This window comes from Mesorhizobium sp. M0678 (assembly GCF_040320505.1).
In the GTDB taxonomy this organism is placed as follows: Bacteria; Pseudomonadota; Alphaproteobacteria; order Rhizobiales; family Rhizobiaceae; genus Mesorhizobium.
The window spans coordinates 1-57,671 of record NZ_JAMYPT010000004.1 but is presented as its reverse complement, the minus strand read 5'-3'; the positions used below and the strand labels follow the sequence as shown (position 1 = coordinate 57,671).

The window sequence follows — 57,671 nt, the reverse complement described above, 5'->3', positions numbered from 1 at the left end:
CGTGCAAAATCCACCGCATCGACCTCTTCAGCCACCTCGACTCGAACCGCCAGATGCCCAACACCGTCCACAGGAAAAACAGAGATTTTGACCAAACCAGGCGATTCCAAAACAAGCGTTGCGCGGTGAAGTGGGTACGCTTGTAGCGCCGTAATAAATTCGCTTACTTCGGCCCCAAGATAGACGACGCCGTGGCCGCGAATATTGCCCTGCACGATGTCGACGTCGAGCATGGGCCAATACGGGTCATAGGTTAGAACGATCCTGCCCATGGCGTTCGCAGTCAGAACTCGAGACCAAGGCGCTCAAGGTCCGCCCTGAGCGTCTTTGCATCGGTGAACAGCACCGACTGCCAGCCCGCCGCCTTGGCGCCGTCGACGTTCTTCTGGCTGTCGTCGATGAACAGCGTCGCTGACGGTTCGAGGCTGAACGCGGCGACGTGGTGGTCATAGATGGCGCGATCCGGCTTGATCTGGCGGATGTCGCCGGAAACGGTGACGCCGCGCGGCCGATTGAGGAAATCGAAGCGCTCGCGGGCCTCGGCGAGCGTATCCGCAGCGAAATTGGTGAGCATCGTCACGTCATGGCCGCTGTCGATCAGGCCGATCATGATGGCGACGCTGTCCTCATAGGCGTGAGGCACCATCTCGTGCCAGTGCCGGCGGAAATTGCGGATATTTTCGGCGTGCTCGGGATATTGCGCGATCGCCAGCGCTTCGGCCTCTTCCCAACTGCGGCCGCGATCCTGCTCGATGTTCCAATCATGCGTGCAGACATTGTCGAAGAACCATTTCCGTTCGTCGGGATCGGGGATCAAGCGACTGAAGGGCAGGTCCGGATCATAGTGGATCAGCACTTTGCCGATGTCGAAAACGATGTGGCGGATTTCAGTCATTCTTCTCTCTTTCAACGCGGCCGCTGCTTTTTCGTCGCGCCCGGTATCGCCGCTTCGATTACCTTTTTCATGACGCTCGGCAGCGCTTCCCCGGAAATTTCATGGGCCAGCGACCAGAAATGCCCGACCGGGGCGGCAACGTCGGTCTCCGCCTTGAACACGTCGAGTTCAAGCGCAAAATGGGTAAAGATATGGCCGATGCGTCCGGCCTGCCGCCAGTTGCCGGGGAGCGGGGCCGCCGCTTCCGTGGTGGCGCCGTCTATGCGCGCCGTCCAGCCGGTCGTCGGCACCTCAGTCATGCCGCCGAGCAGGCCTTTGTCCGCGCGCTTGCGCAGAAGGATGGCGCCGTCGCACCTGACGGCAACGAAGGCGGCACCGCGGCGTAAGGGTCTTTCGGCCTTGGGCAGGCGGACCGGAAAGCGTTCGGGGTCGCCCGAGATCGTGGCGCTGCAGTCCACGCGAACGGGGCACAGAATGCAGCGGGGCCGGCGCGGCGTGCAGATCGTCGCGCCCAGGTCCATCATCGCCTGCGCGAAGTCGCCGGGCCTTGTCAGGGGAACCATGCGTTCGACCTGGCCGCGTATCTCGCCCTTGGCTTCGCCCAGCGGCGTGGCGATCAAAAACAGCCGTGAGACGACCCGTTCGACATTGCCGTCGACGACCGCGGCTGGTCGGTCGAAGGCGATCGCTGCGATCGCCGCCGCCGTATAGGCGCCGATGCCGGGCAGTTCCTTCAAGCCGGACTCGCTGTCCGGAAAGCGGCCGCCTTGCCGCGCGACGAGATCGGCACAGGCTTTGAGGTTACGGGCGCGGGAGTAATAGCCGAGCCCGGCCCAGGCTTTCATGACGTCTTCGGTCGGTGCCGCCGCCAGCGCCTGGACCGTTGGCCATTTCTCTGCGAACGCCCGGAAATAGGATTTTACCGCCTCGACCGTGGTTTGCTGCAGCATCACCTCGGAAAGCCAGACCAGATAGGGATCGGGCCGCGCCCCGCCCGCCAGCGCGCGCGGCGAAACGCGCCAGGGCAGGTCGCGGTGATGCGCGTCGTACCAGCCAAGCAGCCGGGAGGCGATCTCGACATTGTCTCCGGATACGGCCTTGCGGGTCTGGTCGTGCAGTGCCATTGATCGAGGGTCGGCCCTAATCCATTGGTGCTGAAGCTGGAGAACGCACATGGCAGGGAAAAGGCCCTTCGGCAATCCCGTTCCGGTGAGCGATCTCGCAACCGAGATCCTCGACCCGGTGCTGCGCAAGCGGGCCGGTATGTCGATCGGACTGGTCCAGTCATGGGAAGAAATTGCCGGGCCGCGGCTTGCCGGCCGCTCGCGCCCGGAAAAGATCCAGTGGCCGCGCCGCATGCATGAGGACGATCCTTTCGAACCGGCGGTGCTGGTGATTGCCTGCGAGGGTGTAGCGGCACTGCATCTGCAGCACGAGACCGGCGAGATCATCAACCGGGTCAATGCCTTCCTCGGTTTCAATGCGATCGGCCGGATCAGGATCGTGCAGAAGCCGGTAATGGCGGGCAAGGACAAGCCGAAACCCAGTTTGCGGCCGCTGACTGCGGCCGAGAAAGCGAAGCTGTCGGGCACCGTTGGTTTGATCGAGGACGGCGGGCTGCGCGCCTCGCTGGAGCGGCTTGGCGCCACCATTCTCGGTCAAAAGAAACCGTGATCTCGCGCTATCGTGATGGTATGCCCGGATTTGGCGATTGGAATAGGGGCGGTAATGCCTTAATTCGCGCCAACTCTCGCTTTTTGTAGACTTTGCATTGCAAAATCCAACTATTGCCAGGTGATTCGTATGATCCGTTCCTTGTCCCGCAGAAACCTTTTGACTTCGCTGGCCGCAATACCAGCGGTGGCGCTGCTTGCCGCCTGCAGCGACTCGGGCGAGAAAGCCGAGGCGCAGGATGTGAAGCCTGCGGCTCCGGAACCTGCGAAGCCGGCCGCTCCGGCCGCCGCGGCGGCGCCGGAGGCTCAGGGCACGGTCGATATGGCGGCACTGCTGAAGCCCGGCGCATTGCCCGACATGCAGCTCGGCAAGGACGATGCAAAGATCACTATCGTCGAATATGCATCGATGACCTGCCCGCATTGCGCGCATTTCGCCGAGACCACTTTTCCGGAGCTGAAGACGAAATATATCGACACCGGCAAGGCCCGTTACATACTGCGCGAGTTTCCGTTCGATCCCAGCGCCGAGGCCGGTTTCATGCTGGCGCGCTGCTCCAAGGACAACTATTTCCCGATGGTCGACGTGCTGTTCAGGCAGCAGGCGAACTGGGTTGGTGTGAACAATACCAAGGACGCACTGCTGCAAATCGCCAAGCTTGCCGGTTTTACACAGGAGTCCTTCGAGGCCTGCTTGACGGACCAGAAACTTCTGGACGATGTGAGATCCGTCCAGAAGCGCGGCGCCGACGAATTCAAGGTCGATTCCACACCGACCTTTTTCATCAACGGAAAGACCTACAAAGGGGCGATGTCGATTGCGGAAATGTCGGCCATCATCGACCCTCTGCTCTGACGTTTCGGCAGCGCCGAAGCGGCGTAGCTTCGGCGTGCGCACTTCTTTGTCTTGCCGCGGGTTCTCCTTGCAAAACCGCGGCACAGTTTTGCGAAACTTGGCTATGGGCCGGCGCGAATGAAGTTCTCGCGCCTTCGCCTCCTCGGCTTCAAATCCTTCGTCGAACCCGGCGAGTTCGTCATCGAACGCGGCCTGACCGGCATCGTCGGGCCGAACGGCTGCGGCAAGTCGAACCTGGTCGAGGCGCTGCGCTGGGTCATGGGCGAAAGCTCCTACAAGAACATGCGTGCGTCCGGCATGGACGACGTCATCTTTTCCGGCTCGGGAACGCGTCCGGCCCGCAACACCGCCGAAGTCACGCTGTTCCTCGACAATAGCGACCGCACCGCGCCGTCCGCCTTCAACGACGCCGATGAGTTGCAGGTCTCGCGCCGCATCGAGCGCGAGGCCGGCTCGCTCTACCGCATCAACGGCAAGGAGGCTCGCGCCAAGGACGTTCAGCTGCTGTTCGCCGACCAGTCGACCGGCGCCCGCTCGCCCTCGATGGTCGGCCAGGGCCGCATCGGCGAGCTGATCCAGGCAAAGCCGCAGGCGCGCCGCGCGCTGCTGGAGGAGGCGGCCGGCATTTCCGGCCTGCATACGCGCCGCCACGAAGCCGAGCTGCGGCTGAAGGCGGCGGAACAGAACCTCGAAAGGCTGGACGACGTCGTCGGCGAGCTGGAAAGCCAGATCGAAAGCCTGAAACGCCAGGCCCGCCAGGCCTCGCGCTTCAAGAACCTGTCGGCCGACATCCGCAAGGCCGAAGCGAAGCTGCTGCATCTGCGCTGGACGCTGGCCAAGACGCAGGAAGGCGAAGCGCGTTCGGCGCTGGCGATTGCCACCGCGCTGGTCGGCGACCGTGCCGCCGCCCAGATGGCTGCCGCCAGGGAACAAGGCATCAACGCCCACCGGCTGCCGGACCTGCGCGATGCGGAAGCCGCTGCCGCCGCCGCCTTCCAGCGTCTATCGATCGCCAAGGCGCAGATCGAGGAAGAGGCAGGCCGCATCCGCGCCCGCCAGGCTGAGCTCGACCGCCGACTGCAACAGCTCGATGGCGACCTTGCCCGCGAGGAGCGCATGGTCCGCGACAATGCGGATATCCTCGAACGCCTCGCCGCCGAAGAAGCCGCGCTCAACGCCGAAAACGCCGGCGCCGCCGAGCGCGAGGCCAGCACCCGCGCGGCTTTCGAGCAGGCGGCATCGACGCTTGCCTCGAGCGAGGCCAGGCTCGCCGCGCTGACCGCCGAACGGGCGGAGGCTGCCGCCTCGCGCAACCAGATCGAACGGACGCTGCGCGACACCGCTGAGCGCCGCGACCGCTTTGCCCGCCAGCTTGCCGATGTCGACCGCGAACTGTCGGAGATCGTCTCCAGGGTCGCCGGCCTGCCCGATCCCGCCGAGAAGCGGCTGCTGGTCGATCAGGCGCTGGCGCTGCTCGAAGAGGCTGAGGCAGCCGCCATTGCCGCCGAACAGGCGGTCGCCGAGGCGCGTGCAGGCGAAAGTGCTGCCCGCCCACCGGTTCAGGACGCAAAGGCCGAGCTGGCGCGGATCGAAACCGAGGCCCGCACGCTGGCCAAGATCCTCAACGCCGCCAGCGGCGATCTATTTCCCTCGGTGCTGGAGCAGATCAGCGTCGAGCGTGGCTACGAGACGGCGCTGGGTGCCGCGCTTGGCGAAGATCTCGACGTGCCGCTCGACCGCAGTGCGCCGGTACATTGGGGCCAGAGCGAAATCCAGCCTGCCGACGCCGCATTGCCCGAAGGCATAAGGAGCCTCGCCAGCGTTGTGCGTGCGCCGGCACAGCTGGCCCGCAGGCTGGCCCAGATCGGCATTGTCGAAGCCGCCGACGGAAGACGGCTGCAGACGCTGCTTGCTCCCGGTCAACGGCTGGTCAGCCGCGAAGGCGCGCTCTGGCGTTGGGACGGCTTCACCGCCAGCGCCGATGCCCCGACCGCCGCCGCGCAGCGGCTGGCGCAGAAAAACCGGCTGGCCGAGCTCGATGCCGAAGCAGTCCATGCCACGCGCACCCTGCGCGAAGCTGAACAAGCCCTTGCCCAGGCCGAACAGGCGCTTGCCCAGGCGAGCGAGGCCGAACGCAACGCCCGACAGGCCGGGCGCGACGCCCAGCACGGGCTCGACGCTGCCCGCAATACGCTGGCCGAGGCCGAAAAAGCCGGCGGCGAGCTGTCGAGCCGGCGTGCAGCACTTGACGAGGCGCGCGCACGCATTGTCGACAGCCATGAGGAAACGGCGGCGGCATTCGTCGAGGCGGAAATGCTGCTGCAGGACGCGCCCGATCTGGGCGATCTGCAATTGCAGCTCGAGCAGTCGGCCGCCAACGTCGCCCGCGACCGCGCCGCCCTTGCCGATGCGCGTGCCGTTCACGAGGGCCTGAGGCGGGAAGCCGAGGCACGTGCGCGCCGGCTCGACGCCATCGGCTTTGAACGGCGCAACTGGGTCGAGCGCGCCGAAAACGCCTCGACGCAGATCGCGGCGCTCGGCGAACGCAAGGCAGAGGCCGAGGCCGAGCGCGAGCAACTGGCCGACGCCCCCGACGAGATCGACGCCAAGCGGCGCGCCCTGCTGTCGCAACTCGCCGAGGCCGAAAGCCTGCGCAAGGCAGCGGGCGACCGCTTGCAGGAAGCGGAGAACCGGCAGTCCGAGCTGGACAAGGCTGCGACTGCTGCCATCCAGTCGCTGGCCGAGGCGCGCGAATCCCGCGTTCGCGCCGAAGAGCGGCTGACCGCCGCCGACGAGCGTCGGCTGGAAGTCGAGGCGCGCATCCAGGAAACGCTGAACACGCCGCCGCATCTGGTGATCCGCCACACCGGCCTCGAACCCGACAGCCCGATGCCCGAAATGGCCGAGATCGAGCGTCAGCTCGACCGGCTGAAGGTCGAACGCGAACGGCTCGGTGCCGTCAATCTGCGCGCCGAGGAAGAGCAGAAGGAATTGTCGGACCGGCTGGAGGCCATCGTTTCAGAGCGCGACGACATCATCGAGGCGATCCGCAAGCTGCGGCAGGCGATCCACAGCCTGAACCGTGAAGGCCGCGAGCGGCTGCTCGCTGCCTTCGAGGTGGTCAACGGCCATTTTCAACGGCTGTTTTCGCACCTGTTCGGCGGCGGCACCGCCGAGCTGCAACTGATCGAGTCCGACGATCCGCTCGAAGCGGGGCTCGAGATCCTGGCGCGACCGCCCGGCAAGAAGCCGCAGACGATGACGCTGCTGTCCGGCGGCGAGCAGGCGTTGACGGCGATGTCGCTGATCTTCGCCGTGTTCCTGACCAACCCGGCGCCGATCTGCGTGCTCGACGAAGTCGACGCGCCGCTCGATGACCACAATGTCGAGCGTTTCTGCAATCTGATGGACGAAATGGCCGCAACCACCGAAACGCGCTTCGTCATCATCACACACAACCCGATCACCATGGCGCGCATGGACCGGCTGTTTGGGGTGACCATGGCCGAGCAAGGCGTCAGCCAACTGGTGTCGGTAGACCTGCAGGCGGCCGAAGCCATGCGCGAGGCAAGCTGACGCATCAGCTTAATGGTGGTCTCCACCTCGGCTTTCGACTATAGCACGAGAAAATGGGCCGGATCTGCCGCTCCAGATACCGGCCCGGCTATGCGCGTGGAGAAGCTTGTTGCCTATACTTGTCACCGGAGCCGCGGGGTTCATTGGCAGCCACGTTTGCCACCATCTGCTCGACCGGGGAGAAGCGGTCGTCGGCGTCGACAACATGAACGACTATTACGACCTGGCGCTCAAAAAGGGGCGGCTTGCCCGCCTTCTGCCCCACAAGGATTTTTCATTCCACCAGATCGATATTGCCGAACAGGGCACGCTTGCAGCCGCTTTGGCCGGGCAAGGCATCGTTAGGATCGTGCACCTTGCAGCGCAGGCAGGCGTGCGCCACTCACTCGACAATCCGCGGCTCTATATCCGCTCCAATGTCATGGGCCACCTCGAAGTGCTCGAATTCTGTCGCGCCGAACCGGCATTCGAGCATCTGGTCTATGCCTCGTCGAGCTCGGTGTATGGCGGCAACCGCAGCGTGCCGTTCAGCGAAGCCGATCAGGTCGACAAGCCCGTTTCGCTTTACGCTGCCACCAAGAAAACCGATGAGTTGATGAGCCACACCTACGCCCATCTGTTCGGCATACCGCAGACCGGCCTGCGGTTTTTCACGGTCTACGGTCCCTGGGGCCGTCCCGACATGGCCTATTGGATGTTCACCCAGGCGATGCTCGAGGGCAAGCCGATCCGGGTCTTCAACAATGGCGAAATGTGGCGCGATTTCACCTACATAGACGATGTTGTGAAGGCGGTTGTCGCCGTGCTCGACAAGTCGCCGGCGGCTGACGTTCCGCCGAACAGGCTCTACAATGTCGGCAACAACCGGCCGGTGCGCCTGGGCGACTTCATCGACATTCTGGAAAGGCTGCTCGAGGTCAAGGCAATCCGCCACAACGAGCCGATGCAGTCGAGCGACGTCGAGAAGACTTACGCCGACATGACCGCGCTGGAGCGGGATTTCGGCTTCAGGCCTAGCGTTTCGATAAAGGACGGGCTGAAGAAGTTTGTTGACTGGTACCGGCCGTACTCGAAGCAGTGATTTGCATCGCTCGCCGTGACGCCTTCAAGCGTGACACCTGGAGTGGGGCGCAAGTCGGTCCGCAAAAGCATCATTTTGTCCTAACATCCTGTTAACCACATGCTCGCTGAAAAGTATCCGATTAACCTTTGAGGCGCTTATGACCGCTATGTTTCGTGGCTTGCTGTTCAGTATGAGCTGTGTGGATGTGCGGATTCGGGGGCTATTTCGGTTCAGTCCGGGATGCGGAAGCTTTGCTTGCGCGCATGACGTCTGCGATCGCCCATCGCGGGCCGGATGAACAAGGGAAATTCGTAGCGCCCGAGGCTGGACTTGGGCATGCGCGGCTGTCGGTGATTGGAATTGGTGATGGCCAGCAGCCGATGTCCGACGAAACCGGCAATTTGACGATTGCGTTCAACGGCGAGATCTTCAACTACGTGGAATTGCGCGAAGGGCTGCTGGCCAAGGGCCGACGCTTCCGCACATCGAGCGATACCGAAGTTCTCCTGCAGCTGTATGACGAGATGGGCGAAGACTGCCTGTCGCTCCTGAACGGTGATTTCGCCTTCGCGATTTGGGATAACCGCCGGCGGCGGATGGTGCTTGCAAGAGACCGCATGGGTGTTCGGCCGCTGTTCTACACCAGCAAGGGGGGGGTGCTCTACTTTGCGTCGGAGATAAAGGCCCTGCTGAAGGTACCCGGCGTCTCGGCCGAAATCGATCCGATTGCACTCGACCAGATCTTTACGCTGTGGGCGCCGATCGCTCCACGCACGGCTTTCCGCAACATCCACGAGCTGGAGCCGGCAAGCGTGATGATCGCGACACAGGGGCAAGTCACGGTCAAACCATATTGGCACCTAGACTACCCGTATCCGGATACGCCATCGAAGATCACCAATGAGGACGACGCGGCCGAGGAACTGCAGGCCCTGTTGACCGACGCGGTGAGGCTTCGCATGCGCGCCGACGTGCCGGTCGGTTCTTACCTTTCGGGCGGGCTCGATTCATCCCTCGTTTCGGCACTCGCGGCCGGCATGACCCCTCTTAAGCTGCAGACATTTTCCGTGACGTTCGACAGCGCCGAGCATGACGAAAGCGCCTTCCAGACCGAAATGGCGTCGGCACTTGGCACGCAGCATCGAACCATTGCGTGTCGTGCCGGCGATATCGCCGGTGTGTTTCCCGAAGTCATCCGCTTTACCGAGCGGCCGATCATCCGCACGGCCCCGGCTCCCCTCTATCAATTGTCCGGCCTCGTTCGCCAGGCCGGTTTGAAAGTGGTGCTGACAGGCGAAGGCGCCGACGAGGTCTTTGCCGGTTATGATGTCTTCAAAGAAGCGCGGGTTCGCCGTTTCTGCGCGCGACAGCCGGCATCGCGCATCAGGCCACAACTGTTCCGCAAGCTTTATCCCTATCTGCCGGGCCTGCAACAGCAGTCCGTGGAGTACCTGGCTGCGTTCTTCGGAACCGGCAGCGCTGCCCTGGACGATCCGCTGTTCTCGCATCGGCCGCGTTTCAAGACCACATCAGCGGCGAAGATGTTCTTTTCCGGTGACCTGCGCGCGACATTGAAGGGGTATGACGCAGCCGAGGACCTGGCCAGCCGGTTGCCTGAGGCATTTTCCCGGTGGCATCCGCTGCATCAGGCGCAATATCTCGAAACCCGCTTTCTCCTGCCGGGCTACATCCTCTCTAGCCAGGGCGATCGCATGGCCATGGCGCACGGTATCGAAGGGCGTTTCCCCTTCCTTGACCATCGCTTGGTGGAGTTTGCGGCCAGACTTCCGCCGGAGATGAAGCTGAAGGGACTGGTGGAAAAACACATATTGCGCAAAGCTGCCAAGCACCTGCTTCCGACGGCCATCCGCGAGCGCACCAAACAGCCTTACCGGGCACCGGAAGCCCGCTCCTTCGTTGGAGCGGGAGAACTGGACTACGTACGCGACTCACTGAGCGAAGCGAGCATCGCCGCCGGCGGACTATTCAACGCCAAGGCGGTGGCGAACCTGCACGAGAAATGCCGCTTGCAGCCAGCGTCCGGATTCCGCGACAATGCGGCTTTCGTCGGCATTTTGTCGACGCAACTGTGGCAGAAGATTTTCACCGGCGAAAAGGTCGGTGCAGCACGAGCGGCCTGAGAAATCGAGGGAATGAAAAATCATGATAGCAGTCAAGGACAAGGTCAAAACCTTTATCGTCGACAACTTCCTGTTCGGGGACACGTCCTACGAGCTTGCAGACTCCGTATCACTGATCGAGAACGGCATCATCGACTCGACGGCCGTGTTGGAGCTCGTGGCATTCATAGAGGATGATTTCGGCATAGCGATGGTCGATGCCGACATCGTACCGGCCAATCTGGATTCGATTGACCGCATCTCAGCCTTCATCAAGGCAAAGGCAGAAGCGCTGGCAGCGTAGGCGCCATCGGCGAGGAGCGTCCGTGCGGATCGAACATTTTCTGACGGCGAAGGCCGCTGCCCATCCAGCCAAAACGGCATTGATCACCGAGCACAAAAGGCTGTGCTATGAAGAGCTGGACGATCTTTCGAGCCGTCTGGCCGCCGCCCTTTTCATGAATGGCGTCAGTCGCGACGACCGGGTCCTTATCTTCATGGACAATTGCTGGGAGGCTGCGGTTTCGATTTTCGCAGTTCTTAAAGCAGGCGCGACTTTCAGTCCGATCAACGCATCCACCAAGGCCGAAAAGCTGGCCTACATCATCGCCGATTGCGACGCAGCTGCGATCCTCACGCAAGCAAAACTGATGCCCGTGGTCGCCGAGGCGTGCGGATCGTCCGGCAAGACCGGCATCTTCGTGGCCTCCACCGTTGGTGCCGATAACCAATGCCCGGCAGGGGCCACATCCCTGGCGGATTGCTTGACGCTCCAAGCCAGGGAGATTGACCACCGCGGCGTTGACGTCGATCTTGCGATGTTGATCTACACCTCGGGCTCGACCGGCCGGCCCAAGGGCGTGATGATGACGCACCGCAATTGCGACGCGGCGGCGGGCTCCATCATCACTTATCTGCGCAACTCCCCAGACGACATCATCTTGAATGTTCTGCCCCTCGCTTTCGACTACGGCCTCTATCAGTTGCTGATGGCTGTCAGGCTCGGCGCCACGCTCGTGCTCGAGAAGTCCTTCGCTTTTCCCCAGGCGGTCTTTGAACGCATCCGCCAGGAAGGCGTCACCGGGCTTCCGCTCGTGCCCACGATGGCAGCGATGATCCTGCAGATGAGGGACCTGGCGCCGGGCTTCCTGCCCAGCCTTCGCTATATTTCCAACACGGCGGCTGCCTTGCCGCCGCCTCACATAGAACGCCTTCGGTTCCTTTTCCCCGGTGTCAGGCTCTATTCGATGTATGGCCTGACGGAATGCAAGCGCTGCACCTATCTGCCGCCCGAGGAGCTAGACCGCCGGCCGGGGTCGGTCGGAATAGCCATTCCGAACACCGAAGCCTTTGTCGTCGACGACGAGGGGCAACGGGTGCCGCCGGGCGTAGCAGGTGAGCTGGTCATTCGCGGGCCGCACGTCATGCAGGGTTATTGGCGAAACGAAGCTGCGACGACACGAGCCTTGCGCCCGGGTCCGAACCCTTGGGAGAAGGTCCTCTACACCGGCGATCTGTTCAGGGCCGATGAGGAAGGCTTTCTTTATTTCGTCGGCCGCAAGGACGACATCATAAAGACACGGGGAGAGAAGGTGGCGCCCAAGGAAGTGGAAGCCGTGCTTCACGCTCATCCGGGCATCGCGGAAGCGGTTGTCTTCGGCGTGCCGGATCCTGTGCTTGGGCATGCGATCGGCGCATTTGTCGTACGGTCCGACCCAGCGCTTGGCGAAAAAGATGTCGTTCGTCACTGTGCACGTCATCTTGAGGACTTCATGGTGCCCAAGATCGTCGAGTTCCGCCGCGAGCTGCCGAAGACCGATACCGGCAAGGTCAGCCGTCGGCTTGCGGCAGAAACCATGGAGGCCGCGCAATGAATGTTCGCCCGATCGAGGATGCGCGGACCTTTCTGGCGCAGGCTCTGGCAATCGACCTGATCACCGAAACGGACCGTATCGTAACGGCCTTGCGCCAGCAGTTGCGCGGGCTTCGCAAGCGGGGCCTTGTGCTCGGTCTTTCGGGCGGGATCGATTCGAGCGTGTCGGTCGCGTTGGCCGCACGTGCCGTCGGTCCGCGGAATGTGCTTTGCCTGTTCATGCCGGAAAGCGATTCTGATCCCGAAAGCCTGCGGCTCGGCCGCCTCGTCGCCGAAACTTTTGGTGTCGAGGCTGTGACGGAGGATATCGGGCCGGCCTTGCGCGCGATGGGCTGCTACCAGCGCCGCGACGCCTTCATCCGCGAATTGGTCCCGGAATACGGCGAAGGCTGGGCCTCGAAGATCGTGATCGCGAACGCGCTCGAGGGCCAAGGCTATAATATCTCGTCGCTGGTGGTGCAGGATCCCGAAGGCAAGCAGACGAAACTGAGAATGCCGTTGCCTGTCTATCTCGGCGTCGTCGCCGCTACCAATATGAAGCAGCGCACCCGCAAGCAGATCGAATACTATCATGCTGATCGTCTGAACTTCGCCGTTCTTGGAACACCGAACCGGCTGGAATATGATCAGGGATTCTTCGTGAAGAACGGTGACGGTGCCGCGGACGTCAAGCCGATCGCCCACCTCTATAAAACGCAGGTCTATGCGCTGGCGCCCCATCTCGGCGTTCCGGAGGAAATCCGGAACCGGCCGCCGACCACCGATACCTATTCGCTGGCGCAGACACAGGAGGAGTTCTACTTCTCGCTTCCATATGACCGTATGGATATTTGCCTTTACGGTCTCAACAATGGCATGGCGGCCGAAGTGGTGGGGCAGGCGGCCGGGTTGGCCGCCTCACAAGTGGAACGCGTCTGGGCCGATATCATCGCCAAGCGCAAGGCGACGCGTTATCTGCACATGCGTCCGCAACTCGTCGAGGAAGTCGAAGAACTCGGTACCTGACCTGCTTCGAGACCGCCACGTCCCAGGCCGCCGCCATGCCCGAGATGGGCGGGAAGTTGCCGTTCGTCTCATCTGCCAGACGAGCACGTTGCGCCAGGAGCGGAAGCTTAGCAGGGGTCACGCCAGCGCCCAGTTAGCGCTACGAAGCAGACCTTCAGCCTGTGCAGGAAGCGGGGCCCGGCTTACCAAGTGGCATATCCAGGAAGCGCGTCCCCCTCCTCAGCTAGGCACCGTTTTCGGCTCTACGCTATACCTGCGCGACGAGCCCCTTCCTTAATCGCAGCGAGGGCCAGAGGATTGGTGACGGGATAGGTTCGGATGAAGTTCTCGACGGTGAACCTTGGAAACTCGACGGCAATCCGCCTGGCGATCGACTGCGCCTGCGCCGGCTCTTCGAGCAGCGCGTGACACAGGGCACGGAACATCAGAGTGACGGGAATATCCGGCGGACTTTGGCACAGCGACGACAGACTGTCGGCATAGCGACCGGCGACGAACCGCGCCCGGGCGAGCTGCGCGTAGTACCAACTCGGAGCCTGCGGATTGAGGCGAAGCGCCCGTTCGGCAAGAGCACAGCCTTCTTCCGGATTTCCACACACGAGAGCTCGGCTTGAGGCAAGCATCGACAGCACATCGGCGTCATTGGGTGCCAGGGCCAGCGCCCGGTCGTATTCCTCTGCGGCCCCGCTGATATCGCCGTCAATGGCGCGGAGAGCGCCCATGTAAAGGCGCGTCATCGGATCGGTAGGGTCGAGCGCCAGAGCCTTTTCCACGCATTCTCGCCAGCGCTCGACCGAAGCGGCTGAATCTGGCGTGAAGGCATTGAAGGCATCGACCGCATGTGCCAATCCCAACGTCATCCAGGCCCGCGCGAAGCCGGGGTCGAGTTCCACGGCGCGGGACAGCATGCGTATGGCTTCTGCTCTCGCATCGGTCGTGAATCTGTCGTGCAGTTCCACCCCGAGTAGATAGCAGTCGTAAGCACCCAGGCTCGACGGAGGCTTCCGCCGAGCCACCTCACGCCCGAGATTGGCGAGCTTGCCGAAAGTGCCTGCCAGGGCATTGATGACGTTCTGTGTGATGCTGTCCTGCATGAGAAAAAAATCATCGGTCGACTCGTCGAACCGCGCCGACCAAAGGTTGGCTCCGGTCCGGGTGTCGACCAGCTGCACCGCGACGCGGACACGCTGTCCGATCGCCTGGAGGGTGCCTTCCAGCAGGTAATCGGCGTTCAGTTCCCGTCCAACCGAGCGTGTGTCGCTCGCCCGTCCCCGATAGGACTGCATGGTCTGGCGCGAAATGACCGCAAGGTCGGGATAGCGCGCTAGGTCGCCGATCATGTCGGCCGACAGGCCGTCTGCCAGCCGCGTCCAGCCGTCGTCGGCGCTCAGGTTTTCGAACGGCAAAACCGCAATTACCGGCGGCTTACTGTCGTCGCCGGAAGAAAGGCCTGGTTTGGCATCGACGATCTTGCCCGCAGTAGCGGGGTCGATCAAGACACGGTACACGCGAACCGGTTCGGCGATACTTTTCATTTTCTGCACGCCGAGTGAGGCAAAGCCGATCGGCACCTTTCCCCTCACATGGTCGCAGGCGGTGGCGGAAATCGCGATTCCTCCAGGTTCCGCCAGCCCTTGCAGCCGATCGGCGATGTTCACCGCATCGCCGTGGATGTCGTCACCCTCAACGATAACATCGCCCAGATTGATGCCGATGCGGAAATCAAGCCGCCGTTCTGGCTGTGTGAGAACGTTCACCTCCGCCTTCTCTTGCTGGATTTCGACCGCGCAGCGTAGGGCGTCGACCACACTGTGGAACTCGACCAGCATCCCATCTCCCATGGTTTTCACCAGTCGACCATGGTGCGCAGCGATCCTTGGCTCGAATACTTCGTTCAGGTCGGTTCGGAAAAGCGCACGCGTACCCTCGTCGTCGATCTGGCTCAAGCGGCCATAGCCGACGACATCGGCAATCAGGACGGCTGCGAGATGACGTTCCATCCCCCAATCCTACGCGGATTGTTACCCGCTTTCCAAGCTTACAGCAGGTCGCAGGTTGATGCCATTGCCGCCGCCCTTGAAAGACAGCTTTTCGGGTCTGTGTACCTTGCTGCATGAGAGCCCGAATGTCGGACAAGGGTCAGATCGCGTCATGCGACGCTCCCAACTGGATGACGGCAAAGGGTCGAACTCGGTCGTTCAGAGTGATTGGGTTTTGACCCAAGCATTTTGCAGCCAAGTGGAAACGCGCCTAAAATAAATAGATAGAGCGGGATGCTCGGTTCAACTTGAAAGCATCCCGCCTCAGCTGAAACGGCTGCCGATCAGCCGGCTCCACTGCTCGCCCGCAAGCCCATTCAGGAAGACTTGCGAGTTCTTCATCGCGTCCAAAAGCTCTGGATCACGTGAATGTACCACCGTTGAGGCAACGGTCAGGAAAGCAATGCGTCGTCCAAGCATCGCCTCCAGAAGTGCAGGTTGAATACGTCCGCGCAGGCCGCTGACGCCGCGCGCGGCGGCGTGATCGATCAGGCAGTCAATCACCGGGCCCGCCTGGCCGGGGAGGGCGAAGATCTGCAGCACGCGACCAATTTCATACTTTCGTGCGTAATAGGCGAAAGCGCCGACATTGGTGCCGACTGGCGACGTCACACAAACGTAGACAAGCTCGCCCAGATCCGGCTTTTGTGCCGCATCGGTCAGGATGTGGTCGAGTTGGCCTTTCGTCCATTCCGGGCGCAGGGCGAATTGAGCGGTAAACGGTTCGATGAGCCTGGCAAATGCGTGGCTGTCGATTTCGGATGTACGAAATGCTCCGTGGCCTGCCCCGTCCACCGCCACACCCGACCAACGTCGTTCGCTGGATGTCATCCTTCTGCAGTAAAATCGGTCGACTGTACGCGCCAGCGGATTGAGCATTCGCGCAAGCGCCATGCGATTGGCGGAAAGGCTGAGCATGAAGGCCGCGGGGCGCATCACGCGGACCCAGTCAAGGCTGTATTGCGGCAGGACCACGCCGCGCAGCCGGGTCCACAATTTCACGGAAATATCGTTGGCCGTCTCGCTGAAGGAGATGTCCTGCGGACCATCCAGGTAAGCTTTCAGCAAGCGGGCGCCGGCCAGCGGGTCGTGCTCATGGTCCTCGACCATGAGCGAGCTACAGATGGCCGCGCGTAGTTGTCGGCCGTTGAACGTCATCGGCAGGACGTGGACGCCGACAAATCCGGAGACGCGACCGGCGTCGTTGACATGGACAAGCGACCGGAGGTTGTCTGCGCAACCGGGCGCATCCAGATAAAACCGTTTCATGTATTCCACGAGAGAGGCCGGCGCTTCGGTCCTCTCCTTCAACAGCACGCGCTGAAACATGTTCGCAACTGCCGGGAGGTCGGCGCCTTGCAAGGCGCGAATGACGCTCAAGCCCGGCTCCCGCCACCAAAGTCCCATCCACCGAGCTTCCGGGCCAAGGCGACGCGAGGCACGAGAACATCGGGCGCGCGTTCCAACTCGACGCCCATGAAGCCGTGCAACCTCGGCCAGTTGCGATCGCCCCGGTGACAGAACGGAGTGCTGAATTGCTGCGGCAAGGTGGAACCCTTTGCTTGACCGACGAAAAACCGGCGTCACTGCTGCTAGCAGATTCAGGTAAACCGATATTAAAGTCGTTGCTTTGAATGGTAGCGAACCGGGTTTGTCCGGCCCCATACCTGGACATCAGCAATTTTGGTTCCTGGCGGACTCTACACGACCAGCGGCATGAGTTGCGTGCTCCGCGCCGAACCGGTTCGGCTGGCCAAAGTTTCGCGTGGCGGCTCTTGACTGGGAGCGCGGGCGTAATACGGTGAGGACAAATACCGGCTCTGACCGCCGGGCGGCAAGAATGCCTCGTATGCTCTCGCCTGGCGGCGGTGGCTGCGGGGCATTGTCATTTTGAGGCATTGCTTGAAACGGCATATCGAGATCGGCATTCTCTATTCGCGGTCCGGCAACTACCGGCTGGTGTCCGAATCCTGCCGTGCGGGTGCGATGAACGCCATCGCCGACGTCAACGCCGCTCCCGCTATCCCATTCGAATTCATCCCGATCGAGCGCGACCCGCAGGGCAACATCGATCGGTATGCAAGCGGCTGCGCGGACATTCTCGCCAACAGCGGCGCGCGTCACATCATTGGCTGCATCACCTCATGGAGCCGCAAGGAGGTCATTCCAATCCTGGAGAGGGCAGGCGGCACGCTGTGGTACGCCTGCCCGTACGAGGGCTTCGAAGCCAACGAGCATGTCGTCTACACGCACGCCTGCCCCAATCAGCATCTCGTACCGCTGCTTGCCTATGTCGTGCCTCGTTTCGGCGCCGACGGCTTCCTGCTCGGTTCCAACTACATCTGGGGTTGGGAGACCAACCGCGTGGCGCGCGACCTGATTGCGGACGCTGGCGGCAAGGTGCTGGGCGAACGCTATCTGCCGCTCGGCGAGGTCGATGTTGCGCGGCTGATCGCGGAGATACAGGCGACGAGACCTGATTTCATTCTGAACAATCTCATCGGCCCTTCTTCTTATGCCTTCATCGCTGCCTATGCGGAGCTTGGCCGGCGCGACCCGCATTTCAGGCCGGAGCGTTGCCCGATCCTGTCCTGCAATCTCACGGAATGCGAATTGCCGGCGCTCAATGGGGCAGGCGATGGCCACCTTTCCGTTGGGCCCTATTTTCACGACATCTCGGGGGCGGATCGCGGTGCGGCTCCAGTGCCTTCCGTCATGCCGGCCTCATCCTTCGAGGCGGCGGCTTATGCCTCGGTGCGCATGCTCGCCGAGATCCTCACCCGCAACCCCGGTGCACAATGGACGGACCTTCCCAAGGTCTTTACCGAAACTTCATTTCGATCGCCACTGGGCGACATCGCCATCGACCCGCAAACCCAGCATGCTACCTTGCCGGTGCTAATCGGACGTATCGATGGAACATCGTTCAAAACGGTCACGCTGACGAAGGGCGTGGCACCCGATCCCTACCTTTCCCGCTATGACCGGACGGAGACGTTCGGGCGGCCACGCCTGCGGGTGGTGTCGTGAGCAAGATGGCGCGTATCCCGAACCTTGGAGGCGCCAGGGCTTTTGTCCTGCATCGTCCACATCCGACCGTGCAGGCGATCACAAGGCAATTGTCGGCCATCGGCCTTGAGGCGATTGGCTTCTGGCCGGAACTGCCGGCCGAAGCCTTGGCGGCGGACTTCGTCTTCTTCGACGTCGATCTCGGCTTTGACGAGCAATTTCCGTGGAAGCCGGGCGAGGCACCGATGCCGCTGATAGCACTGATCGGCTCCGAGGCGCCGGGGCGCGTCGAATGGGCATTGTCGCACAAGGCCGATGCGCAGTTGCTGAAACCGGTGGGCAATGCCGGCGTCTATAGCGCGCTTTTGATTGCGAGGCAGAGTTTCGAGGCGCGCAAGCTTCTGGCCAGCGAGATTGCCTCGCTTCGTCAGCGGGTCGCGGAGCGCCAGACCATCGTACGCGCGGTGGAGGTCTTGTCGAAGGGCGCCGAGGACGGCCGTGCCTATGCGCAGCTCCGCTCGCTGGCGATGAGCTGGCAAATCAGTGTCGAGGAAGCCGCGCGCAGGATCGTGGCGATGACACAAGAAGAAGGCGACGATGACCAATCCGATCGCGCCTGAGCTTTCGGCCGCCGGGCGTATGCCAGCCAAGCCTCGCGCCGGCGTCTGGCGACGTCTGCTAAAACGGCCTCTCGCTTTGCTCGGCCTCGGGATTATTGCCGTTGTCTTGGCCGGCGCCATTCTTGCACCGTGGCTGACAGGCTACGATCCAAACGAGCAGATGTTCGACGGGCTCACGCTTGAAGGCGCGCCACTGCCGCCGGGGGCCCAATTCTGGCTGGGCACCGACCTGCTTGGCCGCGACCTGCTGACCCGTCTCCTTTTCGGCGCGCGCACGTCGCTGATCATCGGCATCGTCGCCAATGGCGTGGCACTTCTGATCGGCACGTTGGTCGGCATCACGGCCGGCTATTTCCGCGGCTGGATCGGCAGCGCGCTTATGCGTTTCACCGATTTGATGATGGCTTTCCCGGCGCTGCTGCTCGCCATCTGCCTGGCGGCGGTGCTCCAGCCGAGCCTATGGATCTTCGCCATGGTGATCGCATTGGTGAACTGGGTGCAGACCGCCCGCGTCATCTACACCGAGACAAGTTCGCTCTCCGAGCGCGAGTTCATCGATGCCGAGCGCACCATCGGCGCAAGCGCCCCGCGCATCCTGTTTCGTCATATCCTGCCGCACCTTTTGCCGACGATCATCGTCTGGGGCACGCTCGGCATCTCGACGACGGTGCTTCTTGAAGCGACGCTCAGCTATCTCGGCATCGGCGTGCAACCGCCGACTGCTTCCTGGGGCAACATCATCTTCGAAAACCAAACCTATTTCCAGGCAGCGCCCTGGCTGGTTTTCTTTCCGGGTGCGGCGATCCTGGCGCTGGCGCTAGCCTTTAACCTGGTCGGCGATGCGCTGCGCGACATCCTCGATCCGACGCAAAGGGGGCGGGCATGATCGCCTATCTCGGCCGCCGCGTTGTCCAGTCCGTGCTCATCTTGCTCGGCGTCTCCCTGATCACCTTTGCGTTGCTCTATCTGCTGCCCGCCGATCCCGTCCGCCAGATCGCCGGCCGCAGCGCCACGCCCGAGACGGTCGAGAACATCCGCCGGCAGCTCGGCCTCGATCAGCCCTTCGTCGTCCAGTATTGGCACTATCTGATCAGTCTGCTCAGCGGCGATCTGGGGCGCTCCTACATCCAGCGCTCGGAGGTCACGGAGCTTATCGTCTCGCGGCTCCCGGCAAGCCTGCTGCTGATGCTCGGCGCAATTGCCTGCGAAGTCGTGATCGGGCTGACGATGGGCCTCATCGCCGCCGTCAAGCGTGGCACCGCCACCGACCAGTCGCTGATGGTCGCCTCCTTCGTCGGCGTCTCGGCGCCGCAATTCGTCGTCGGCCTGCTGCTGCTTTATGTGTTCGCGGTGCGGCTCGGCTGGTTCCCGATCGGCGGTTACGGCACCTGGCGTCATCTGGTGCTGCCATCGCTGACCATGGGAATTCTCGGTGCCGGCTGGTACGCCCGCATGATGCGCTCGTCGATGATCGACGTGCTGCGCCAGGATTACGTGCGTACCGCGCGTGCCAAGGGTCTTGCACGCAGCGCCATTATCTTCCGGCACGCGCTGCCCAACGCCATCCTGCCGGTCATCGCCATGATCGGCATCGACATCGGCATCTTCATGGGCGGCATCGTGGTTGTCGAAAGCGTGTTCGGCTGGCCAGGCATCGGCCAGCTAGCCTGGCAGGCCATTCAGCGCATCGATATTCCGATCATCATGGGGGTCACCCTGGTTTCGGCCTTTGCCATCGTGCTCGGCAATCTCCTGGCCGACACTGTCGCACCGTTCATCGATCCACGCATCAAGCTCAGATGAAAACCAAGAAAACCAGAGAAAGGGAACATGACATGAGAAAATATCTGATATCGACCGTGGCGGCATCGGCGCTTGCGCTGGTGCTTGGCATGACAAGCGTACGTGCCGAAGACGCCGTCGATCCGAATGCCAAGCAGGGCGGCGCGATCACCATCACCTACAAGGACGACGTCGCCACGCTCGATCCGGCCATCGGCTATGACTGGCAGAACTGGTCGATGATCAAGAGCCTGTTCGACGGGCTGATGGACTACGAGCCGGGCACCACCAACCTGCGGCCCGACCTTGCCGAGAGCTACGAGATTGCGCCCGACGGCAAGACCTTCACCTTCAAGCTGCGCCACGGCGTGAAGTTCCACAATGGCCGCGAGATGACCGCCGACGACGTGAAATATTCGCTCGACCGGGTCACCAATCCAAAGACACAGAGCCCGGGTGCCGGCTTCTTCGGCTCGATCAAAGGCTATGACAACGTCGCTGCCGGCAAGGCGGAAAGCCTGGCGGGCATAACCGTCGTCGATCCCTACACGATCAAATTCGAGCTGACCCGGCCCGACGCCACCTTCCTGCATGTCATGGCGATCAACTTCTCGCATGTCGTGCCGAAGGAAGAAGTCGAAAAATACGGCGCGGACTTCGGCAAACATCCGGTCGGAACCGGCGTCTTCAAGCTCGCCGAATGGACGCTCGGCCAGCGCGTGGTCTTCGAGCGCAACCCGGATTACTGGCACAAGGGTCTGCCGCATCTCGACAAGATCACCTTTGAGATTGGCCAGGAGCCGATCGTGGCGCTGCTGCGGCTCCAGAAAGGCGAGATCGACGTTCCCGGCGACGGCATTCCGCCGGCGAAATTCCAGGAGGTGATGGCCGATCCCGAGCAGAAGGCCCGTGTCGTCGAGGGCGGCCAGTTGCACACCGGCTATATCACCATGAATACCACCATGGCGCCCTTCGACAACGTGAAGGTGCGGCAGGCGGTCAACATGGCGATCAACAAGGACCGCATCGTCCAGCTGATCAACAACCGTGCGGTGCCGGCCAATCAGCCGTTGCCGCCGTCGATGCCCGGCTATGACAAGGCATTCAAGGGCTATCCCTATGACGTGGCCAAGGCCAAGGCCTTGCTTGCCGAGGCCGGGCATCCCGACGGATTTGACACGCAGCTGTTTGCCATGAACACCGATCCCAACCCGCGCATCGCGCAGGCCATTCAGCAGGATCTGGCGGCGGTCGGCATCAAGGCCAGCATCCAGTCGCTCGCGCAGGCCAACGTCATCGCCGCCGGCGGTGACAAGGCCGGTGCGCCGATGATCTGGTCCGGCGGCATGGCCTGGATCGCCGACTTCCCCGATCCGTCGAACTTCTACGGCCCGATCCTCGGCTGCGCTGGTGCCGTCCCGGGCGGCTGGAACTGGTCGTGGTATTGCAACAAGGAGCTCGACGCCAAGGCGGCCGAAGCCGACTCCATCGTCGACCCGGCCAAGGCTGGCGAACGCGCCAAGATGTGGAGCGAGATCTACGGCAAGATCATGGAAGACGCGCCTTGGGCACCGGTCTTCAACGAGCAGCGTTTCACCATGAAATCAACCCGCATGGGTGGTGCCGACAACCTCTATGTCGACCCGGTCCACATCCCGATCAACTACGACAATGTGTATGTGACCGATGTGCAATAACTGCGACTACACCATCCACGGGCGCCACCATCATTTCGGCTGGGACAATTCCTTTGTCCCGGCCGAACGGGTGGCGCCAGGGTCGACGATCGAGTTCCAGTGCCTGGACTCGTCCGGCGGGCAGCTGACGATGGAGAGCACCGTCGACGACGTTGCTTTGCTCGACTTTGCCAAGGTGAACCCGGTCACTGGGCCAATCTATGTCGACGGGGCAGAACCGGGCGATGCCCTGAAAATCACCATCGAGGCGTTCAAGCCGTCCGGCTTCGGTTGGACGGCGAACATCCCGGGATTCGGTCTGTTGGCGGATGACTTCACCCAACCGGCACTGAATATCTGGAAGTACGACGCCGCCTCGCTCGAACCGGCGCTGTTCGGCAAGAGCGGCCGGGTGCCGCTCAAGCCCTTCGCCGGCACCATCGGCAATGCCCCGGCTGAGCCGGGTCTGCATTCGGTGGTCCCGCCGCGGCGCGTGGGCGGCAATCTGGACATCCGCGATCTCGCCGCCGGCACCGTGCTTTACCTTCCCGTAGAGGTCGCGGGAGCGTTGTTCTCGGTCGGCGACACGCACGCCGCGCAGGGTGACGGCGAGGTCTGCGGCACGGCGATCGAGAGCCCCATGAACGCCGTGCTGACGCTCGATCTGGTCAAGGATGCCCGGCTGCGGACGCCGCGTTTCACAACACCCGGTCCGGTGTCGCGGCATCTCGACGCCAAGGGCTACGAGGTGACAACCGGTATCGGGCCGGATCTGATGGACGGCGCCAAGAGCGCCGTTTCCCAGATGATCGACCTGCTCTCCGGCCGCTACGGCATGGATCCGGTAGATGCCTATATGCTCGTCTCGGTTTGCGGTGACCTGCGCATCAGCGAGATCGTCGACATGCCCAACTGGGTGGTTTCGTTCTACTTCCCCCGCTGCGTCTTTGAATGAAGGTGGAGGACATCAAACGATCCAGGCAGGCCGCCGCGGAGAGTGGCTCTGTCAGGCCGGTACTCAGCGTCTCAGGCCTGAGCGTCGCCGTGCGCGGCGAGGAGGGCGAGCGCGACGTCGTCTCCGACCTGACATTCGGACAGATGCGCGGCGAAACGCTTTGCATCGCCGGCGAGTCCGGTTCCGGCAAGTCGATGACGGCGTTAGCCATTATGGGCTTGCTGCCACAGCCGGCGGCACGCATCGGATCAGGCTCCATCCGGCTCGGCGATCAGGATCTCGCGGCTCTCAGCGAGAGCGGCATGCGCCGCATCCGCGGCGACCGTATTGCCATGATCTTTCAGGAACCGATGACATCGCTCAATCCGGTGCTGTCCATCGGCCGTCAGCTCACGGAGGCGATCGAGGCACACACCTCGATGTCGCGCTCCAACTCGCGGCTGAGGGCGCTCGAGGCGCTGAAGGCAGTCCGAATTCCGGATGCCGAACGGCGGCTCGAGCACTATCCTCACGAACTCTCAGGCGGCATGCGCCAGCGCGTGATGATTGCCATGGCTCTGGCCCTGAACCCGGACGTGCTGATCGCCGATGAGCCGACGACCGCCCTCGATGTCACGGTTCAGGGTGAGGTGCTGGAACTGCTGCGCGACCTGCAGCGCGAGCACGGCACCAGTGTTATCCTGATCACGCACGACATGGGCGTCGTCGCCGAGATGGCGGACCGCGTCATCATCATGCGCGACGGCCGGATGGTCGAGCAGGGCAGCGCGGCTGACATCTTCAATCGCCCGCAGGCCGACTACACACGCGAACTTCTGGCCGCCGTGCCGCGTATCGGCGGCGGACGGACGGCCGAAGACCGACAAGATGCCGCCAACATGCCGGCCGAGCTTGTATCTGTCAGCGATCTTCACGTCCGCTTCGACCTGCACGGCGACTTCTTCGGCCGCGTTGACCGCAGGGTGCACGCGGTTGAAGGCGTGAGTTTCTCGATCGCGCCGCACGAAACCCTGTCGCTGGTCGGCGAATCGGGCTGCGGCAAGTCGACGACGGCCAAGGCGATCGCCGGGCTGGTGCCCTTCACCGGCAGCATTTCAATCGGCGGCCACGACCTGTCGGCGCTCAGCCGCAAGGAGCGCAAGGCTGTCCGCCGCAATGTGCAGATGATCTTTCAGGATCCCTTCGCGTCCCTCGACCCGCGCATGCGGGTCGGCGATCTCGTCGCCGAGCCTCTGCTGATCCACGGCCTCGGCGACAGAGAGCAACGGCATGCCCAGATCGCCGCCCTGTTCGAACGCGTCGGCCTCTCGGCTGACCAGATGGAGCGCTATCCCCACGAATTCTCCGGCGGGCAGCGCCAGCGAATCTGCATTGCGCGGGCGCTGGCGCTGCGACCAAAGCTGATCATTGCCGACGAGAGCGTCTCTGCTCTCGACGTGTCGGTGCAGGCGCGTGTGTTAAGATTGCTGAAGGAGCTGCAGCGCGAATTCGGCGTCGCATATCTCTTCATCTCGCACGACATGGCGGTGGTCGAGAACATCTCCGATCGCGTGGCGGTAATGTATCTGGGGCAGATCGTCGAGATGGGCACCCGCGACCAGATCTTCTCCAACCCGCGCCATCCCTACACAAAGCGGCTGATCGAAGCCGTTCCGGTTCCCGATCCAGGCCGGCGCCGCGCCAGGTTCGCCCGTTTGGACAGCGAAATTCCAAGCGCTGTGCGGCGCATCGGTGACGAGCCCCGGAAACTCAAGCTCGAAGATGTTGGCGACGGCCACCTCGTAGCCACTTGATCGAGCTTAGGCTGCCTCGTCCAGCCAATCCCGCAGAGGCTCGGGGACAGCTGCATATGTGATGTTCGAGCGGCGGAAAATGATCGGGGATGGCGCTGCCGCGGCAGCGCCGTTCGGCGATGCCGAGTTGACAAGATCACCCGTTTACATCTGACATGTTAGCGTGCTAACGCTACGTCCACATTGATTACAACGGAGATCGCATTGGCTTCCCGCTTTGGTCTTTCGGTTGCCCTGACCACACCCTTCGACCCGTCGGGGCAGATAGCGCTCGCGCCGATGATCGCGCATGCCCGAGCCTGCCTTGGCGCCGGCTGCAGCAGTGCGACGCTGTTCGGCACCACCGGCGAAGGAGCCTCGGTCGGCACCGACGAGCGGCGGATCGTCACCGAAGCCATGCTGGCGGCCGGTATTCCGGCACATCAGCTCGTTGCCGGCGTGCTGGTCGATGCAGCCGAAGATGCCGCCGATCAGGCTCGGCACGCTTTGCAGCGCGGCGTTCGCAACATTCTGCTCGCTCCGCCGAGCTACTTCAAGAATGTCGGCGAGGACGGGCTGTTCGGATGGTTTTCCGCCGTCTTCGCCGCACTCGGTCCGCTGGCGCGCGACGTGCTGCTCTATAACATCCCCTCAGTCACCATGGTGCCGCTCCCGCTTAGGCTGATTAGCCGGCTGCGCGCCGCTTTTCCCGCTGTGGTGGCCGGGGTGAAGGATTCCGGCGGGGACTGGAGCTACAGTGAGGCGCTGCTTGAGGCGCACGGCGATCTGGTGATCCTCATCGGCGACGAACGGCATCTGGCAAGAAGCGTGCGCCGCGGCGGACAGGGCGCGATTTCCGGCATGGCTAATTTTGTTACCGGCGAAATCCGGGCAATGGTCGAAAACGGGGGCGACGACCCACGCGTCGAAGACTTCGTGCTCGAATTGCTCAAATACCCGGTCACGCCGGCGGTGAAGGTCATGGTCGCGCGCAAGACCGGCGACGAGCGCTGGCTGGCGGTCCGCCCGCCCCTAGAGGCGATCGATCCACAGGGACAGCGGCAGCTTGCCGCTGCCTACGACAGGCTGTTTGCGACAGAGGCGGCCTGACCGACAAGGCCGGGCCGACCGACAAGGAAGCGAGCTGAAGTGGAAGACGGCAGCGAACCGATCACTCTCCGGGAGAAGGCCTATGCCAGCTTCACGCGGCATTTGCTGGCCCGCGATCTGCGGCCGGGGCAGTTCGTGTCACAGCGCGAACTGGTCGCTTTCACCGGGCTGCCGCTGGGTGCCATTCGCGAGATCGTCCCGCGTCTCGAGGCCGAGGGACTGCTGACCACCATCCCGCAGCGCGGCATGCAGATTGCGCATATCGATATCAATCTGATCCGCGAGGCGTTTCAGTTTCGGTTGTTCATGGAACGCGAGGCAGTGGCGCTATTCACGACCAGCGCTTCTGATGCCGAACTTGCCCGCATGCGGCGAGAACATGAAGAGATGCTGGCTCAAGCTCTCGGGCAGGCGCCGACGCCGGAAATGGAAGCCAAGGCCCAGAACATCGACTGGGCGATGCACGACACCTTCATCAATGCGCTCGGCAACGAGATTATCGCCAAGGCCTATCTGGTCAACTCGGTGAAAATCCGGCTGATCCACCAGGAGCGTTTCCGCATCGACGGTCGTGTGGTGCCGGTGATGCGCGAACATTTGGCGGTCATCGAAGCCATGGAGAGCCGCAATCCGCAAAAAGCGGTTGAAGCGATCAGTCTGCATATCGACAATGCGCGCCGGCTGGCGCTCCAGATCTGAGGAAATATAGCCGCGCCGCGGTTCGCGGCGCATCCACAACGACAGCAACCGGGAGGAAGAAATGTCGTCCAATCTGTTCAACCCAACCAGGAGGCAACTCCTTGCCGGAACCGCGGCGCTAACCGCTGCCGGCCTTGTGGGGCTTCGCCCCGGCTTTGCCGCAGGCGTTGACTGGAAACGCTTTGCCGGGACGACGCTTGACGTCAATCTGGTGAAAAGCCCACGCAGCGACACCATCCTGAAATATCTCGCCGAGTTCGAGGAACTGACCGGCATCAAGGTCAATGCCGAGGCAACGCCCGAGCAGCAGCAGCGCCAGAAGACGGTGATCGAGTTGAGCTCGGGCAAGCCGAGCTTCGACGTCGTGCATCTGAGCTACCACGTGCAGAAGCGCCAGTTCGAGAAGGGTGGCTGGCTGGCCGACATCGCCGGCTATCTCGCCGATCCGTCGCTCACCGACCCGGCGCTCGTCGAAAGCGACTTCGCCGAAGCCGGCATGCTGTTTGCCAAGGACGGCCAGGGCGTGCTGCGCTCGCTACCGTTCTCGGTGGACTACTGGATCCTGTATTGGAACAAGGAGCTGTTCGAGGCCAAGGGCCTCAAATACCCAGAGACCTTCGAGCAACTGGTGGCAGCCGCCGAAGCGCTGACCGACCCCTCGACCAATACATACGGCTTCGTCGCCCGCGGGCTCAAGAACGCAAACACGCCGGTGTGGACGTCGCTGATGCTCGGCTACGACATGACGCCGCTAGATGACAACGGCAAGCTGCGCACCGAGGCTCCCGAGGCGATCGAGGCTGCCGCGCTCTATCAAAGATTGATGACCAAGTCCGCCCCTCCGGGCGTTACCGGGTTCAACTGGGCCGAAGCACAGTCGGCCTTCCTGCAGGGCAAGATCGGCATGTGGCTCGACGGCGTGGGTTTTGCCCCGCCGATGGAAAATCCGGAAAAATCGAGGGTGGTCGGCAAGGTCGGTTACGGCGTGATGCCCAAGGGTCCCAAGACGCATGCCTCGGGCACCTTCGGCGACGGGATTGGCGTTACCGCCGCCAGCGAGAAGAAGGAGGCTGCCTATCTGTTCTGCCAGTGGGCGGTATCGCCAACCATGGGTGCACGGCTGTTGCAGGCCGGCGCCGGCGTTCCGTTCCGCAAATCCGTGCTGGAGGATCCCAAGGTGCGCGAAGGCGTCACCATGCCGGCAAGCTGGCTTGATGCCGTGGTCGGCTCGGGCAATATCAGTCGGCTGGCACTGCCGGTCATCATCCCGGTCACGGAATTCCGCGACATTTATGGTGTGGCGTTGACCAACATGATTGCCGGCGCCGATCCAGCCGCGGAGCTGAAGAAGGCCACCGAACAGTTCCAGCCGGTTCTCGATAGGAGCGAGCAGGGCTGATGTCGGCCACCACCCCAGAACAGACCGGGGTGACGATGCCGGTTATCGACGGGAGCCAGACGATCCGGCTGGCTCCCAACTACTGGCCTTTCGTTGTCCCCGCACTCGTCGTCGTCGGCGCCGTCATCGTTTTCCCCTGGGCTTTCACCCTGTGGATGAGCGTCAATCGCTGGACGCTCGGCCAGTCGCGGAGCTTTGCCGGGATGGAAAACTATCTCCGCCTGGCCAGCGACCCACGTTTCTGGGAATCCCTTGTTCATACGTTGACCTACACCTTCCTCTCGGTTGCAGCGCCGATGCTGCTGGGCACTCTGGCCGCCCTGATCTTCGATGCCAGGTTTCCGCTGCGCGGCTTGCTGCGCGGCGTCTTCGTCATGCCGATGATGGCGACACCCGTTGCCGTCGCACTGGTTTGGACAATGATGTTCCATCCTCAGCTTGGCGTGCTCAACTACCTGCTGTCGCTGGTCGGCATCCCGGCTCAGGAATGGATATTCAACGCCAACACGGTCATCCCGTCGCTGGTTGCGGTCGAGACCTGGCAGTGGACGCCGCTGGTCATGCTGATCGTGCTTGGCGGGCTGGCCTCGGTGCCGCGCGAGCCCTTCGAAAGCGCCGAGATCGACGGCGCCAATGCCTGGCAGCAATTCCGCTATCTCACTCTGCCGATGATCGCGCCGTTCCTGATGATCGCGGTCATCATCCGCACCATCGATGCGCTGAAGAGCTTCGACATCATCTACGCGATGACCCAGGGCGGGCCGGGAACGGCGTCGGAGACCATCAACATCTATCTCTACAACACCGCCTTCTCCTACTACGATATCGGCTACGGCTCGGCCATGGCCGTGGTGTTCTTCATTGTCATCGTGGCCCTGTCGTTTGTCCTGCTGATGCTGCGCCAACGCTCGCAGTGGATCGATACGGAGGGCAAATAGATGAGTTCACGGCTGCTCAACCAGATCGGTCTGTTTTTCGCTGCCCTGGTTTTCGTCTCGCCGGCGATCCTGTTCTTCCTCTGGATGATCTCGCTGTCGCTGAAATTCGAGATCGACAACGGTGCCTATCCGCCGATCCTGATCCCCGAACGCTTCGCCTGGTCGAACTATGTAAAGGTGTTCGAGGAGAACAATTTCCTGCTCTATCTCTGGAATTCGGTTCTGGTGACCGGCACGGCGACCTTCCTGGCGCTGCTGATCGGCGTACCGGCCGGCTATGGCATCGCACGGCTCAAGGCTGAACGATCGGCGGTCGTCATCATGATCGCCCGCATGACGCCTGGGCTATCCTATCTCATCCCGCTGTTTCTGCTGTTCCAATGGATCGGGATACTCGGCACGCTGTGGCCGCAGATCATCATCCATCTGGTGGTGACGGTGCCGATCGTGGTGTGGGTGATGATCGGCTATTTCGAGACCACGCCGATGGAACTGGAAGAGGCGGCCAACATCGACGGCGCCAGCTCCTGGCAGGTTTTCCGGCTGGTTGCCCTGCCCATCGCCAAGCCGGGCATCGTCGTCGCCTTCATCCTGTCCGTGATCTTCTCGTGGAACAATTTCGTCTTCGGCGTGGTGCTCGCCAGCCGTGAGACGCGCACACTGCCGGTCGCCGTCTACAACATGCTGTCCTACGAGCAGGTGAGCTGGGGGCCGCTCGCCGCGGCGGCGCTGGTGGTGACGTTGCCGGTGCTGATCCTGACCATGTTCGCGCAAAGGCAGATCGTGGCGGGGCTGACCGCCGGCGCCGTCAAGGGCGGTTGAGCGCGCGCCCGGACATCACTCTTTTTTCAGGAAAGATCCAATGGCATCGGTAACGATCAACAACGTGCAGAAGGCCTTCGGGGCCACCAAGATCATTCACGACGTCAGCGTCGACATCGCCGACGGCGAATTCGTCATCCTGGTCGGCCCGTCGGGATGCGGAAAATCGACGCTGCTGCGCATGATTGCGGGCCTTGAAACGATCTCCGGCGGAAAGATCGCCATCGGCGAACGTATGGTCAACAATCTGCGCGCGCGGGACCGGAACATCGCCATGGTGTTCCAGAATTATGCGCTCTATCCGCATATGACTGTTGCCGACAATATGGGCTTTGCCCTCAAGATCAAGAGAGCCGATCCGGCCGACACCGCTGGCCGGGTCCGGAAGGCAGCCGGCATTCTTGGCCTGGAAAAGTTGCTTGACCGCTATCCGCGCCAGCTTTCTGGCGGCCAGCGCCAGCGCGTCGCCATGGGCCGCGCGATCGTACGCGACCCACAGGTCTTCCTGTTCGACGAGCCGCTCTCCAACCTCGATGCCAAATTGCGCGTCCAGATGCGCGGCGAGATCAAGGCCCTGCACCAGCGGCTGGGTACCACGACGATCTATGTCACGCACGACCAGATCGAGGCCATGACCATGGCCGACAAGATCGTCGTGCTGCATGACGGCCTGGTCGAGCAGATCGGCGCGCCGCTGGACCTCTACGACCATCCGGCCAACCTCTTCGTTGCCGGTTTCATCGGCTCGCCCGCCATGAACTTCATTGCCGGCCGCATCGAGGAGGGCGTGTTCCGCAGCGCCGGCGGGTTGATCCTGCCGTTGCCGGAAGGCGCCCAGCCGGCGGATGCCGCGGGACGCGAACTCGTCTACGGCATTCGCCCGGAACATATCCGGGCAACCGGGCAGGGCGTGCCGGGCACGATCACGCTTCTCGAGGCGACCGGCTCCGAAATCTTCGCCAGGGTCGACTGCTCCGGTGAAGAAATCTCCTGCCTCTTCCGAGAAAGGCTTGCGCTCAAGCAAGGCGAAGGGGTGCGGATCGAAATCGACCGCGCATGTGCGCATCTGTTCGACGCAGCAACCGGTCGGCGCATCTGACCCGATGGTTTGGTGAATGCGTGGTCGGCCTTAGGTCGGCAAGGCGAATTCACCGGCGAGTTCGATGGCGCGGCCTTCGCAGGCCGATCTCTGGGCGGCGAGACCCATGACGACGGCCCACCAGCCGTCTTGTAAGGTCACTTCAACCTTGCTCTGTCCGCGCACCGCAGCGGTGAAGCGGGCGTGCTCGAAATAGGTCGAACCGTTATGGTCGCCTGCCTCGAGCAGCCGGGGGTCGACGGGAATCTCCAGCAGTCGTGGTCCAGGCGGATTGCGCGGACTAACGATCAACTGGGGCACTGGCGCAGGGCCAAGGTGGGTCGGCCAGAAACGGCCTGGTCCGGGCACCAGACACTCGATCTTTCCGTCGCCGCCGACAGCGCAGAGTTCCTCCTGGTAGCGGCTGCCCTCAGCAAACATGCAGAGTTCCAGCATGGCGCGCGCGCCGCTCGCGAAATCAACCAGCACATAGCCATGGTCAAGGATGTCCGGCCTCTCACCGCCATAGCGTTCGTCGAGATGGTTTACGGCCTGTCCAGCGCTCGCCATCACGCGGACGGGGTCGGATCCGAGGATCAGCCGCATCAGGTCGAAGAAGTGGCAGCACTTCTCGACGAACGTGCCGCCGGTGTTGCGGTTGAAGCGGTTCCAGTCGCCGACCTTGGCCAGAAACGGGAAGCGGTGCTCGCGGATCGTCAGCATGCGGATGCCGCCGGCGGCGTGGCGCGCCTGCTCGACGAATACGGCGACGGGGGGCATATAGCGATATTCCATAGCCACCCAGACGAGCGGAAGCCGAGCTTTCAACGCCGCGATCCGCCCCTCGTCGGCGCCCTCGGTGAAGAGCGGCTTTTCCACCAGTACCGGCAGTGGTCGAAGTGCGGCGATCTGCTCCATCTGACCGAGGTGCTGGTGGTTGGGGCTGGCAATCAAGACGCAGTCCACCTCATCCATGGCCAGCAGTTCGGCGATCGATGCCGCCGATCGCGCGCCCGACGCCGTCGCCAGCGACGCCGCCAACATGCCGGGGTCCGGCTCGACGATCGCGGCCACATGCGCGTCGGGCAACAGAGCGATATTGCGGATATGCTCGCGGCCCATCATGCCGCAGCCGATGATGCCGTAGCCGATCGATGATCTGGTCACGCTGCGTCTTCCTCCGGCCTATCTGAAACGCGTGACGTACCGCGCCGCGCCGGGATCGAACCAGCTGCGGGAATATTCCGCGCTGGCGCCGTCGCCAGCCCAGGCGATACGTTCTATGAACCCCACGACCGTCCCCGGCGGTGGCCTGAATTCGAGCGGGGCCCAGTCCGGCGCGGGTGCGACGGCAACATGGTCTTCGGCGCGAACGATCGAAAAGCCGAGCGCGAGCCGGTAGTGGAGATAGAGGGATTCCGACAAATCCTCGCGCTTGAGCCGCTCGGCGCGGCTGACGTCCAGCCAGATCTCCTCGACCGCGGCCGGCTCGCCGTCGAGCCGCCGCAGCCGGCGTATACGGTGGGCTTCGCCGGCGCTGCCGAATTGCGGCAGGTCGGCGGGCTTGGGCAGTCGCTCGACGGACAGCACGTCGGCGCTCGGCAGGCCGCCACCGCCGATGCGCTCCAGGCGAAAAAAGGCATAGACCCCGAGCAAGTCGCCGCGCGCCCGCACATAGTTACCCGAGCCCTGGATGCGGTCGAGAAGGCCCTTTTCGGTCAAATCTGCCAGCGCCCTCCTGAGCGTCCCGACGGCAATCCCAAGGCTCGCGGCCATCTCGCGCTCGGGCGGCAGCCGCGCCCCGTCGGCCAGCCGTCCGGCCGCGATTTCGCGGATCAGCATTTCGCTGGTCTGCAAGTGCACAGGCAAGGGCCCACGCATCTGGCTGGATCGGTGGCCGGGGTCAGCCCTTGTCAAATGCATCCCGCGTTCCAATCGCATCCCGGTTTCGGGTTTGGCTCAAATTGATACAGTATTGATCTACACCAAAACGAATGCTACGCAAGCCCTATTCGCAGCTCCGGACCTCTTTGAAGAATGGCCCGGGCTTCTTTTTGAAGAGTGGCAATGAGCATCGTCCCAATCACCTCGCCGGATCTCGATGCAGCCGAAGTCTCGTGGTTCGCCGCACTCTGCTCGGACGACTATCGCTATCTCGGCGTGCCGGACGGCGCGTTGCGCTCGAGCTGGGCGCATTGCTCCGAGATCGTGAAGACGTCCGAGGAACTAGGTTTCCGCAACATCTTGTGTCCGTCGTCCTATCAGGTCGGCCAAGACACGCTGAGCTTCGTAGCCGGCTGCGCGCCGATCACCTCGAAGATCAATCTGCTCGCCGCTGTGCGCTGCGGCGAGATGCAGCCGATCATGCTGGCGCGCACGATTGCGACGCTGGATCACATGCTGGAAGGCCGGCTGACGGTGAACATCATTTCGTCGGACTTTCCGGGCGAGACAGCCGACAGCGCCTACCGTTATCAGCGTTCGCGCGAGGTTGTGCAGATCCTGCGCCAGGCCTGGACCAGGGACAGCATCGATTTCGAGGGCGAGGTCTATCGCTATAAAGGACTCTCGACGGCGCCAGCGAAGCCCTATCAGCAAAATGGCGGCCCGCTGCTCTATTTCGGCGGTTATTCGCCCGACGCGCTCGAGCTTTGCGCCGAACAGTGCGATGTCTACCTGATGTGGCCGGAAACCAGGGAGGAACTTGCCGGCCGCATGAAGGCCGTCCACGAACGCGCCGAGCGCCATGGGCGGACGCTCGACTACGGCCTGCGCGTCCACATGATCGTGCGCGATACCGAGGCCGAGGCAAAGGAATATGCCCGGGAGCTGGTTTCGAAGCTGGACGACGAGCAGGGCAGGGCGATCCGCGAGCGCGCGCTCGACGCCCGATCGCTCGGCGTATCGCACCAAGCCAGGAACCGCCAGATCGCCGATGCCGAAGGCTATGTCGAGCCGCATCTGTGGACGGGCGTCGGGCGGGCGCGCTCTGGTTGCGGCGCGGCGCTCGTGGGCTCGGCCGATCAGGTTCTGTCGGAAATCGAAGCGTATATGAAGTTGGGGATCCGCGCCTTCATCTTTTCCGGCTACCCGCATCTCGACGAGGCGCGTCATTTCGGCACCAAGGTGCTGCCCCAGCTCAAGACATGCTCGCTCCCGCACGCCTATGGCCGGGTGCCGGAACGGATCCCGGCGACACCATTGGGAACGGGGGAGCGCCGCTGATGGAGCATGTCGTGTGCGATCCACGCCTTTTGCGCAATGCCTTCGGGCGCTTTGCCACCGGCGTCACGGTCGTCACCACCGGCACGGCCGACGGCCCGGTCGCAATCACTGCCAACAGCTTCTCATCCGTGTCGCTCGATCCGCCGCTGGTGCTCTGGTCTATCGGCCGCCACTCGCGCCGGTTCGAAGCCTTCGCCAATTCCGCGCACTACGCCATTCACGTGCTGGCGGAAGATCAAATCGATCTGTGCTGGCGTTTTTCGAAGTCGGGGACGGACTTTGCCGATCTTGACCTGTCGTGGAGCGAGCACGGCGTGCCATTGCTGCCGCGCGCACTGGCGCGGTTCGAATGCAGCGTCGCCGACCGCTTCCCGGCTGGCGACCATATGATCCTGCTTGGACGTGTCCTTGAACTGCAGACGCAAGAGGGTTTGCCGCTGCTCTTTGCTGGCGGCAAGTCGCGCGCTCAAGAGGCCAGTTGATGACCGCCGGCGCCGCTTCGGGCTGGTGCCGTCGACTGGCGCACCACGAGATTGCAGGCAAGTTCGACGCGACGCGGCGGCGACCCCGAATGGGCCATATCGTCGAGCAGCAGGCTAAGCGCCGCCGATCCGATCTCGCGCATGGGAATGTGCATCGCCGTCAGCGGCGGGTTGCAGAAGGCAGCGAGCGGCAAGTCGTCCATACCGACCACGGACACATCGCCAGGCACCGAATATCCGGCCTCCTGGACGCCGGCGATGGCACCAAACGCCAAGCTGTCGCCGGCCGTCAGCACGGCGGTGAAATCGAGGCCACGGGCCGCGATGCGCTCGGTCACGGCCCTGCTCGCAAGTTCCGGCAGCCAGTCCTGCACCTCGACCACGAAGTCGTCGAAGCCGGCAATGCCGGCTGTGATCAGCGCGTCGCGCCAACCTTCGTAGCGCCGCTCGATCGTGCGCCGGCCACGCCGCATCAGGAACAGGATGCGGCGGTGGCCGAGGCCGATCAGATGCTGCGCCGCAAGCATGGCGGCAGAGCGATTGCAGGGCGTCACGCTCGAATGGCGCATCGAGGGATCGTCGCCGTTGACGAGCACGATCGGCTTGGCGAATCCGGCTGTCAGCGTCAGCACATCGTCATCGTCCAGCGTCAGAAACAGGCAGCCGGCGACGCTGTCGTCGCGCTCGGATTCACGCAGCAGCGCTATTTCGTCCTCGGGCGCCGAAACCGGCCGGGTCACGAGTTCGACGCCCAGCAACCGGGCGCGCTCGTTGAGTCCATCAAGGACATGGTAGGTGAACTGATTGCGGGCACTGTCCACCATTGCCACGCTGCTTGCGGCCAGGATGACCTTGCGGCCGGCAACCGAGGCGGGAATGGCATAGTTCATCGACTTCGCCGTTTCGATGATCCTGGTGCGAAGCTCGTCCCTCACGCCGCCGACGCCGCTCAGCGCACGGGAGGCGGTGCTGACCGACACGCCGCAACGCGCCGCTATCTCTTCAAGTCGAATGCGGCGGCTGGGGCGGGCGCGCTTGCCCTGGATATTCATCCGCTCCGTCACCTCCGGCAAAGTCATCCGATTAATGCAAAAAATTTTCAGATTGCGCAAGAAAAATGGCTGTGAAACAGTTCCGATGAAGCGGGAGAAACGGGAGGAGTGATGCCGCTATCGGCCGAACGCCTGAATTCCGTGCTTGCCAGCCTTGTGGCCGGCATGACCGGCTTGCGTCATGACGGGCGGTTCCATGAGCCGAATCTCGACGGCACGCCGGGCGACTATGTCAGCTTCGACAGCTGGGAATGGCCGCAAGGCGTCGGGCTCTACGGGCTGGTTCGGCTGTGGGCGCAGACCGGCGACGATCGGCTGCTGCAGACGATCGAGGCCTGGTACGACCGACGCATCGCTGCCGGTCTCCCTGCGATGAACGTCAACACCACCGCGCCCCTTTTGGCGCTAAGCGAATTGTGGCGGCGCCGGCGCCAGCCGCGCTTCGAGCCGGTGCTGCGCGAATGGGCCGAGCGGGTGGCCACCGCCTTGCCGCGGACGCCCGAAGGCGGTTTCCAGCATGATGTTTCGGACCGGGTCAACGACGACGAATTGTGGGACGACACGCTGTTCATGGTGGCGCTGTTCCTCGCATCCTACGGCCAGGCTGCCGGCCAGCGTCGCTTCGTCGAGGAAGCAGAAAGGCAATTCCTGGTCCACGCCCGTTATCTCGCTGACCCGGCATCAGGGCTGTGGTTTCACGGCTGGACGTTCGCGGGACGGCACAATTTCGCCCGCGCGCGTTGGGCGAGAGGCAATGCCTGGATTACCGTCGGCATCCTGGAACTGGTGGAGTTCGCCGAAATTGCACCTTCGGTCCGGGCCTATCTGCTCGGCGTGCTGGACACGCAGATCAACGCCCTGCTCGAGGTGCAGGCAGGTTCGGGCGCATGGCACACTCTGCTCGACGACCCGACATCTTACGAGGAGATTTCCGCCACGGCCGGCTTCGGCTACGGGTTGATGAAGGCCGCGCGGCTCGGAATCGGCTCGACAGAGTGCCGTGCCGCCGGCCTCCGCGCCTTGGAAGCCGTGGTGGCCAACATCGATGACAAAGGTGTGGTGGCGAACGTGTCCTATGGCACACGCATGGGCGCCGACCTGCAGTTCTATCGCGATATACCCATCCATCCGACGGGCTACGGGCAGGCGCTGGCCATTCTGTGCCTGACCGAAGGGGCGCGGCATCTGCAGTCGAAGGTGGAGGCGGCATGATGCGGGCGCTCTATGGCGCGTCGCCGGGCGATATTGCCGGCATGGACACGGACCGGCTGAGGGCCGAGTTCCTCGTCGACGGCTTGTTCCGGCCTGGCGCGATCGAATTCGTCTACACCCATGTCGACCGCATGATCGTCGGTGGCGCGGTGCCGCTGGCCAACCCGCTGGCATTCGGCAACGGGGCCGAAGTCGGCACCCCGCTCTTCTTTGACGCGCGCGAGATGGGCATCGCCAATCTCGGCGGCAATGGCGCGGTCGCGGTGGACGGCCGGCGCTTTCACGTGGCTAACCGCGACATCGTCTATGTCGGACGCGGAGCGCGTGAGGTGACGCTGGAGAGCGACGATCCGGAGAGGCCGGCACGCTTCTACATGAACTCGGTGCCGGCCGGCGCCAATGTTGCGCACCGTCTCATCGTCAGCAGCGAAGCCAGGCCGCTTGTGCTCGGCGAGGAGGCCCGCGCGAACAGGCGCACGCTGCGCATGTACATCCATCCCGAAGTGGCCCCGTCCTGCCTCTTGCTGATGGGGATCACCGACCTCGCGCCGGGCAGTGTGTGGAACACCATGCCGCCGCATCTGCATGAGCGGCGCATGGAAGCTTATTGCTATTTCGACCTCGCCGAGGCCGACCGTGTAATCCATCTGATGGGCCGGCCAGACAAGACGCGCCACCTGATGGTCGCTGACGGCGACGTCGTCCTGTCGCCTGCCTGGTCTATCCATATGGGTGCCGGCACCGGCCCCTATGCCTTCGTCTGGGGCATGACCGGCGAGAACCAGGCCTACACCGATGTCGATCCAGTTGCCGTGAAGGATTTGCGATGAGCGAGGCCGCGCAAAGCGTTCGGACGGACTTTACGCTGCGCCGGCCGCTCATGGCGGGGCAGCCAATCGTCTATTGGCGGCTCGGGTCTATCGCCGAGCAACGCTACGACGTGGCCGACCAGCCCATGCAAGGCGAGATGGATCCCTTCTTCTTCCTGACCAAGCACAAGAATTTCATTCCCCATGAATATCCGTGCCGCACGCAGTTCGCAGCGGAACGACGCGGCAAGCGACCACAGGTCAGCGCCGAATTCGGCGCCGAGCGCATCTGGCTGCCCTTCGCCTCGCCGCGCATCGATCTATCGGGCTTCTGGTTCCGGCCGACGGTGCTTGGAACCTGGGCCGAGACCACCATCGAGGCGGCCTCGACTGGCGAGGCGCTGGTGCGGCTGCGCACATGCGGCGGCGCCACACTCTTTGCCAATGGCGAGGAAGCCGGCTGGATGGCGCCCTACGGCCGCAACCTGGAAAGTGCAGAGCATTTCAAGATCGCGCTGAAGGCTGGCCGCAACGACGTCCGGATATGGTTCGACGATCTCGCAGAGCGCGACGCCCGCTACTATTTCCAGCTCGACTATCTGTCCGGTCCGGCTGCTTCGGTGGCATTGCCGATCGAAGTCGAGAGCGGCGTTGCCGATGCGATGGAAGCAGCCCTTGACGACATGCATTTCGACCGTCCCGCCTATGACGGCGGCGAGGTGGCGCTCGTCACCGGCGTGGCCCTGCCGCGCGACGCGCAAGTCGAGATCGAGATCGAAGGCGATTTCATGTCGATCGAGACGCCGGTGCGCTTCGCCTTCGATCTGCCGGCGGGCCAGACGCGGCTGCCGATCGCCGATACCGAGCAGCTGCCGGCCGACTTTCGCCATTTCAAGGTGGCGCTGACGGTCGCAGACCATGCCGTATCGCGTGTCTTCGGCGTCGAGATATGCCACGCGCGCCGTCAGGGCGATGCGCCGGAAACGCTTACCGCGCGTATAGATGAATCCCTGCGCGAGGTCGCCGGTCACGCCGAGGCCGATACGGTGCGCGCGCTGGCGCGCCTGGCGATCGGGCGGCAGGGCGCCGAGACCGACGCCATGATCTCCGGCACGCTGCCGGCGATCGAGGATTGTCACGATTGCGCCGACTTCATCCTGGTGCCGCTGCTGTGGTGCCGCAAGGCCTATGGCGATCGGCTGGAAGCGAGCCTGCGCGCGCGCGTCGACAACGCCATCCTCGGCTATCGCTACTGGATGGACGAGCCCGGCAATGATGTGCAGTGGTACTTCTCCGAGAACCACGCGCTGCTCTTCCACACCGCCGCCTATATTGCCGGGGGCCTGTTGCCTGATGTGCGGTTCGTGCGGTCGGGCCGCCTTGGCCGCGAACAGTCCGCGGTTGGAGCCGCGCGTGTACGCGCCTGGCTCGACCATTTCGAGGCATGGGAGATGGCCGAGTTCAACTCGGCGCCTTATTTCCCGATCGACCTCAAGGGCCTGTGCGCGCTTTACGCGCTGGCCCCGGACAAGGACATCGCCGAACGTGCCGGCAAGGCAATCATACGCCTGCTTGAAATCGTCGCCCGCTCGGCGCATCGCGGCATCCTCACCGGGGCGCAGGGCCGCTCCTATGAGCACACGCTGCGCGCCGCGCGTTCCCTGGAATTATCCGGCATCTGCCGCATGCTTTGGGGCAAGGGCAACTACGGCATGCGCTTTCACGCGCTGCCGCAGCTGGCATTGTGCCTGCGGGATCACGATTTGAGCGTTCCGGACGGGTTGGCAGCAATTGCTTCCCTCACCGACGATACGGCGTGGGAATGGACTTTTGCGCAGGGACAAGATCGCTTCGCGCGGCTCTACCACTACAAGACGCGCGACCATGCGATGGGCAGCGCCGCTGGCTACCGCTGGAACCAATGGGGTTATCAGGAGACCGTCATTCACGCCCGGCTGGGCAAGAATCCGGATGCGCAGATCTGGATCAACCACCCCGGCGAAGTGCTGCAGTCGGGATACGGCAGACCATCATATTGGGGTGGCTCAGGCACGTTGCCCCGGCTTCACCAATACCGCGACCTCGCAGTCGTCAGCTTCTCCTGCTCGGATGAACAGCCCGACTTCACGCACGCCTGGTTTCCCGCACGTGCCTTCGATGCCGTGCAAGTGGGTGGCGATCGGGCGTTCGCGCAGTCGGGCGACGCCTTCGTCATGCTGAAGACGGATGTTCCGCTCACGCAGGTAGTGGCCGGCCCTACCGCCGGCAACGAGCTGCGGGCGGCGGGACGCAGGACGACATGGATCGTTCGCCTCGGTGACCGGAATGCCAATCGGCCGGCCCTCGACGCCTGGACAGCCGTTTTTGGGGACCTGTCGGTGCGGCCAGGTACCGACGGCGAGTTGATCGTCGAGGATCCGGAATACGGCACGGTGCATTTCCTCGCCGACGCAAGGATCGTGGCTGAGGGACGTACACTCGATCCGGCCAACTGGACCGTGCGCGGTGAGGCGATGCGCATGAAGCACAGAGAGTAGGGAGGAGATCGGCTGCGACGCTCAAGAGGAGGAGGGCGTAGCAGGCTTGAACCATCGGGGCGCCGCCCCGCTAAAGGAGGAGACGAAGCATGAATAAGACCCGCACTTTGCTGGCCGCGCTATCGGTCAGCCTGCTCGCATCGACCAGCGCGTTTGCCGGCGACGTGCGCATCATGTGGTATTCGGACGGTGTCGAGGGCGATGTCATCCAGGACATTCTGAACCGCTTCATGAAGGACAATCCCGACATCCACGTCACGCTCGACAACGTCGCCTACAAGGTGATCCAGGAGCAGTTGCCCATCCAGCTCGAAGCCGGCCAGGGTCCGGACATCGCCCGCGTCACAAACATCAAGGAGCTTGCCCAGCACTGGCTCGATCTCAGGCCACTGGTGGCCGATCCGAAATATTGGGAGGACAATTTCGCTGACACGCTGGACTGGATGCGCCCCGACGGCTCCAACGCCATCCCGGGTTTCATGACCCAGCTCACGCTCACCGGCGGCTTCGCCAACAAGACGCTGTTCGAACAGGCCGGCGTGCCGCTGCCCGGTGACAAGGCGACCTGGGACGACTGGATCAACGCCGCCGCCGAGGTGGCGAAGAGCCAGCAGCTTTCGGCTGCCTTCGCCATCGACCGTTCCGGTCACCGCATTTCGGGTCCGAATGTCTCCTTCGGAGCGAACTATATCGGCCCCGATGGCATGCCGGCGAAAGTGGACGACGGCACCAAGGCTTTCGTCGGCAGGCTCGTCGACTGGACCGCCAAGGGCCTGATGCTGAAGGATACCTGGGTTTCGGCGGCAGGCTCGACCTATCGCGCGGCCGCCGACGACTTCATCAACGCCCAGATCCCGTTTTATTATTCGGGTAGCTGGCAGGTCGCCAATCTATCGACCAAGATCGGCGATAGTTTCGACTGGGTGGCGACCGGCTCGCCTTGCGGTACCGCAGGCTGTTCGGGCGTGAAGGGCGGCGCGGCGCTGGTCGCCATCAAATACACGAAAAATCCCAAGGACGTCGCCAAGGTCATGGATTATCTAGCCCGTGAAGACGTGGTGAAAGAGTTCAGCGAGCGCACGCTGTTTCTGCCCGCGCACAAGGGCGTCGTAGACAAGGGCGGGCTGAAATGGGTCTCGGCCGACAAGAACGTCGGTCCGGCGCTCGACAAGTTCGTCAAGGCGGCGGCTGAAACCCTGCCGGCGGCCGATGCGCTGCCGCCGTGGAAGTGGGCCAACGCTTACTTCGCCGCGCTGGTGACGCGCGTCAGCCAGGTGATGGCCGGCGAGCTCAGCCTCGACGATGCCTGGGGCAGGATCGACCAGGATATCGCCGACAAAGTTGCCGAGGCGAAGTGACCGCCGCGACACTGAAGGCATGGATTGGCGCCGCCCTCGCGGCGCCGGTCGTGTGGCTGGCGTCGATCGTCAACGTGCCGCTGAAGTTGTGGCAGCGAGCGACGGGCACCGGCGGCATGGCCGCGTTCTTCCTCGCCCCAAACATGGCGATCTTCGGCATTTTCGTCCTGGTGCCGATGATCATCAACTTTTTCTATTCGGCCACGTCGGGAACGGCCTACTTCCTGCAGGACCGAACCTATGTTGGGCTCGAGCAATATCAGCGCCTGCTCGATTGCGGCAACTACCTGGACACTGCCACTTGCCACGAGGATCTCTTCTGGAAGGCCGTGCACAATACCGGCCTGTTCGTCGTCGTGCAGGTGGCGCTGATGACGGTCGTGTCGATGGCGACAGCGTTGATCCTCAACCGCGAGATCGTCGGGCGCAGCTTCTGGCGCGCGGTGTTCTTCTTTCCGGTGCTGCTGTCGCCCGTCGTCACCGGCCTGATCTGGCGTTGGATCCTGCAGCGCCAGGGCCTGCTCAACCTGATCGTCCATGATCTGGGCGGCGAGCCGCACAACTGGCTGACAGACCGTTTCTGGGCTTTCACCGCCGCGGTCAGCGTTTCGGTTTGGGCACATATGGGCTTCTATACGCTGATCTTGCTTGCCGGATTGCAGGCGATCCCGCGCGACCTTTACGAAGCGGCCGAGATGGACGGCACGAAGCCGGCGCGGGTGTTCTGGCGCATCACGCTGCCGCTGCTGATGCCGAATCTGCTTGTCGTCATCGTACTGGCGCTGATCCGCGCTGTGCAGATCTTCGACGAAGTCTATGTGCTGACGGGTGGAGGGCCGGGAACCTCAACCCTCTATATCACGCAGTACATCTATGAGATCGGCTTCGCCTCCCTGCTGCGCAATCCGGGGCTGGCTTCGGCGGCTTCGATCCTGATGGGGTTGGTGCTGGTCGTGCTCACCTTGGTTCAGCTGCAGGTCGGACGCCGGGGTGAGCGGAAAGGAGCCCGCGAATGAGCGGCGTGATGACATTCCTGACCCGCCGGCGCGGCGGTCGCGGCTGGCACTGGACGGATATCGTGAGCTGGCTGTGGCTGCTCGGCGGCGTTGTCATCATGTTCGGCCCGGCCGTCTGGCTGGTGGGTTCGTCATTCAAGACGCCGGCACAGCTCGCCGAGTTCCCGCCGACCATAATGCCTTATGTCAGCCAACACGCGAGGGTCGAAGGCTACGACAAGCTGCTGACCCTCTACAGGGTGAAGTTGCCGGATGGTTCGACCAAGGTGCTGGCCGAGGTGCGGCGCATCGGCATCGTGGCGCAAATGGTGGATCCGCAGGCGCCGAACGATATCGTGAAGGTCAACATCGCCGACCGGCAGCCGGTGCGCGAAATCGGCTTCGCGACGGAGAATTACACCGAGCCCTTCGTCCATTTCGACTTCCTGCGCTTTCTGCGCAATTCGGTTTTTGTGACGGCAATGGCAACGCTGATCACGCTGCTCACCAATTCGATGGCCGCCTTCGCCTTGTCGAAATACAAGTTCCGCGGTCGCGATCTGACGATGCTTGTGATCGTCGGTACGCTGATGGTGCCGCTGTCGGTCATCCTGGTGCCGCTCTATTCGGTGGTGGGCGCCGTCGGACTGCTCGATTCGCTGTGGGGCGTGATCTTGCCGACCGTGGCGACGCCAACCGGCGTCTTCCTGCTGCGCCAATATATGCTGACCATCCCCGACGAGCTGCTCGATGCGGCGCGCATGGACAACGCTTCCGAATGGCAGATCTACTGGCGCATCGTATTGCCGCTTGCAGCACCGGCGCTCGCCGTGCTGGCGATCTTCTCGGTCGTCTGGCGCTGGAACGACTTTCTGTGGCCGCTGGTGGTGCTGTCGCGCAAGGAACTCTACACACTCCAGGTCGGCCTCAACACCTATGCCGGCCAGCTAAACGTGCAGTGGCACTACATCCTGGCTATGACCGTGGTGACGATGATCCCCGTCGTCCTCGTCTTCGTCTTCCTGCAGCGTTACATCACTTCCGGCATTGCCGGCACCGGGCTGAAGTGAGGATGTCATGGGACGGATAACGCTGACCAACATTGATCGCGCTTACGGCAAGATGAAGATCTTGCACGGTATCAACCTCGACGTCGGTGACGGCGAGATGCTGGTCCTCGTCGGCCCGTCGGGTTGCGGCAAGTCCACGCTGCTGCGGTTGATTGCCGGGCTCGATCGGCCGACCGACGGCAAGGTCGAGATCGACGGGGTCGACGTCACCAACGTTTCGGCCGCGCAACGCGGTCTGGCGATGGTGTTCCAGTCTTACGCGCTCTACCCGCACATGAGCGTGCGCCAGAACCTCGCCTTCGGGCTTGAAAACATTCGTATGCCGAAGGCCGAGATCGACGCGCGGATCACGGAAGCGACGCGCATGCTGGAAATTGCTCCCTATCTAGACCGCCGGCCCGGTCAATTGTCGGGCGGCCAGAAGCAGCGCGTGGCGATCGGCCGTGCGGTGGTGCGCAATCCGACCGCCTTTCTGCTCGATGAACCGCTGTCCAACCTCGATGCCGAACTGCGCATCACCATGCGCGCTGAACTGGCGGGCCTGCACCGGCGGCTGGCAACCACGATGGTCTACGTCACCCATGACCAGATCGAGGCGATGACGCTGGCGGACCGCATCGTGGTCATGCGCTCGGGGCGGATCGAACAGGTCGGCCGGCCGCTCGATCTCTACAACGCGCCGGCCAACCTGTTCGTCGCCGGCTTCATCGGCGCGCCGCGGATGAACCTGCTGCCGGTGAAGGTGCGTTCGGCAAGCGGCGCCGAGGTGCGTGTCGAAGGTCCAGGCGGGCTGTCGGCCTCGATCGCCGCCGACGGGGTCGCGCTGAAACCGGGAGACGACGCGACGCTTGGCATCCGGCCACACGACATCCAACTTTCGAATGGCGGCAAGGGATCGGTGGAAGCGCGGGTAACGCTGGCCGAGGCGTTGGGACCGGAAACAGTTGTCCACGCCACCATTGCCGGCGACAGCAAACTTATCGCCGTTCTCAAGCAGCAGGGCGTTGAATCGCAAGGGCCGCCGATCAACCTCGCTCTGCCGCCGGAGCGCATGCATCTCTTCGATGCCGCCGGGCTGCGTGTCGCACCGCGTTAGCCGGCGGCAAGATAGCGGGTTGCTTTTCATGAACCGTCGCAACTGCGCACAGCGAATGCGTGTTGCGCGCTTGTCAAAATAGGTGAACGTTAAGACAACCGAACTCTTCAAGAGGGCGCTCTCTGCGATCATTGCTGCCACGGTCTTCGGCAATACGGAGGTTCGCGCCGGCACGTTCGCGCGCCTGAGGAATCCGGCTGACTGATAATACGACCTGTGCTGAGGTTCAGTACGAACTACCGATCAGGTTCTGTTGTCCGGCTTCGTCATCCAAAGGACCGGGATGCGCCCGATCACGGTTGCGCCATTTGGCATTCTGCTCTTCGCAGGCGCCATGTGGCTGCTGTCCGCTTCGACGAGCGGTAGCGGATCACCGGACCTGACCCTTGCTCTGCTGCTGCGAGGATTCGGCCTCGGCCTTTTGTTCGTGGCACTGACGCTGGTTACGCTGCAGGGCCTTGCCGCCAATGCGCTGCCGTTTGGCATCGGGCTATTCAACTTCGGCAAGCAGGTGGGCGGTTTGACCGGCACAGCCCTCTTGCAAACGTATATTGATCACCAGAATGTCCACAACCGGACGATATTGGCGTCCCACCTCGTCAATGGCGATCCAGCCGTAGACCAGCGCTTGAGAGCAACTGCGAACGCTCTGGCGAACAGTGTCGACAGCACTGCGGCGACAAAGGCCGCCCTGCCGCTGCTGCAGCGCGCGCTTGAGAAGCAGGTCGCCACGATCTCGTTCGACGAAGCTTTCTTCGCGCTCGTCCTGCTGTTCGCGGTCGCTGCGCCCTGTATCATTGTCGCCAAACAATTGCTCGGCCGCCAAGCCGCTCCGCAGAACTAAAACCGCGTCCACGCCCTATACTTTGGAACAGATGTATTAGTCGGGAGAGGCTTCCAGATCATCTCATGAGCCGTGTTAACCGGACGAGACAGGGATGACGAATGCAGAGGTTTTTCCGGTTTCACTCTGCAGCCGACGAAGAGGCAGCCGAGCGTCTTACCTGTCCGGCTCGTATTCCCAGTGGTAGGTGTTGATGCATCGATCGGCGTCGCTCCTCGCGCGAGGCCATCGTCAGGGCCCCCGTAGCGGCGATATCTCCGCGCAATGCATGGATTTCCATGAGATGCAGCCGAGGCATGGCGGAACTAGATTTAGGCGGTGAGTTCGCCTGTCCAGATATTGAAAACAAGTGCTATATCAAGCGCTGACCGTCCCCAGGCTTTTTTGTCCGACAGGAGAAGCCAATGACAGCAGCGTCCAACTCACTTGGCGAAATCGACCCCGAAGCAACGCTTGCGCTGCAAATCATCGAGAGCATGCCCGGCCACGCGTGGGCAGCCGATGCCGCCGGAAGATTCACCTATGTCAGCCCAAACACGCTGGCGTTCCTCGGCAACATGCATGAGGATCTCAACACTTCCGAAGACGACGATGATTTCGGCTGGCGTCGAGCCGTCCATCCCGACGATTATGATCCTGTAGTCGCCAGATGGCGGCATTGCCTCGAAACCGGCGATCCCTATGATACCGAGCATCGTCTGCGGCGCGCCGATGGCGTCTATCGCTGGTTTCGAAGCTCAGGACGACCATTTCGCGATAGCCAGGGGCGCATCGTTCAATGGTACGGCACGACAATAGACATTGAGGATCAGAAGCGGGCCGAGTCAGCATTGCGTGATCGGGAGCGGGAACTCTCGCAGCTCGTGGACATGGTCCCGAGTCACATCTGGCGGCTCGATCCCGACGGCGAGCCGATCTTCTTCAATGGGCGCATGGTCGACTTTCTCGGCCTCGATGTAGCGGATCTGGACCGACCGGGCATGAGCCGGCTGGCGGTGATGATACAGGCCGCCGTTCATCCGGACGACGCGGCAGCATTCGGCGATGCACTCCGTGGTTGCTTCGCTACCGGTGCGAGCTTCGCGATGCGCTATCGCCTGCGCCGTGCCGATGGCGTCTATCGCTGGATGTCGAGCCGGGCGGAGCCGATGCGCGATGACGCTGGCCGCATCGTCCAGTGGTACGGCCTCTGTCACGACATAGACGATCAGATGCACGCCGAAGCGGCGTTGCGGCAGAGCGAGCAGCAACTTCAGCACATGATCGACGCGGTGCCGGTCCGCATCTGGAGTGTGATTCCGACCGGCGGGCCGGTCTACTTCAACAAGCGATACCAGGACCATTTCCGCTCCGTTATCGCGAACTTTGACGCGCTCGGCGAGCCGGGAATCGAAACGTTGCTGCACGAGGTGATTCATCCCGAAGATGCGCCCGAGGTGCAGCGCACGTTGTTGACCTGTTTCGAAACTGGCGGCGGCTCCGCGATGCGGTTTCGCTGGCGCGAAAAAGACGGCACCTATCGCTGGGCTGAGTGCAGGGTCGAGCCGCGGCGCGATGACGACGGAACGGTCGTGCAGTGGTACGGGGTTTCCCTCGACATCGACGATGAGGTGCGCGCGCAGGCGGCGTTGCGCAAAAGTGAGCGGCGCCTTCAGCAGCTGATCGACACCGTGCCCGCTTTGATCTGGAGTACGACACGGGAAGGGACGCCTTCCTACGTCAACAAACGGTTCACCGATGTAACCGGGGCCACGCTCCACGACATCACCGCCCCGGACGGCTCGCCGTCGCTGAGCGTGATCCATCCAGACGATATCGACACCGCACGGCAGGCGATCCGCCATTCATTCGCAACGGGCGTGCCTTACGTTCAGAGATATCGCCAGAGGCGGGCCGACGGCGGCTATCGCTGGACCGAGACTCGCGCCGAGCCGCTGCGCGACGAAGATGGCAGCATTCTCCAATGGTACGGCGTGAGCGTCGACATCCATGACCTGGTGACCACGCAAGCCGCGTTGCACGACCGGGAACGAGAGCTCTCGCAACTCGTCAACATGGTTCCGAGCTACCTCTGGCGGCTGTCTCCCAACGGTGAGCCGACCTTCTTCAACAAGCGCCTGATAGATTTTCTCGGCCTCGACATAGCGGACGCGGAAAAGCCGGACACGAGCCGGCTGGCGGCCTTCATTGCCACCGTAGTCCATCCCGACGATGCAGCCAGCCTGAGGGAAGCACTCGACAGCTGCTTTGCCACCGGCGAGCGATTCTTCATGAAGTATCGCCTGCGCCGTGCCGATGGCGTTTATCGTTGGATGGAGGGCCGCGCGGAGCCGCTGCGGGACCAGGGTGGACGCATCGTCCAATGGTACGGCCTTACGCACGACATCGACGATCAGCTGCGCGTCGAAGAGGCGCTGCGCGAGAGAGAACGGGCTCTCTGGCAGCTCGTTGAAACGCTGCCGGCAATGATCGATTGCGCCGCGCCGGATGGCGAACCGATATATCGCAGCCAGCAGCTCCGCGAATTCCTCGGATACAATCTTGAGGAATTGGACGAAGCGGGAAAGTCCCGGCTGGCTGGCACACTCGACGCCGGTGTTCATCCCGACGACCTGACAGGTGTCAAAGAGAGATATGCCGATTGTCTGTCCACAGGCGAGCCGTATGCGCGACGGCACCGTCTGCGGCGCTTCGATGGTGAATATCGCTGGGTCGAGACGCGCGCCGCGCCGATGCGCAACGCTGAAGGCGCCATCGTGCAGTGGAACGTTATCTGCCTCGACATCGAAAATGAGATGCGGACACAAGAGGAGCTTCGGCTGGCACAAGAGAGACTTGCGCGTGCGAGCCAGGCGGCGAGCCTTGCCGAACTCTCCGCATCCATCGCTCATGAGGTGAACCAGCCGCTGGCCGCCATCGTCGCCAACTCCAACGCATGCCACCGTTGGCTGTCCGCCGAGCCCCCGAACGTCGAGCGCGCGAAGATCACGGCCGAGCGTATCATCCGCGATGCCAACTCGGCGGCGGATGTCGTCAGCCGCATCCGTGCCTTGTTCAGACCTTCGCTTGAAATGAGAACCAGCACACCGATCCCCAGCGTCGTTGCCGAAGCACGTGACCTTATGGCCGAGGAAGCCATGCGGCGTCGCGTTCGCATGGACATCGACGTCGAAAGCAACCTTCCGCTGGTTGCGTTCGATCGCGTCCAGATCCAGCAGGTCCTGGTCAACCTCATTCGCAACGGCATGGAGGCGATGGACACCACGGCGGGCGACAAGGTTCTCGGAATGCGCGTGCGCCGGATAGAGGACACGATCCAGACCGAGGTCCGCGACCGAGGCCCGGGTATCGAACGTCCTAACAAGATATTCGAGCCGTTCTTTACAACGAAAGGGAACGGAATGGGCATGGGGCTCGCGATCTCCCGTTCGATCATCGAGTCTCACGGCGGACGCCTTTGGGCGGAGAATAGCATGCCGCGTGGGGCGACATTCATCTTCACCCTCCCGGTTGAAGCGAAAGCTGCGCAATAACTGGCGGCGCTCAGTAAGCGCTTGGTTTTTTCGGCTCTCGGTGAAGGGGCGCCGCCGCCCCGTGCAATGCATGGATTTCCATGAGGTGCGGTTGGGGCGTGGCGGGATTAGGGTGGCGACGTGAGTCCGTCAGCCCAGTCCAGCTATCAAGAGCAAGTGCTACACGAAGCGCCGACAATCTCCAGAGTTTGTTTGTCCGTCAGGGGCACCCGATGACGACAGCGCCCAACTCCCTTGGCGAGACCGATTCCAGCGCAACGCTCGCGTTAACGCATGACTTGGACCGATCCGGACCGGGTAGTGGCCGACCTTTCGCGACGAATGAACCGGGCCTGATTCGCGGCAACCTGATCAGCGATCTTGAAAGAGGCGGGTTGTCGCGCGCCTGGTCGCACCGTCCCCAATTCTTGCATCTGGGACTTTTTATTACGGCCTATGTCCTGGGCTGCGGCTTCGCCCAGTCGCTCGCAATCATACCTGGAACAGGGATTTCCATTTGGCCTCCGAGCGGGCTTTTCATCGCTACGCTTGTCTTCGCCTCCAGGTATAGCTGGCCGTGGTGGGTGCTGGGGGGCTGTCTGGCAGAACTGTTCAGCAACTTCTTGTGGTTCCACACTCCGCTGCCCGCGGCCTTCCTGATCTTTGCCGGCAACGCTCTTGAAGCGGTGGCCGGCGCATGGCTTGTGAACCAGACCTGCAAGCGCGCAGTTCGGCTGGAAACGTTGCGGGACGTTCTCGCATTCGTCGCACTGGCCGCTGGAGTTGCGCCAGTTGCAAGCGCGACGGTGGGAAGTGCGGCGCTTGCGTGGTTTGGCATACAATCGCAAACCTTTGCGACGGCTTGGCCGCTGTGGTGGATCGGAGACGCGACGGGAGTCCTGATCGTAGCGCCACTGGCGCTGGTCGTGTTCCAGAACTGGCGCGGCAAGGCGCAGCTCTCGGCGGCGCGGTGGATGGAAGCTTGCGTCCTGGGGCTGATCTTTCTTGGTATCGCCGCCCTTTCCTTGAGCGGCTATCTGCCCTTCGCCTACATCATCATGCCGCCTCTTCTTTGGGCCGCGGTGCGCTTTGAGTTCCGAGGCGCCGCCGTAGCATTGACCGTTCTCGCTCTGATCACGGCGGTATTCACGATATCCGGCGCCAGCCAATTTGCCGGCGATCCCGAGTCCCAGAAGCACAACCAGATCATGCTGCAGCTTTTTCTGGCCATCTCTGCATTTTCGGCGCTCGTCGTGGCCGCCATTTCCAGGCAGCATCAGGCGGCGGTGCTCACTTTGCGCCAAAGTGTGGAGACCTTGCGGGAGCGGGAGCGAGAACTCTCGTTGCTGGTCGAAATGATCCCCGCTCACATCGCCCGTATGGCGCCCAACGGCGAACCAACCTTCTTCAGCAAGCGCACGACAGACTACATCGGCCTCAACGACATCGCGGGCTGGGACAAGCCGGGCACGAGCCGCCTGGCGACCGTAGTCGCGGCAGCCGTCCATCCCGACGATGGACCCAGGATGAGAGAATGGCTCAGCCGCTCGCTCGCCACCGGCGAACCCTATCCCATACGGTATCGCCTGCGTCGCGCTGACGGTGTCTACCGCTGGAGGGAGGGCCGCGCCGAGCCGCTGCGGAACCAGAGTGGGGCGATCGTGCAATGGTACACGGCCAGCATCGACATCGACGATGAGGTGCGCGCGCAGGAGGCATTGCGCGACCGGGAGCGGGAGCTCTCGCAGCTTGTCGACATGGTTCCGAGCCACGTTTGGCGCCTGACGCCGGACGGCGAGCCGACCTTTTTCAACAAGCGAATGGTCGACTTTCTCGGCCTTGACGTGACGGATTTGGACAAACAGGGCATCGGCCGGCTGGCGGCGATGATAGCGGCCACCGTCCATCCGGACGACGCAGCAGCATTCGGCGATACGCTCAGTCACTGCCTTGCTACCGGCGAGCGCTTCTCCATGAGGTATCGCCTCCGCCGCGCCGATGGCGTCTATCACTGGATGTCGAGCCGGGCAGAGCCGATGCGCGATCACGCTGGCCTGATCGTGCAGTGGTACGGCCTCTGTCACGACATAGACGATCAGATGCAAGCCGAAGAGGCGCTGCGGCGGAGCGAATTGCAGCTTCAGCAGATGATCGACGCTGTGCCGGTCCGCATTTGGAGCGCGGTGCCGACCGGCGGGCCGGTCTACTTCAACAAGCGATACCAGGACCATTTCCGCGCCGTCATCGCCAATTTCGAAACACTCGGAGAGCCGCGCATCGAGGAATTGCTGCAAGAACTGGTTCATCCCGAAGATGCTCCCGAGGTGCTGCGCACGTTGCTGAGCTGTTTCGAAACAGGCGGCGGTTCCGCGATGCGGTTTCGCTGGCGCGAAACAGATGGCTATCGCTGGGCGGAGTGCAGGGTGGAGCCGCGGCGTGATGAAGACGGGGCGGTTGTGCAATGGTACGGGGTTTCCCTCGACATCGACGAAGAGGTGCGCGCCCAGGAAGCGCTGCGACAAGCCTCCGACAAACTCGCGCAAGCCACTCAGGCTGCAAGTCTCGCCGAGCTTTCCGCTTCGATCGCGCACGAGGTGAATCAGCCGCTGGCCGCGATCGTCGCCAATTCCCATGCATGCCACCGTTGGCTGGGCGCCGTCCCGCCGAACGTCGAACGCGCGAAGATTACGGCCGAGCGCATTATACGGGACGCCAATTCGGCGGCGGACGTCGTCGGCCGCATTCGGGCGCTGTTCAAGCAATCCACCGAGACGAGGACCAATGCGACGCTCAGCAGTGTCATCGCAGAGGCACGCGACCTCGTGACCGAGGAAGCGATGCGGCGGGGCGTTCGCATCAGCGTTGATGTCGGAAGCGACATTCCGCTAGTCGCGTTCGATCGCGTCCAAATCCAGCAGGTTCTGGTCAATCTCATCCGCAACGGCATGGAGGCGATGGACTCTGGTGCGGATGACGGAGTTATCAGCATCCGCGTGCGCCATATCGGGGATGTTGTCCAGACCGAAGTCAGAGATCGCGGCCGGGGCGTCGAGTTTCCCGACCGGATATTCGAACCGTTCTTTACCACGAAAGAGCAAGGGATGGGCATGGGACTGGCGATCTGCCGTTCGATCATCGAATCGCACAGCGGGCATTTATGGGTCGAGAAGAACGAACCACGTGGAGCGACGTTTATCTTCACGTTGCCGATTGAAGCGAAAGCGGCGTCATGACGACGGACGGCCAAATTGTCTTCATCGTAGATGACGATGAACGCATCCGGGAGGCGCTCAGTGAGCTGCTGGCCGCACATGGCATGCGTGCCGTAGAGTTCGGATCGGCGGGCGATTATATCCGCGCTGACAAGCCGGACGTCCCTGCCTGCCTCATCCTCGATATCGAGTTGCCGGATATTAACGGCCTCGATCTGCAGCGGCAGATTGCCGAGGGCGATCATCCGCCGATCGTTTTCCTGACGGGACATGGCGATATCCCGTCCTCGGTGCGTGCGATCAAGCACGGCGCGGTGGATTTCCTGACTAAGCCCTTCAGCGATGCAGACCTCATGGCCGCAATCCATGCGGCGATTGCCCAGGATCGGGTACAGCGATCGGAGCGCGCGGAGCTGGGCGTGTTGAAGCAACGTTATCTCGAGCTGACGCCGCGCGAACGTGAGGTGCTGCCGCTGGTGGTCAGCGGCTTGCTCAACAAGCAGGCCGCCGCTGAACTGGGGATCAGCGAAGTTACGCTGGAAATTCATAGAAGGAACGTCATGCAGAAGATGGTCGCGGCGTCGCTCGCCGACCTAGTGCGCATCGCCGAGCGATTGGGAATACCGATCACGCACTCGCGCAGGGCAGGGGGGAGCTGAGCGTGAGCAAGCGGAGGCCTGTCGTGGCGATTGTCGACGATGACCCAAGACTGCTCGAGTCGCTGGAGGACCTTCTGGAGTCCGCCGGCTATGTGGCCCGCAGCTTCTCGTCGGCGGGGGCGTTGCTGGTCAGCGGCCTGTCTGGATTGGACATGCTTATCACCGACATCGGGATGCCCGGCATGGACGGCTTTGAACTTCGTGACTTGGTCAAGAAGGCGCGTCCGGACCTGCCTGTGTTCCTGATCACCGGCCGCCACGAGATAGTGGATCAGCACCGCGCCAAGGGCATTGGCGGGCTTTTCCGCAAGCCGTTCGATGGCCAGGCACTGCTTGCGGCGATCGGCGACGCTTTACGCAACCCAGAAACGGAGGCTAAACATGAGAGTTGACCAATTGCCCTTACCGAGATCGGCGCCATCATCACAGCAGCGAAGGGCTGAAGCCGAGCAGCCGCTGGTCATTATTGTCGATGATGATGCCTCTGTTCGGGAGGCGCTGTCTGAATTGATCCTGTCGGCGGGTTTCCTGCCGGTGTGCTTTACCTCAACCCGTGAATTGCTTGACGCCGACGTGTTGGAGAGCCCCGGCTGCTTGATCCTCGACGTGCGCATGCCGGGGACGAGCGGTCTCGATCTGCAGCACCATCTTGCGAAAAACGGCAACCCCAAACCCATCATCTTCCTGACCGGGCATGGCGACATCCCGATGACTGTCCAGGCGATGAAGGCCGGCGCCGTGGACTTTCTCACCAAACCGGTGCGGGATCAGACGCTGCTTGACGCTGTGATCGCCGGCATTGCGGTGGATGCCAAGCGGCGGGCGGATGCCGTGATCGTCAAGCGCAATATCGAGCGCGTCGGGACGCTGACGCCGCGCGAGCGCGAGGTCCTGCGTGAAGTGGCGCGCGGACGCCTCAACAAGCAGATCGCCTTCGACCTCGGCATCAGTGAAGTGACGGTCAAGCTTCACCGCGGCAATGTCATGCGCAAGATGGAAGCCGCTTCCATCGGTGAGCTGATCCGGGCGTGGGAAACGCTGCCCGCGCCGATGCGCGAGGTCTAGAATTTGGCACAAGCCGATCCATGCCCCATCCAATAGGATCGCCCGGCGCGCCCGGCCATTTCAGGTGCTTTCTCAGCGCGCCCAGGCCTTCCTGCCTGTTGGTACGCTCGTGCTGCTGCGGGTGATCCTGATGTACATCGGTGGTCCTGTTGGTGTTTCGCGGCAAGGCCCGCGCCAAACATCGTTACCACTGAGCGGCGCTCTTTGGCGGCGCCAGTCTGACCGACAAACTCGCAACATTTCATGCATCAGCAACTGACGCCGGCGATGCCGCGTCGGTCCCCGCGCCGCTACCCAAGCCTAAATTGACGTGTGTCTATAAGAGCTTGCCTCAGCCCGGCCCTATCTTCGGCGTGCCTGCCCTGCACTTTGGCATCGTATGACAGATGCTTCCGTAGAATAGGTTCGCGGCCCGGATCGATGCATCCTGTTCCTCGCAAGCCATCACGACCGTCGCGTTTCTACCGCTCCTCGCTCGCTCCTCCCCGAACGCGACCGCACAGGCCGACTCGACGGTCGTGATGGTGAGCAGGATGCTCAAAGCACATGGATGGATATGATGAACAAAGACGGACTTTTCTCCGTCGGCGGATCTCGCCGCGATGTCTTGTTGGCAGGCCTGATCTCTACGGCAGCCGCCGGACTGCCCCGCGCTGCTTCGGCAACGAGCCGAAAACAAAACCTTCCCTCTTTCCCCTCAATCAAAGGAACCAAGACGATGAGCACCATCACGACCAAGGATGGCACCGAAATCTACTACAAGGATTGGGGCAAGGGTCCTGTCGTCACGTTCTCGCACGGCTGGCCGCTGAATTCCGACGCCTGGGACGGCCAGATGCTCTTTCTTGCCCATAACGGCTTTCGGGTCGTTGCGCATGACCGGCGCGGCCATGCCGATCGAGCCAGGCCACGTCCGGCAACGACATGAACGGCTATGCGGACGATCTTGCAGCCGTGATCGAGGCGCTGGATCTCCGGGACGCCACGCTGGTCGGCCATTCCACCGGAGGAGGCGAGGTTGCTCGCTATATCGGACGGCACGGGACGAAGCGGGTGGCCAAGGCTGTTCTTATCGCCGCTGTTCCGCCGATCATGGTGAAAACGCCGGCCAATCCGGAAGGTCTGCCGATCGAGGTATTCGACGGCATAAGGGCTGGCCTCGTCAAGGATCGTTCGCAGTACTACCGGGACCTCGCACCGTTGTTTTATGGCGCGAACAGGCCAGGCGCCAAGGTTTCCCAGGGGACTCTGGATCAGTTCTGGCTCTGGAGCATGCAGGCGGGTCTCGTGAACGCGTACGAAAGCGTCAAGGCGTTCTCCGAGACCGATTTTACCGAGGACCTCAAGAAGTTCGACGTACCAACCCTCGTCCTGCATGGCGAGGACGATCAGATCGTCCCCGTCAAGGACTCGGCAGTCAAGTCGGCCCGATTGATCAAAGGCGCAAAGGATATCTATTACCCCGGCGCGCCCCACGGGATCACGGCCACGCACCAAGATCAGGTCAATGCTGACCTGCTCGCCTTCATCAAAGGATAGCACGCCCTCAGTCACGACCGCATGTTCTCCGCAATTCCTTGGAGCCGCCGATGACCACCTTTGGCAATATTTCGCGCGCCCTGAACCGCATTTCGGGTGGCGCGCCAGGTCAAACCTTGTGCGCTCGCATAGCCGAGCGGTGGCCTGAATGCTGGTTCTGTCGGCTCATGTCCCGGATTGTGGAACCGAACCACTGCGCCATCGAGCTGGAGCGCTGGCAGAGGCGCGAAACATATGCTGCGCCACGGCTGCCACTCGGGCAACTGCGCCTGTGCAGCGCGGAGGCGATCGCCGGCGTTCGACAGTACGTCGCGCTGTCGGGGGTCGCCGCCGCGCGCTTGTTCTGCCTTGAAGGCCAAAGCGCTCTCCAAGACGTCAAACTGGCTAAGCGCCGGGAGTTTATCAATCGGTAGCCGTTTGCGATTGCCGCTCATTTTGGCGGTCTCAATTCGGCGTGAAATTTTCTTGGCGAGCAGTTGCGACTATCGCAGCAGCACCGGCACTATTTTTCGAAGGCAGGAACGAAATGGGCGCACTCTCGGGCAAGATCGCAGTGGTCACCGGCGGAAACAGCGGGATCGGACTATCGGCTGCAAAAATCTTTGCGGCCGAGGGCGCGCAAGTCGTCATTACCGGCCGCCGGCGGCAGGCGGTCGAGGAAGCGGTCGCACAGATCGGGGCAGGCGCGCTGGGCATTCAGGGAAATGTGGCCGACGTGTCGCACCATGACGAGGTAGCGCAACAGATCCGCCAGAGGTTCGGGGCGCTCGACATCTATATGGCGAACGCCGGCATAAACACCATCACGCACTCGGCCGACGTCTCCGAGGCAGAATATGATGCGCAATTTGCCGTCAATACGCGGGGCGTCTTCTTCGGCGTCCAGAAGCTGATTCCGGTCATGCGGAATGGCGGCGCAATCATCCTCACAGGCTCGCTGGCCAGCGAGAAGGTTCTGGACGGTCATGCTGTTTACGCGGGCTCGAAGGCGGCCATAAATGCCTTTGCGCGCGGTTGGGCGATCGAACTGAAGTCTCGCGGCATCCGGGTCAACGTGCTCAGCCCAGGTCCGGTGGATACGGCTATTCTCGATAAGCTAGGCGTACCGTTTGAGCAGCGCGGGCTGTTTGAAAAGGCGATGGCGGAGGCAATACCCCTGGGCCGGATGGGGCAGCCGGAAGAGCTGGCAAAAGCTGCTCTGTTCCTTGCCTCGGACGCGAGCAGTTTCGTCACGGGCATCAATCTGCGGGTCGACGGCGGGATGGCAGTGCTCTGAGCCACGACTGCGATGTCGCGCCAATAGACTGGCGAATAACGCCGGAGCAATCGGTCTTCCTCACGACGATTTTCCGGGAAGCTGCCGCACGAATCCCGCCAAATAGGTCGGAGGCGAGACGTTTTGTCGACGTGGTGCAAATTGAGCCACGTAAATGGCAAGTCGCATTGCAGGGATCGACGCGCAAGAGAGAAGTCGGCTCGCCGATACGGCGGAGGGACCGAGGTCACGCCCCGGTCCTTCAAATTTTTCTGTAGGTCGGGATCAGTGACCCCAGATGCCCTGGCCATATTCATCGTTGGGAACAGTCGGCTTGCGTGCGGTTTTCGGCACCCCGATATCGTTGTTCATTTTTTGGATCGAGGATGTATACATGTTGTCAGAGGCAGTCGCAGGCTGCTGGGCTCCGTTTGATCCATAGTGGTCGCTTCCGGCAGTGGCGCTTCCTGCTGTAATAACAAACACGGCGACAGCAAGGACTGTCATTTTCATTTCAGTAACTCCATTGATAGTTTGGATGGTATTCACACATGCAAATATAAATGTCGTGACGCAGCGACACGATCAGACGGTCCGGCTGTTTGACTCATACCAAGGCATTGGGCGATGCGGGCCGAAGGCCAGGAACTATGTCGTTGACGAGAGGAGGCTTTGCCGCCGTGTTCAGTTGTGTGCGTCAAGTTCTGCAAAATGGCGTGGCATTGCGGTGACGTCGGCGTGTCCGCCGCGCAGCCCCCGTGTTTAGCGGAGCGGCGGACACATGACGGT

47 protein-coding genes and 1 pseudogene (1 of these 48 running past the window's edge) are annotated in these 57,671 nt (G+C 62.7%); 39 read left to right on the top strand and 9 right to left on the bottom strand.

The window, feature by feature from the left end:
- The 3 genes in view from NKI29_RS09210 to mutY are tightly spaced (at most 50 nt apart) and all read right to left on the bottom strand, a layout consistent with a single transcriptional unit that may run on beyond the window.
- Positions 1-233 carry the 5' portion of a hypothetical protein gene (locus NKI29_RS09210; RefSeq protein WP_352756330.1) on the bottom strand. 106 nt of this gene lie to the left of the window's left edge, so the window shows 233 of its 339 coding nt (coding positions 1-233); the start codon lies at positions 231-233; its stop codon lies beyond the left edge, outside the window.
- A gap of 50 nt (positions 234-283) precedes the next feature.
- Positions 284-895 carry an HAD family hydrolase gene (locus tag NKI29_RS09205; RefSeq protein ID WP_352756332.1) on the bottom strand — a complete coding sequence of 204 codons (612 nt, stop codon included), beginning with the start codon at positions 893-895 and terminating at the stop codon, positions 284-286.
- 11 nt (positions 896-906) lie between these two features.
- On the bottom strand, positions 907-2,019 hold the full coding sequence (mutY, locus tag NKI29_RS09200) for an A/G-specific adenine glycosylase (RefSeq protein WP_352756333.1): 1,113 nt from the start codon (positions 2,017-2,019) through the stop codon (positions 907-909).
- Between the two features lie 49 nt (positions 2,020-2,068).
- Here mutY and NKI29_RS09195 point away from each other — a divergent pair, with 49 nt between their 5' ends.
- The 8 genes from NKI29_RS09195 (at position 2,069) to nadE (ending at position 13,061) form a co-directional block, all read left to right on the top strand.
- Positions 2,069-2,569, top strand: a complete 501-nt coding sequence (locus tag NKI29_RS09195) for a DUF721 domain-containing protein (RefSeq protein WP_023674157.1) — start codon at positions 2,069-2,071, stop codon at positions 2,567-2,569.
- A gap of 129 nt (positions 2,570-2,698) precedes the next feature.
- Positions 2,699-3,424 carry a DsbA family protein gene (locus NKI29_RS09190; RefSeq protein ID WP_352756334.1) on the top strand — a complete coding sequence of 242 codons (726 nt, stop codon included), beginning with the start codon at positions 2,699-2,701 and terminating at the stop codon, positions 3,422-3,424.
- Between the two features lie 117 nt (positions 3,425-3,541).
- Entirely contained in the window at positions 3,542-7,000 is a 3,459-nt protein-coding gene (gene smc, locus NKI29_RS09185; RefSeq protein WP_352796020.1) for a chromosome segregation protein SMC, read from the top strand.
- 109 nt (positions 7,001-7,109) lie between these two features.
- The gene (locus NKI29_RS09180; protein ID WP_352692181.1) at positions 7,110-8,081 is read left to right on the top strand and encodes an NAD-dependent epimerase/dehydratase family protein; all 972 of its coding nucleotides are present in this window, start codon (positions 7,110-7,112) and stop codon (positions 8,079-8,081) included.
- A gap of 185 nt (positions 8,082-8,266) precedes the next feature.
- Positions 8,267-10,204, top strand: a complete 1,938-nt coding sequence (asnB, locus tag NKI29_RS09175) for an asparagine synthase (glutamine-hydrolyzing) (protein ID WP_352724080.1) — start codon at positions 8,267-8,269, stop codon at positions 10,202-10,204.
- 19 nt (positions 10,205-10,223) lie between these two features.
- Positions 10,224-10,487: an acyl carrier protein gene (locus tag NKI29_RS09170; RefSeq protein WP_352724307.1), complete on the top strand. Its 264-nt coding sequence runs from the start codon at positions 10,224-10,226 to the stop codon at positions 10,485-10,487.
- Between the two features lie 22 nt (positions 10,488-10,509).
- Positions 10,510-12,057 (top strand): class I adenylate-forming enzyme family protein, encoded by a 1,548-nt coding sequence (locus tag NKI29_RS09165; RefSeq protein ID WP_352796018.1) that lies wholly within the window; start codon positions 10,510-10,512, stop codon positions 12,055-12,057.
- The gene (nadE, locus tag NKI29_RS09160) at positions 12,054-13,061 is read left to right on the top strand and encodes an NAD(+) synthase (RefSeq protein WP_352635311.1); all 1,008 of its coding nucleotides are present in this window, start codon (positions 12,054-12,056) and stop codon (positions 13,059-13,061) included. Before NKI29_RS09165 ends, nadE begins: the two co-directional genes overlap by 4 nt.
- Positions 13,062-13,303: 242 nt before the next feature.
- Here nadE and NKI29_RS09155 read toward each other — a convergent pair whose 3' ends face one another.
- Positions 13,304-15,061 carry an adenylate/guanylate cyclase domain-containing protein gene (locus NKI29_RS09155; RefSeq protein ID WP_352796016.1) on the bottom strand — a complete coding sequence of 586 codons (1,758 nt, stop codon included), beginning with the start codon at positions 15,059-15,061 and terminating at the stop codon, positions 13,304-13,306.
- A gap of 303 nt (positions 15,062-15,364) precedes the next feature.
- A complete protein-coding gene (locus tag NKI29_RS09150; RefSeq protein ID WP_352635307.1) occupies positions 15,365-16,480 on the bottom strand; it encodes a hypothetical protein in 1,116 nt (371 codons plus the stop codon).
- Between the two features lie 522 nt (positions 16,481-17,002).
- Here NKI29_RS09150 and NKI29_RS09145 point away from each other — a divergent pair.
- The 13 genes from NKI29_RS09145 to NKI29_RS09085 all read left to right on the top strand — a co-directional run bounded on the left by NKI29_RS09145 (position 17,003) and on the right by NKI29_RS09085 (position 30,981).
- The gene (locus tag NKI29_RS09145) at positions 17,003-18,130 is read left to right on the top strand and encodes a transporter substrate-binding protein (RefSeq protein ID WP_352635305.1); all 1,128 of its coding nucleotides are present in this window, start codon (positions 17,003-17,005) and stop codon (positions 18,128-18,130) included.
- A complete protein-coding gene (locus tag NKI29_RS09140; RefSeq protein WP_352455770.1) occupies positions 18,127-18,729 on the top strand; it encodes an ANTAR domain-containing response regulator in 603 nt (200 codons plus the stop codon). The genes NKI29_RS09145 and NKI29_RS09140 overlap by 4 nt, the downstream gene beginning before the upstream one ends.
- 19 nt (positions 18,730-18,748) lie before the next feature.
- Positions 18,749-19,615, top strand: a complete 867-nt coding sequence (locus NKI29_RS09135) for an ABC transporter permease (RefSeq protein ID WP_352796235.1) — start codon at positions 18,749-18,751, stop codon at positions 19,613-19,615.
- The gene (locus tag NKI29_RS09130) at positions 19,612-20,532 is read left to right on the top strand and encodes an ABC transporter permease (RefSeq protein ID WP_352635303.1); all 921 of its coding nucleotides are present in this window, start codon (positions 19,612-19,614) and stop codon (positions 20,530-20,532) included. Before NKI29_RS09135 ends, NKI29_RS09130 begins: the two co-directional genes overlap by 4 nt.
- Before the next feature lie 32 nt (positions 20,533-20,564).
- A complete protein-coding gene (locus NKI29_RS09125) occupies positions 20,565-22,208 on the top strand; it encodes an ABC transporter substrate-binding protein (protein ID WP_352796014.1) in 1,644 nt (547 codons plus the stop codon).
- Positions 22,198-23,142, top strand: a complete 945-nt coding sequence (locus NKI29_RS09120) for an acetamidase/formamidase family protein (RefSeq protein WP_352635299.1) — start codon at positions 22,198-22,200, stop codon at positions 23,140-23,142. The genes NKI29_RS09125 and NKI29_RS09120 overlap by 11 nt, the downstream gene beginning before the upstream one ends.
- Complete coding sequence (locus NKI29_RS09115) at positions 23,139-24,935, top strand: ABC transporter ATP-binding protein (protein WP_352796012.1); 1,797 nt, start codon at positions 23,139-23,141, stop codon at positions 24,933-24,935. The genes NKI29_RS09120 and NKI29_RS09115 overlap by 4 nt, the downstream gene beginning before the upstream one ends.
- A 204-nt stretch (positions 24,936-25,139) precedes the next feature.
- Positions 25,140-26,024 (top strand): dihydrodipicolinate synthase family protein, encoded by an 885-nt coding sequence (locus tag NKI29_RS09110; RefSeq protein WP_352796011.1) that lies wholly within the window; start codon positions 25,140-25,142, stop codon positions 26,022-26,024.
- Positions 26,025-26,063: 39 nt separating this feature from the next.
- A complete protein-coding gene (locus NKI29_RS09105; protein ID WP_023674176.1) occupies positions 26,064-26,723 on the top strand; it encodes a GntR family transcriptional regulator in 660 nt (219 codons plus the stop codon).
- 61 nt (positions 26,724-26,784) lie between these two features.
- A complete protein-coding gene (locus NKI29_RS09100) occupies positions 26,785-28,122 on the top strand; it encodes an extracellular solute-binding protein (RefSeq protein ID WP_352796010.1) in 1,338 nt (445 codons plus the stop codon).
- Between the two features lie 35 nt (positions 28,123-28,157).
- Positions 28,158-29,060 carry a carbohydrate ABC transporter permease gene (locus NKI29_RS09095; protein ID WP_245274609.1) on the top strand — a complete coding sequence of 301 codons (903 nt, stop codon included), beginning with the start codon at positions 28,158-28,160 and terminating at the stop codon, positions 29,058-29,060.
- Positions 29,061-29,882, top strand: coding sequence for a carbohydrate ABC transporter permease (locus NKI29_RS09090; RefSeq protein ID WP_352796009.1), 822 nt, complete (start codon positions 29,061-29,063; stop codon positions 29,880-29,882).
- Between the two features lie 40 nt (positions 29,883-29,922).
- On the top strand, positions 29,923-30,981 hold the full coding sequence (locus NKI29_RS09085; RefSeq protein WP_352571378.1) for an ABC transporter ATP-binding protein: 1,059 nt from the start codon (positions 29,923-29,925) through the stop codon (positions 30,979-30,981).
- Between the two features lie 30 nt (positions 30,982-31,011).
- Here NKI29_RS09085 and NKI29_RS09080 read toward each other — a convergent pair whose 3' ends face one another.
- Together NKI29_RS09080 and NKI29_RS09075 are read right to left on the bottom strand one after the other, a co-directional pair.
- Positions 31,012-32,085 (bottom strand): Gfo/Idh/MocA family protein, encoded by a 1,074-nt coding sequence (locus tag NKI29_RS09080; RefSeq protein ID WP_502894405.1) that lies wholly within the window; start codon positions 32,083-32,085, stop codon positions 31,012-31,014.
- Between the two features lie 60 nt (positions 32,086-32,145).
- Complete coding sequence (locus NKI29_RS09075) at positions 32,146-32,802, bottom strand: GntR family transcriptional regulator (RefSeq protein WP_352745534.1); 657 nt, start codon at positions 32,800-32,802, stop codon at positions 32,146-32,148.
- Between the two features lie 225 nt (positions 32,803-33,027).
- Here NKI29_RS09075 and NKI29_RS09070 point away from each other — a divergent pair, with 225 nt between their 5' ends.
- Both NKI29_RS09070 and NKI29_RS09065 read left to right on the top strand, forming a co-directional pair.
- Entirely contained in the window at positions 33,028-34,185 is a 1,158-nt protein-coding gene (locus tag NKI29_RS09070) for an LLM class flavin-dependent oxidoreductase (RefSeq protein ID WP_352796006.1), read from the top strand.
- Complete coding sequence (locus tag NKI29_RS09065; protein ID WP_023674185.1) at positions 34,185-34,667, top strand: flavin reductase family protein; 483 nt, start codon at positions 34,185-34,187, stop codon at positions 34,665-34,667. The genes NKI29_RS09070 and NKI29_RS09065 overlap by 1 nt, the downstream gene beginning before the upstream one ends.
- On the opposite strand, the gene NKI29_RS09060 is transcribed toward NKI29_RS09065, so the two are convergent.
- On the bottom strand, positions 34,652-35,719 hold the full coding sequence (locus tag NKI29_RS09060) for a LacI family DNA-binding transcriptional regulator (RefSeq protein WP_352796004.1): 1,068 nt from the start codon (positions 35,717-35,719) through the stop codon (positions 34,652-34,654). The two genes, NKI29_RS09065 and NKI29_RS09060, sit on opposite strands and share 16 nt — an antisense overlap.
- 111 nt (positions 35,720-35,830) lie before the next feature.
- Between NKI29_RS09060 and bglB the strand changes: the two genes are divergently transcribed.
- The 16 genes and pseudogenes from bglB (at position 35,831) to NKI29_RS08980 (ending at position 56,903) form a co-directional block, all read left to right on the top strand.
- Positions 35,831-36,931, top strand: coding sequence for a beta-galactosidase BglB (gene bglB, locus NKI29_RS09055; protein ID WP_352576542.1), 1,101 nt, complete (start codon positions 35,831-35,833; stop codon positions 36,929-36,931).
- On the top strand, positions 36,928-37,761 hold the full coding sequence (kduI, locus tag NKI29_RS09050; RefSeq protein ID WP_352796002.1) for a 5-dehydro-4-deoxy-D-glucuronate isomerase: 834 nt from the start codon (positions 36,928-36,930) through the stop codon (positions 37,759-37,761). The genes bglB and kduI overlap by 4 nt, the downstream gene beginning before the upstream one ends.
- Positions 37,758-40,277, top strand: a complete 2,520-nt coding sequence (locus NKI29_RS09045; RefSeq protein WP_502896656.1) for a hypothetical protein — start codon at positions 37,758-37,760, stop codon at positions 40,275-40,277. Before kduI ends, NKI29_RS09045 begins: the two co-directional genes overlap by 4 nt.
- A gap of 89 nt (positions 40,278-40,366) precedes the next feature.
- Positions 40,367-41,635, top strand: a complete 1,269-nt coding sequence (locus tag NKI29_RS09040) for an ABC transporter substrate-binding protein (RefSeq protein ID WP_352796001.1) — start codon at positions 40,367-40,369, stop codon at positions 41,633-41,635.
- The gene (locus NKI29_RS09035; RefSeq protein ID WP_502896655.1) at positions 41,632-42,651 is read left to right on the top strand and encodes a carbohydrate ABC transporter permease; all 1,020 of its coding nucleotides are present in this window, start codon (positions 41,632-41,634) and stop codon (positions 42,649-42,651) included. Before NKI29_RS09040 ends, NKI29_RS09035 begins: the two co-directional genes overlap by 4 nt.
- Entirely contained in the window at positions 42,648-43,700 is a 1,053-nt protein-coding gene (locus NKI29_RS09030) for a carbohydrate ABC transporter permease (RefSeq protein ID WP_352795999.1), read from the top strand. Before NKI29_RS09035 ends, NKI29_RS09030 begins: the two co-directional genes overlap by 4 nt.
- A 7-nt stretch (positions 43,701-43,707) precedes the next feature.
- Complete coding sequence (locus NKI29_RS09025; RefSeq protein ID WP_023674193.1) at positions 43,708-44,796, top strand: ABC transporter ATP-binding protein; 1,089 nt, start codon at positions 43,708-43,710, stop codon at positions 44,794-44,796.
- 283 nt (positions 44,797-45,079) lie between these two features.
- Positions 45,080-45,640, top strand: coding sequence for an MFS transporter (locus NKI29_RS09020; RefSeq protein WP_352795997.1), 561 nt, complete (start codon positions 45,080-45,082; stop codon positions 45,638-45,640).
- A gap of 404 nt (positions 45,641-46,044) precedes the next feature.
- Entirely contained in the window at positions 46,045-49,173 is a 3,129-nt protein-coding gene (locus tag NKI29_RS09015) for a PAS domain-containing protein (RefSeq protein WP_352795996.1), read from the top strand.
- A gap of 374 nt (positions 49,174-49,547) precedes the next feature.
- Positions 49,548-52,385 (top strand): sensor histidine kinase, encoded by a 2,838-nt coding sequence (locus NKI29_RS09010; RefSeq protein WP_352796226.1) that lies wholly within the window; start codon positions 49,548-49,550, stop codon positions 52,383-52,385.
- On the top strand, positions 52,382-53,023 hold the full coding sequence (locus NKI29_RS09005) for a response regulator transcription factor (protein ID WP_352795995.1): 642 nt from the start codon (positions 52,382-52,384) through the stop codon (positions 53,021-53,023). The genes NKI29_RS09010 and NKI29_RS09005 overlap by 4 nt, the downstream gene beginning before the upstream one ends.
- 2 nt (positions 53,024-53,025) lie before the next feature.
- On the top strand, positions 53,026-53,415 hold the full coding sequence (locus tag NKI29_RS09000) for a response regulator (RefSeq protein ID WP_023716983.1): 390 nt from the start codon (positions 53,026-53,028) through the stop codon (positions 53,413-53,415).
- Positions 53,405-54,088 (top strand): response regulator transcription factor, encoded by a 684-nt coding sequence (locus NKI29_RS08995; protein ID WP_352796224.1) that lies wholly within the window; start codon positions 53,405-53,407, stop codon positions 54,086-54,088. The genes NKI29_RS09000 and NKI29_RS08995 overlap by 11 nt, the downstream gene beginning before the upstream one ends.
- A 559-nt stretch (positions 54,089-54,647) precedes the next feature.
- A pseudogene (locus tag NKI29_RS08990) lies at positions 54,648-55,627 on the top strand (alpha/beta fold hydrolase).
- Positions 55,628-55,677: 50 nt separating this feature from the next.
- A complete protein-coding gene (locus tag NKI29_RS08985; protein WP_352571371.1) occupies positions 55,678-56,040 on the top strand; it encodes a hypothetical protein in 363 nt (120 codons plus the stop codon).
- Positions 56,041-56,153: 113 nt separating this feature from the next.
- Positions 56,154-56,903 (top strand): glucose 1-dehydrogenase, encoded by a 750-nt coding sequence (locus NKI29_RS08980; protein ID WP_023674202.1) that lies wholly within the window; start codon positions 56,154-56,156, stop codon positions 56,901-56,903.
- 264 nt (positions 56,904-57,167) lie between these two features.
- On the opposite strand, the gene NKI29_RS08975 is transcribed toward NKI29_RS08980, so the two are convergent.
- Positions 57,168-57,395, bottom strand: a complete 228-nt coding sequence (locus tag NKI29_RS08975; protein WP_352571370.1) for a DUF680 domain-containing protein — start codon at positions 57,393-57,395, stop codon at positions 57,168-57,170.
- Between the last annotated feature and the right edge of the window lie 276 nt (positions 57,396-57,671).

Bases quoted from the DNA above. Each gene is read 5' to 3' on its own strand.
- NKI29_RS09190 (WP_352756334.1), top strand. From the start codon at position 2,699: ATGATCCGTTCCTTGTCCCGCAGAAACCTTTTGACTTCGCTGGCCGCA.
- NKI29_RS09045 (WP_502896656.1), top strand. From the start codon at position 37,758: ATGAGCGAGGCCGCGCAAAGCGTTCGGACGGACTTTACGCTGCGCCGG.
- NKI29_RS09130 (WP_352635303.1), top strand. From the start codon at position 19,612: ATGATCGCCTATCTCGGCCGCCGCGTTGTCCAGTCCGTGCTCATCTTG.
- NKI29_RS09075 (WP_352745534.1), bottom strand. From the start codon at position 32,802: ATGCTGATCCGCGAAATCGCGGCCGGACGGCTGGCCGACGGGGCGCGG.
- NKI29_RS09100 (WP_352796010.1), top strand. From the start codon at position 26,785: ATGTCGTCCAATCTGTTCAACCCAACCAGGAGGCAACTCCTTGCCGGA.
- NKI29_RS09205 (WP_352756332.1), bottom strand. From the start codon at position 895: ATGACTGAAATCCGCCACATCGTTTTCGACATCGGCAAAGTGCTGATC.
- NKI29_RS08980 (WP_023674202.1), top strand. From the start codon at position 56,154: ATGGGCGCACTCTCGGGCAAGATCGCAGTGGTCACCGGCGGAAACAGC.
- NKI29_RS09155 (WP_352796016.1), bottom strand. From the start codon at position 15,061: ATGGAACGTCATCTCGCAGCCGTCCTGATTGCCGATGTCGTCGGCTAT.
- NKI29_RS09020 (WP_352795997.1), top strand. From the start codon at position 45,080: ATGCGCCCGATCACGGTTGCGCCATTTGGCATTCTGCTCTTCGCAGGC.
- NKI29_RS08995 (WP_352796224.1), top strand. From the start codon at position 53,405: ATGAGAGTTGACCAATTGCCCTTACCGAGATCGGCGCCATCATCACAG.
- NKI29_RS09015 (WP_352795996.1), top strand. From the start codon at position 46,045: ATGACAGCAGCGTCCAACTCACTTGGCGAAATCGACCCCGAAGCAACG.
- NKI29_RS09065 (WP_023674185.1), top strand. From the start codon at position 34,185: ATGGAGCATGTCGTGTGCGATCCACGCCTTTTGCGCAATGCCTTCGGG.
- NKI29_RS09040 (WP_352796001.1), top strand. From the start codon at position 40,367: ATGAATAAGACCCGCACTTTGCTGGCCGCGCTATCGGTCAGCCTGCTC.
- smc (WP_352796020.1), top strand. From the start codon at position 3,542: ATGAAGTTCTCGCGCCTTCGCCTCCTCGGCTTCAAATCCTTCGTCGAA.
- NKI29_RS09085 (WP_352571378.1), top strand. From the start codon at position 29,923: ATGGCATCGGTAACGATCAACAACGTGCAGAAGGCCTTCGGGGCCACC.
- NKI29_RS09095 (WP_245274609.1), top strand. From the start codon at position 28,158: ATGCCGGTTATCGACGGGAGCCAGACGATCCGGCTGGCTCCCAACTAC.
- NKI29_RS08975 (WP_352571370.1), bottom strand. From the start codon at position 57,395: ATGAAAATGACAGTCCTTGCTGTCGCCGTGTTTGTTATTACAGCAGGA.
- NKI29_RS09120 (WP_352635299.1), top strand. From the start codon at position 22,198: ATGTGCAATAACTGCGACTACACCATCCACGGGCGCCACCATCATTTC.
- NKI29_RS09080 (WP_502894405.1), bottom strand. From the start codon at position 32,085: ATGATGGGCCGCGAGCATATCCGCAATATCGCTCTGTTGCCCGACGCG.
- mutY (WP_352756333.1), bottom strand. From the start codon at position 2,019: ATGGCACTGCACGACCAGACCCGCAAGGCCGTATCCGGAGACAATGTC.
- bglB (WP_352576542.1), top strand. From the start codon at position 35,831: ATGCCGCTATCGGCCGAACGCCTGAATTCCGTGCTTGCCAGCCTTGTG.
- NKI29_RS09025 (WP_023674193.1), top strand. From the start codon at position 43,708: ATGGGACGGATAACGCTGACCAACATTGATCGCGCTTACGGCAAGATG.
- kduI (WP_352796002.1), top strand. From the start codon at position 36,928: ATGATGCGGGCGCTCTATGGCGCGTCGCCGGGCGATATTGCCGGCATG.
- NKI29_RS08985 (WP_352571371.1), top strand. From the start codon at position 55,678: ATGACCACCTTTGGCAATATTTCGCGCGCCCTGAACCGCATTTCGGGT.
- NKI29_RS09125 (WP_352796014.1), top strand. From the start codon at position 20,565: ATGAGAAAATATCTGATATCGACCGTGGCGGCATCGGCGCTTGCGCTG.
- NKI29_RS09070 (WP_352796006.1), top strand. From the start codon at position 33,028: ATGAGCATCGTCCCAATCACCTCGCCGGATCTCGATGCAGCCGAAGTC.
- asnB (WP_352724080.1), top strand. From the start codon at position 8,267: ATGTGCGGATTCGGGGGCTATTTCGGTTCAGTCCGGGATGCGGAAGCT.
- nadE (WP_352635311.1), top strand. From the start codon at position 12,054: ATGAATGTTCGCCCGATCGAGGATGCGCGGACCTTTCTGGCGCAGGCT.
- NKI29_RS09090 (WP_352796009.1), top strand. From the start codon at position 29,061: ATGAGTTCACGGCTGCTCAACCAGATCGGTCTGTTTTTCGCTGCCCTG.
- NKI29_RS09060 (WP_352796004.1), bottom strand. From the start codon at position 35,719: ATGAATATCCAGGGCAAGCGCGCCCGCCCCAGCCGCCGCATTCGACTT.
- NKI29_RS09030 (WP_352795999.1), top strand. From the start codon at position 42,648: ATGAGCGGCGTGATGACATTCCTGACCCGCCGGCGCGGCGGTCGCGGC.
- NKI29_RS09115 (WP_352796012.1), top strand. From the start codon at position 23,139: ATGAAGGTGGAGGACATCAAACGATCCAGGCAGGCCGCCGCGGAGAGT.
- NKI29_RS09195 (WP_023674157.1), top strand. From the start codon at position 2,069: ATGGCAGGGAAAAGGCCCTTCGGCAATCCCGTTCCGGTGAGCGATCTC.
- NKI29_RS09005 (WP_352795995.1), top strand. From the start codon at position 52,382: ATGACGACGGACGGCCAAATTGTCTTCATCGTAGATGACGATGAACGC.
- NKI29_RS09135 (WP_352796235.1), top strand. From the start codon at position 18,749: ATGCCAGCCAAGCCTCGCGCCGGCGTCTGGCGACGTCTGCTAAAACGG.